The organism is Nocardioides ginsengisoli (assembly GCF_039537225.1).
In the GTDB taxonomy this organism is placed as follows: domain Bacteria; phylum Actinomycetota; class Actinomycetes; order Propionibacteriales; family Nocardioidaceae; genus Nocardioides; species Nocardioides ginsengisoli.
On record NZ_BAABAC010000013.1, the window covers coordinates 189,692 to 245,381 of the forward strand.

56 protein-coding genes (1 of these 56 only partly in view) are annotated in these 55,690 nt (G+C 72.4%); 18 read left to right on the plus strand and 38 right to left on the minus strand.

Annotation, left to right across the window (positions count from 1 at the left end):
* The 3 genes from AB4880_RS07400 to AB4880_RS07410 form a co-directional block, all read left to right on the plus strand.
* The coding region (locus AB4880_RS07400) for an HAD family hydrolase (protein ID WP_367918569.1) at positions 1-777 on the plus strand (777 nt) is incomplete at its 5' end.
* A 166-nt stretch (positions 778-943) separates the two neighbouring features.
* Positions 944-1,747, plus strand: coding sequence for a sigma-70 family RNA polymerase sigma factor (locus AB4880_RS07405; protein WP_367918570.1), 804 nt, complete (start codon positions 944-946; stop codon positions 1,745-1,747).
* A gap of 100 nt (positions 1,748-1,847) precedes the next feature.
* Positions 1,848-2,993 carry a DUF5667 domain-containing protein gene (locus AB4880_RS07410; RefSeq protein WP_367918571.1) on the plus strand — a complete coding sequence of 382 codons (1,146 nt, stop codon included), beginning with the start codon at positions 1,848-1,850 and terminating at the stop codon, positions 2,991-2,993.
* 13 nt (positions 2,994-3,006) lie between these two features.
* On the opposite strand, the gene AB4880_RS07415 is transcribed toward AB4880_RS07410, so the two are convergent.
* The 4 genes from AB4880_RS07415 to AB4880_RS07430 form a co-directional block, all read right to left on the minus strand.
* Positions 3,007-4,200, minus strand: coding sequence for a lysophospholipid acyltransferase family protein (locus AB4880_RS07415; RefSeq protein WP_367918572.1), 1,194 nt, complete (start codon positions 4,198-4,200; stop codon positions 3,007-3,009).
* Complete coding sequence (locus AB4880_RS07420) at positions 4,193-5,254, minus strand: SDR family oxidoreductase (RefSeq protein ID WP_367918573.1); 1,062 nt, start codon at positions 5,252-5,254, stop codon at positions 4,193-4,195. Before AB4880_RS07420 ends, AB4880_RS07415 begins: the two co-directional genes overlap by 8 nt.
* A 76-nt stretch (positions 5,255-5,330) precedes the next feature.
* The gene (locus AB4880_RS07425) at positions 5,331-5,432 is read right to left on the minus strand and encodes a 30S ribosomal protein bS22 (protein WP_008356322.1); all 102 of its coding nucleotides are present in this window, start codon (positions 5,430-5,432) and stop codon (positions 5,331-5,333) included.
* A gap of 236 nt (positions 5,433-5,668) precedes the next feature.
* Entirely contained in the window at positions 5,669-5,884 is a 216-nt protein-coding gene (locus tag AB4880_RS07430) for a helix-turn-helix domain-containing protein (RefSeq protein ID WP_367918574.1), read from the minus strand.
* A 367-nt stretch (positions 5,885-6,251) separates the two neighbouring features.
* Between AB4880_RS07430 and trpS the strand changes: the two genes are divergently transcribed.
* Entirely contained in the window at positions 6,252-7,208 is a 957-nt protein-coding gene (gene trpS / locus AB4880_RS07435) for a tryptophan--tRNA ligase (RefSeq protein ID WP_367918575.1), read from the plus strand.
* A 33-nt stretch (positions 7,209-7,241) separates the two neighbouring features.
* A complete protein-coding gene (locus AB4880_RS07440) occupies positions 7,242-7,934 on the plus strand; it encodes an HAD family hydrolase (protein WP_367918576.1) in 693 nt (230 codons plus the stop codon).
* Here the strand turns inward: AB4880_RS07440 and AB4880_RS07445 are convergent.
* The 4 genes from AB4880_RS07445 to AB4880_RS07460 are packed head-to-tail and all read right to left on the minus strand — an operon-like array spanning position 7,931 to position 11,751.
* Positions 7,931-8,755, minus strand: a complete 825-nt coding sequence (locus AB4880_RS07445) for an alpha/beta fold hydrolase (RefSeq protein WP_367918577.1) — start codon at positions 8,753-8,755, stop codon at positions 7,931-7,933. The genes AB4880_RS07440 and AB4880_RS07445 overlap by 4 nt on opposite strands.
* A complete protein-coding gene (locus tag AB4880_RS07450) occupies positions 8,752-10,173 on the minus strand; it encodes an APC family permease (protein WP_367918578.1) in 1,422 nt (473 codons plus the stop codon). The genes AB4880_RS07445 and AB4880_RS07450 overlap by 4 nt, the downstream gene beginning before the upstream one ends.
* Positions 10,174-10,207: 34 nt before the next feature.
* Positions 10,208-10,990 (minus strand): SDR family NAD(P)-dependent oxidoreductase, encoded by a 783-nt coding sequence (locus tag AB4880_RS07455; RefSeq protein WP_367918579.1) that lies wholly within the window; start codon positions 10,988-10,990, stop codon positions 10,208-10,210.
* The gene (locus tag AB4880_RS07460; RefSeq protein WP_367918580.1) at positions 10,987-11,751 is read right to left on the minus strand and encodes an SDR family NAD(P)-dependent oxidoreductase; all 765 of its coding nucleotides are present in this window, start codon (positions 11,749-11,751) and stop codon (positions 10,987-10,989) included. Before AB4880_RS07460 ends, AB4880_RS07455 begins: the two co-directional genes overlap by 4 nt.
* Before the next feature lie 89 nt (positions 11,752-11,840).
* Between AB4880_RS07460 and AB4880_RS07465 the strand changes: the two genes are divergently transcribed.
* Positions 11,841-12,413, plus strand: coding sequence for a helix-turn-helix domain-containing protein (locus AB4880_RS07465; protein ID WP_367918581.1), 573 nt, complete (start codon positions 11,841-11,843; stop codon positions 12,411-12,413).
* Positions 12,414-12,419: 6 nt separating this feature from the next.
* Here AB4880_RS07465 and proC read toward each other — a convergent pair whose 3' ends face one another.
* The 7 genes from proC to AB4880_RS07500 are packed head-to-tail and all read right to left on the minus strand — an operon-like array spanning position 12,420 to position 16,960.
* The gene (proC, locus tag AB4880_RS07470) at positions 12,420-13,223 is read right to left on the minus strand and encodes a pyrroline-5-carboxylate reductase (protein WP_367918582.1); all 804 of its coding nucleotides are present in this window, start codon (positions 13,221-13,223) and stop codon (positions 12,420-12,422) included.
* Positions 13,224-13,236: 13 nt separating this feature from the next.
* Positions 13,237-13,395, minus strand: a complete 159-nt coding sequence (locus AB4880_RS07475) for a hypothetical protein (RefSeq protein WP_367918583.1) — start codon at positions 13,393-13,395, stop codon at positions 13,237-13,239.
* Positions 13,392-13,733 carry a hypothetical protein gene (locus tag AB4880_RS07480; RefSeq protein WP_367918584.1) on the minus strand — a complete coding sequence of 114 codons (342 nt, stop codon included), beginning with the start codon at positions 13,731-13,733 and terminating at the stop codon, positions 13,392-13,394. Before AB4880_RS07480 ends, AB4880_RS07475 begins: the two co-directional genes overlap by 4 nt.
* 23 nt (positions 13,734-13,756) lie before the next feature.
* Positions 13,757-14,491, minus strand: a complete 735-nt coding sequence (locus tag AB4880_RS07485) for an ABC transporter permease (RefSeq protein ID WP_367918585.1) — start codon at positions 14,489-14,491, stop codon at positions 13,757-13,759.
* Positions 14,488-15,207: an ABC transporter ATP-binding protein gene (locus AB4880_RS07490; RefSeq protein ID WP_367918586.1), complete on the minus strand. Its 720-nt coding sequence runs from the start codon at positions 15,205-15,207 to the stop codon at positions 14,488-14,490. Before AB4880_RS07490 ends, AB4880_RS07485 begins: the two co-directional genes overlap by 4 nt.
* Complete coding sequence (locus AB4880_RS07495; protein WP_367918587.1) at positions 15,204-16,025, minus strand: sugar phosphate isomerase/epimerase family protein; 822 nt, start codon at positions 16,023-16,025, stop codon at positions 15,204-15,206. The genes AB4880_RS07490 and AB4880_RS07495 overlap by 4 nt, the downstream gene beginning before the upstream one ends.
* Positions 16,022-16,960, minus strand: a complete 939-nt coding sequence (locus tag AB4880_RS07500; RefSeq protein WP_367918588.1) for a Ppx/GppA family phosphatase — start codon at positions 16,958-16,960, stop codon at positions 16,022-16,024. Before AB4880_RS07500 ends, AB4880_RS07495 begins: the two co-directional genes overlap by 4 nt.
* Before the next feature lie 257 nt (positions 16,961-17,217).
* Between AB4880_RS07500 and AB4880_RS07505 the strand changes: the two genes are divergently transcribed.
* The 3 genes from AB4880_RS07505 to AB4880_RS07515 all read left to right on the plus strand — a co-directional run bounded on the left by AB4880_RS07505 (position 17,218) and on the right by AB4880_RS07515 (position 19,420).
* A complete protein-coding gene (locus AB4880_RS07505) occupies positions 17,218-17,979 on the plus strand; it encodes a DUF3109 family protein (RefSeq protein WP_367918589.1) in 762 nt (253 codons plus the stop codon).
* Positions 17,980-18,068: 89 nt separating this feature from the next.
* Positions 18,069-18,707, plus strand: coding sequence for a VOC family protein (locus AB4880_RS07510; protein WP_367918590.1), 639 nt, complete (start codon positions 18,069-18,071; stop codon positions 18,705-18,707).
* Between the two features lie 11 nt (positions 18,708-18,718).
* Entirely contained in the window at positions 18,719-19,420 is a 702-nt protein-coding gene (locus tag AB4880_RS07515; RefSeq protein WP_367918591.1) for a class I SAM-dependent methyltransferase, read from the plus strand.
* On the opposite strand, the gene AB4880_RS07520 is transcribed toward AB4880_RS07515, so the two are convergent.
* Positions 19,395-20,438, minus strand: a complete 1,044-nt coding sequence (locus tag AB4880_RS07520) for a LacI family DNA-binding transcriptional regulator (protein ID WP_367918592.1) — start codon at positions 20,436-20,438, stop codon at positions 19,395-19,397. The two genes, AB4880_RS07515 and AB4880_RS07520, sit on opposite strands and share 26 nt — an antisense overlap.
* Positions 20,439-20,519: 81 nt before the next feature.
* Between AB4880_RS07520 and radA the strand changes: the two genes are divergently transcribed.
* Both radA and disA read left to right on the plus strand, forming a co-directional pair.
* On the plus strand, positions 20,520-21,956 hold the full coding sequence (gene radA / locus AB4880_RS07525) for a DNA repair protein RadA (RefSeq protein WP_367918593.1): 1,437 nt from the start codon (positions 20,520-20,522) through the stop codon (positions 21,954-21,956).
* Positions 21,957-22,249: 293 nt separating this feature from the next.
* A complete protein-coding gene (gene disA, locus AB4880_RS07530) occupies positions 22,250-23,323 on the plus strand; it encodes a DNA integrity scanning diadenylate cyclase DisA (RefSeq protein WP_367918594.1) in 1,074 nt (357 codons plus the stop codon).
* Positions 23,324-23,356: 33 nt separating this feature from the next.
* On the opposite strand, the gene AB4880_RS07535 is transcribed toward disA, so the two are convergent.
* Entirely contained in the window at positions 23,357-24,154 is a 798-nt protein-coding gene (locus AB4880_RS07535; protein ID WP_367918595.1) for a hypothetical protein, read from the minus strand.
* 100 nt (positions 24,155-24,254) lie between these two features.
* Here AB4880_RS07535 and AB4880_RS07540 point away from each other — a divergent pair, with 100 nt between their 5' ends.
* Positions 24,255-25,178, plus strand: a complete 924-nt coding sequence (locus AB4880_RS07540) for an HhH-GPD family protein (RefSeq protein WP_367918596.1) — start codon at positions 24,255-24,257, stop codon at positions 25,176-25,178.
* Positions 25,179-25,188: 10 nt separating this feature from the next.
* Here the strand turns inward: AB4880_RS07540 and AB4880_RS07545 are convergent, their stop codons facing one another.
* Complete coding sequence (locus tag AB4880_RS07545) at positions 25,189-25,755, minus strand: TetR/AcrR family transcriptional regulator (protein WP_367918597.1); 567 nt, start codon at positions 25,753-25,755, stop codon at positions 25,189-25,191.
* A gap of 79 nt (positions 25,756-25,834) precedes the next feature.
* Here AB4880_RS07545 and AB4880_RS07550 point away from each other — a divergent pair, with 79 nt between their 5' ends.
* Complete coding sequence (locus tag AB4880_RS07550; protein ID WP_367918598.1) at positions 25,835-26,161, plus strand: DMT family transporter; 327 nt, start codon at positions 25,835-25,837, stop codon at positions 26,159-26,161.
* Positions 26,162-26,279: 118 nt separating this feature from the next.
* Here the strand turns inward: AB4880_RS07550 and AB4880_RS07555 are convergent, their stop codons facing one another.
* The 8 genes from AB4880_RS07555 to AB4880_RS07590 form a co-directional block, all read right to left on the minus strand.
* Positions 26,280-28,847, minus strand: a complete 2,568-nt coding sequence (locus AB4880_RS07555; RefSeq protein ID WP_367918599.1) for an ATP-dependent Clp protease ATP-binding subunit — start codon at positions 28,845-28,847, stop codon at positions 26,280-26,282.
* 222 nt (positions 28,848-29,069) lie between these two features.
* Positions 29,070-29,405, minus strand: a complete 336-nt coding sequence (locus AB4880_RS07560; RefSeq protein WP_367918600.1) for a histone-like nucleoid-structuring protein Lsr2 — start codon at positions 29,403-29,405, stop codon at positions 29,070-29,072.
* Between the two features lie 111 nt (positions 29,406-29,516).
* Complete coding sequence (locus AB4880_RS07565) at positions 29,517-30,290, minus strand: type III pantothenate kinase (protein ID WP_367918601.1); 774 nt, start codon at positions 30,288-30,290, stop codon at positions 29,517-29,519.
* Entirely contained in the window at positions 30,287-31,267 is a 981-nt protein-coding gene (nadC, locus tag AB4880_RS07570; protein ID WP_367918602.1) for a carboxylating nicotinate-nucleotide diphosphorylase, read from the minus strand. Before nadC ends, AB4880_RS07565 begins: the two co-directional genes overlap by 4 nt.
* Positions 31,264-32,934 (minus strand): L-aspartate oxidase, encoded by a 1,671-nt coding sequence (locus AB4880_RS07575; protein ID WP_367918603.1) that lies wholly within the window; start codon positions 32,932-32,934, stop codon positions 31,264-31,266. Before AB4880_RS07575 ends, nadC begins: the two co-directional genes overlap by 4 nt.
* Positions 32,935-32,959: 25 nt before the next feature.
* The gene (gene panD / locus AB4880_RS07580; protein ID WP_367918604.1) at positions 32,960-33,379 is read right to left on the minus strand and encodes an aspartate 1-decarboxylase; all 420 of its coding nucleotides are present in this window, start codon (positions 33,377-33,379) and stop codon (positions 32,960-32,962) included.
* A 155-nt stretch (positions 33,380-33,534) separates the two neighbouring features.
* Positions 33,535-34,434: a pantoate--beta-alanine ligase gene (panC, locus tag AB4880_RS07585; RefSeq protein ID WP_367918605.1), complete on the minus strand. Its 900-nt coding sequence runs from the start codon at positions 34,432-34,434 to the stop codon at positions 33,535-33,537.
* Positions 34,431-35,342, minus strand: a complete 912-nt coding sequence (locus tag AB4880_RS07590; RefSeq protein ID WP_367918606.1) for a Rossmann-like and DUF2520 domain-containing protein — start codon at positions 35,340-35,342, stop codon at positions 34,431-34,433. Before AB4880_RS07590 ends, panC begins: the two co-directional genes overlap by 4 nt.
* 199 nt (positions 35,343-35,541) lie before the next feature.
* Between AB4880_RS07590 and AB4880_RS07595 the strand changes: the two genes are divergently transcribed.
* Positions 35,542-36,171, plus strand: coding sequence for a sulfotransferase family 2 domain-containing protein (locus tag AB4880_RS07595; protein ID WP_367918607.1), 630 nt, complete (start codon positions 35,542-35,544; stop codon positions 36,169-36,171).
* Positions 36,172-36,181: 10 nt separating this feature from the next.
* Here the strand turns inward: AB4880_RS07595 and AB4880_RS07600 are convergent, their stop codons facing one another.
* The 9 genes from AB4880_RS07600 to folP all read right to left on the minus strand — a co-directional run bounded on the left by AB4880_RS07600 (position 36,182) and on the right by folP (position 47,176).
* Complete coding sequence (locus tag AB4880_RS07600) at positions 36,182-37,804, minus strand: glycosyltransferase 61 family protein (RefSeq protein ID WP_367918608.1); 1,623 nt, start codon at positions 37,802-37,804, stop codon at positions 36,182-36,184.
* Between the two features lies 1 nt (position 37,805).
* Positions 37,806-39,206, minus strand: coding sequence for an SDR family NAD(P)-dependent oxidoreductase (locus tag AB4880_RS07605; RefSeq protein WP_367918609.1), 1,401 nt, complete (start codon positions 39,204-39,206; stop codon positions 37,806-37,808).
* 23 nt (positions 39,207-39,229) lie between these two features.
* Positions 39,230-40,402 carry a sulfotransferase family protein gene (locus AB4880_RS07610; RefSeq protein ID WP_367918610.1) on the minus strand — a complete coding sequence of 391 codons (1,173 nt, stop codon included), beginning with the start codon at positions 40,400-40,402 and terminating at the stop codon, positions 39,230-39,232.
* A gap of 24 nt (positions 40,403-40,426) precedes the next feature.
* Positions 40,427-43,966, minus strand: coding sequence for a bifunctional glycosyltransferase/CDP-glycerol:glycerophosphate glycerophosphotransferase (locus tag AB4880_RS07615; RefSeq protein ID WP_367918611.1), 3,540 nt, complete (start codon positions 43,964-43,966; stop codon positions 40,427-40,429).
* 76 nt (positions 43,967-44,042) lie between these two features.
* Positions 44,043-44,663 (minus strand): hypothetical protein, encoded by a 621-nt coding sequence (locus AB4880_RS07620; RefSeq protein WP_367918612.1) that lies wholly within the window; start codon positions 44,661-44,663, stop codon positions 44,043-44,045.
* A 143-nt stretch (positions 44,664-44,806) separates the two neighbouring features.
* Positions 44,807-45,337, minus strand: coding sequence for a DUF3180 domain-containing protein (locus tag AB4880_RS07625; protein ID WP_367918613.1), 531 nt, complete (start codon positions 45,335-45,337; stop codon positions 44,807-44,809).
* A complete protein-coding gene (gene folK, locus AB4880_RS07630; RefSeq protein ID WP_367918614.1) occupies positions 45,334-45,903 on the minus strand; it encodes a 2-amino-4-hydroxy-6-hydroxymethyldihydropteridine diphosphokinase in 570 nt (189 codons plus the stop codon). The genes AB4880_RS07625 and folK overlap by 4 nt, the downstream gene beginning before the upstream one ends.
* On the minus strand, positions 45,900-46,307 hold the full coding sequence (folB, locus tag AB4880_RS07635) for a dihydroneopterin aldolase (protein WP_367918615.1): 408 nt from the start codon (positions 46,305-46,307) through the stop codon (positions 45,900-45,902). Before folB ends, folK begins: the two co-directional genes overlap by 4 nt.
* Positions 46,304-47,176 (minus strand): dihydropteroate synthase, encoded by an 873-nt coding sequence (gene folP / locus AB4880_RS07640; protein ID WP_367918616.1) that lies wholly within the window; start codon positions 47,174-47,176, stop codon positions 46,304-46,306. Before folP ends, folB begins: the two co-directional genes overlap by 4 nt.
* A gap of 58 nt (positions 47,177-47,234) precedes the next feature.
* On the opposite strand from folP, the gene AB4880_RS07645 reads away from it, so the two are divergent.
* Positions 47,235-48,032, plus strand: a complete 798-nt coding sequence (locus AB4880_RS07645; RefSeq protein WP_367918617.1) for a hypothetical protein — start codon at positions 47,235-47,237, stop codon at positions 48,030-48,032.
* A gap of 10 nt (positions 48,033-48,042) precedes the next feature.
* Complete coding sequence (locus tag AB4880_RS07650) at positions 48,043-49,653, plus strand: glycosyltransferase (protein WP_367918618.1); 1,611 nt, start codon at positions 48,043-48,045, stop codon at positions 49,651-49,653.
* Here the strand turns inward: AB4880_RS07650 and rfbA are convergent.
* Positions 49,577-50,470: a glucose-1-phosphate thymidylyltransferase RfbA gene (gene rfbA, locus AB4880_RS07655; RefSeq protein ID WP_367918619.1), complete on the minus strand. Its 894-nt coding sequence runs from the start codon at positions 50,468-50,470 to the stop codon at positions 49,577-49,579. The two genes, AB4880_RS07650 and rfbA, sit on opposite strands and share 77 nt — an antisense overlap.
* A gap of 78 nt (positions 50,471-50,548) precedes the next feature.
* On the opposite strand from rfbA, the gene rfbB reads away from it, so the two are divergent.
* Both rfbB and AB4880_RS07665 read left to right on the plus strand, forming a co-directional pair.
* Complete coding sequence (gene rfbB, locus AB4880_RS07660; RefSeq protein WP_437440493.1) at positions 50,549-51,547, plus strand: dTDP-glucose 4,6-dehydratase; 999 nt, start codon at positions 50,549-50,551, stop codon at positions 51,545-51,547.
* 2 nt (positions 51,548-51,549) lie between these two features.
* Positions 51,550-52,938 carry a sugar nucleotide-binding protein gene (locus tag AB4880_RS07665; RefSeq protein ID WP_367918621.1) on the plus strand — a complete coding sequence of 463 codons (1,389 nt, stop codon included), beginning with the start codon at positions 51,550-51,552 and terminating at the stop codon, positions 52,936-52,938.
* 90 nt (positions 52,939-53,028) lie between these two features.
* Here AB4880_RS07665 and folE read toward each other — a convergent pair whose 3' ends face one another.
* Positions 53,029-53,649 (minus strand): GTP cyclohydrolase I FolE, encoded by a 621-nt coding sequence (gene folE / locus AB4880_RS07670; RefSeq protein ID WP_367918622.1) that lies wholly within the window; start codon positions 53,647-53,649, stop codon positions 53,029-53,031.
* A 14-nt stretch (positions 53,650-53,663) separates the two neighbouring features.
* Positions 53,664-55,690: the 3' portion of an ATP-dependent zinc metalloprotease FtsH gene (ftsH, locus tag AB4880_RS07675; protein WP_367918623.1), read on the minus strand. 46 nt of this gene lie beyond the right edge of the window; the window shows 2,027 of its 2,073 coding nt (coding positions 47-2,073); its start codon lies off the right edge, out of view; its stop codon occupies positions 53,664-53,666.

A 55,690-nucleotide genomic window follows, 5' to 3' on the forward strand; every position in this document is an offset into this window, starting at 1 on the left:
CCCGCCGACACCCGGGCCGCGGCGTTCTTCGACGTCGACAACACGGTGATGCAGGGCGCGAGCATCTTCCACCTGGCGCGGGGCCTCTACCGGCGCAAGTTCTTCACCACCCGCGACATCCTCGGCGCGGCCTACAAGCAGGCCTACTTCCGCGTCGTCGGCGTCGAGGACCCCGAGCACGTCGCCGAGGCCCGCAACTCCGCGCTCGCCTTCATCGCCGGCCACACCGTGCAGGAGCTCGAGGAGGTCGGCGAGGAGATCTTCGACGAGGCGATGGCACACCGGATCTGGCCGGGCACCCGCGCGCTCGCCCAGATGCACCTCGACCAGGGCCAGCGGGTCTGGCTGGTCACCGCCGCGCCGATCGAGATCGCCAGCCTGATCGCCCGCCGGCTCGGACTCACCGGCGCCCTGGGCACCGTCGCCGAGCACGTCGACGGCGTCTACACCGGCAAGCTCGTCGGCGACATGCTGCACGGCCCGGCCAAGGCGGTGGCGGTCCAGGCGATCGCCGACCGGGAGGACCTCGACCTCTCCCTGTGCTCGGCCTACAGCGACTCCTACAACGACCTGCCGATGCTGAGCCTGGTCGGCGACCCGTGCGCCATCAACCCCGACGCCAAGCTGCGCGCGCACGCCCGCGCGGCGGGCTGGCGGATCCGCGACTACCGCACCGGGCGCAAGGCGGCCCGCGCCGGGCTCATCGTCGGCTCCGCCGCCACGGGGGCCGCGGTCGCCGGAGCGGTCATCAAGCGCCAGGTCGGCAAGCACCTCTGACCCCGACGGTGACGCCGGACGCCCTCTCCCTACCGCCGAGTAGGGTCGCGGGTCCACCCGTGTCCACCCGGTGTCCACCCTGTGATGACGGGTTCACCGATTCTGCTACCCGTGCGCCAGGATCGGCCGTAGTATCCCGCGAGGGGGCAAGAGGGAGGGGACCGGCATGACCGGGCAGCGCTATGACGTCGCGCGTGGGCTGTACGCCCTGCGCGCCGCCGTTCTCGCCGCGCTGACCCCTGCCCTGACTCCCGCGCTCGCCGGCGCCGGCGCCGGCGCCTTCGCGGCCGGCCCCTCGTCCCACCGCGCCGAGGGCTGGCTGCTCAGCGAGGCCCAGGTCGAGGACGACGGCTACGAGCGCTCCCCCGCCGAGGGATACGGCGACGCCACGCTCGCCACCTCCTCCGAGGACTCCCCCGAGGCCCGCGAGCGGCTGATCGCCCTCGTCGAGCTCGCCCGCGGCGGCGACGCCGAGGCGTTCGGGCAGCTCTACGACCACTACCAGCCGTCAGTCTACCGGTTCCTCTACTACCGGACCCGCTCGGTCGTCGTCGCCGAGGACCTCTGCTCCGAGACCTTCTTCCGCGCGCTGCGCAACATGTCGTCCTTCCGCTGGCAGGGCAAGGACTTCGGCGCCTGGCTGATGACCATCGCCCGCAACCTCGCCACCGACCACTTCAAGGCGGGCCGCACCCGCCTGGAGATGACGACCGAGGACATGGGCCAGCACGACGACGCGACCGAGGGCCCTGAGAACGCCGTCCTCGCCAGCCTCACCAACGAGATCCTGCTCGAGTCGCTCACCAAGCTCCCCAACGAGCAGCGCGACTGCCTCATCATGCGCTTCCTGCAGGGGATGAGCATCGCCGAGACGGCGGCCGCCCTGGGCCGCAGCGACGGCGCGATCAAGCAGCTCCAGCTCCGTGGCGTGCGCAACCTCGCCAAGCTGATGCCGGAGGGGCTGCGATGATCAATCGTGACTATGCGGCTCCGTCCGATCGGACCGTAACCAGCGGGACCCTCACGTCGTTGGATCTTCGCAGGAACCAGACACGAGGACGGACGTTGTGATGCGCGGGGCTGAGGAGTTCGACGAGCTGCTCTCCGGTCGCACCGGAGACAGCCAGGCGTACGCCGACCTGCTCGAGGTCGTGGCGTCGCTGCGCGCGCTGCCGCCGGTCGAGGCCCGTCCCGAGTTCGTCGCCTCGCTGCGCACCCAGCTGGTCGCGGCCGCCGAGCGTGAGCCGGCCCGCGCCGACAGCGACCTCGCCGCCCGGCTCACGCCGCGGCAGCGCCGGGGCGCCCGCGAGCGTCGTCTCGCCGCGGTCATCGGCGGCTTCGCCGTCGTCGCCGCCACCGGCTCGATGGCGATGGCCTCGCAGGACGCCCTGCCCGGCGACGTCCTCTACCCGGTCAAGCGGGCGCTCGAGAACGCCCAGACCAACCTGCAGTCCGACGACGCGTCGAAGGCCGACACGCTCATCGCGCACGCCGAGTCCCGGCTCGACGAGGCCGAGGCGCTCACCGCCCGCGGCGCCGACGCCGACGCGATCAACGCGACGCTGCAGGACTTCGCCGACCAGGCCAACCAGGCCTCCGAGTTCTCGCTCGACGACTACGGCACGACCGGCAAGGCCGAGCTGATCGCCGACCTGCGCGCCTTCGCCCGCGACAGCATGGACCGCCTCGGCGGCCTGGGCCCGATCGCCCCCGCCGCCAGCCGCCCGATGCTCATCACCGCGAGCCAGACCATCAAGCAGATCGACGCCTCCGCCTGGGAGGCCTGCCCGAGCTGCGCCGACGGCGCGGTCACCGAGATGCCGACCTTCGCCCTGCAGCCGCTGAGCGCGGACCTGCTGAGCGGCGACGTCCCCGGCCCCGCGTCGGTCTCCGACATCACTGCGCCGAAGAAGCCCGCCAAGCCGCAGGGCCAGCAGCCGACCCCGCCGGCCGACGGCGCCACCGACGCTCCGCTCGTCCCGCCGATCGACGTCCCGACGCCGGGCGGCACGCCGTCCCCGGGCACCATCGGCGGCACCCTCGGCAACACGGTCAAGGGCATCACCAACGGCGTCGGCGGCCTCACCGGTGGCGGCAAGACCGGCGGCTCGAAGCCGACCGACGGCTCGACCACGCCTCCCCCGTCGCTCACCGGCACGCTGATCGACGGTGTCAGCGGTGTGCTCGGCGGGCTGCTCGGCACCACGCCCAAGTAGCCGACCAGGCGGGTCAGCGGAAGACGGACTCGCGCTGCATCAGCAGGCTGTAGAGCGTCTGCTGGATCGTCTCGCGCACCTGGTCGGTCACATTGAAGACCAGCATCGGGTCCTCGGCCGCGCCGGCGTCGTACTCGTCGGTGCGGATCGGCTCGCCGAACTCGAGCAGCCACTTCGACGGCAGCGGCACCAGGCCGAGCGGGCCGAGCCACGGGAAGAGCGGCGTGATCGGGATGTAGGGCACGCCGAGCAGGCGGGCCAGGGACGGGATGTTGCCGACCAGCGGGTAGATCTCCTCGGCGCCGACCACCGACAGCGGAATGATCGGGACACCGGTGCGCAGCGCCGCGGAAACGAAGCCGCCGCGGCCGAAGCGCTGCAGCTTGTAGCGGTCGGCGAACGGCTTGCCGATGCCCTTGAAGCCCTCGGGCCACACGCCGACCAGCTCACCGCCGCGCAGCATCCGCTCGGCGTCCTCGTTGCAGGCCAAGGTGGCGCCGCCCTTGCGGGCGAGGGTGCCGACGACGGGCAACCGGAAGACCAGGTCGGCGCCGAGCGGGCGCAGGTAGCGGCCCGCGTGGTCGTGGATCGAGACCATCGTCATCAGGCCGTCGACCGGGATCGTGCCGGAGTGGTTGGAGACGACCAGGGCGCCGCCCTCGGCCGGGATGTTCTCGACGCCGCGGACCTCGATCCGGAACCACTTCTGCGCGATCGGGCGCAGCGCGGCCATGAAGAAGCGCTCAGTGACCTCGGCGTCGAAGCCGTACTCGTCGACGACGTACTCACCGGTGACGCGGCGGCGCAGGAACGCCAGGAAGCGGGCCAGCTGGGGCTCCCACTGGTCGCCGAAGAGCTCCTTGCTGGCGTGCTGGAAGGCGGCCAGCCAGTCGCCGACCGGGATCCCGGCGAGCGGGCCGGCGCCGCGCTCGTCGGTGCGGGCGGGCGCCGGGGCGCTCTCGGCCGGCACCGCGGGGACGTCGTCGACCGCCGCGGTCTCGATCACCGGGGCGTCGTCGGCGGGCCGCTCGGCGGCCGGCTTCGGCTCGGCGGTCGGCTTCGGCTCGGCGGCCTTCGTCGCCGGCGCCTTGCGCGGCGGGGTGGTCGTCTTGGGCGCGAGCCCGCGGGCGGCGGCCGAGGGCCGCTTGCCCGTGCCGCGGCCGGGCTGGCCGCGGGTGCCGATCGGGATGATCTCGGCGTCAGCCATCGTGGCCTCCAGCGACGGTGAGCTGGGCGGGACGGTCGTCGCTGACCGGCGGGAGGTGGTCGGCCAGCGCGTCGAGCACCCGCTCGACCCGGCGGCCGCCGGGCGGCAGCGTCGCGGCGAACTCCGCGAACGCGTCGGCCGTGGTGTAGCGCGGCTCGAAGCCGAGCTCGGTGCGCATCCGGGTCGTGTCGACCCCGCGCCCGTAGGTCAAGAAGGCGACCAGCTCGGGCGAGAGGTCGGCGACCCGCGCCGACTTGAGGGCCGAGCCGATGCCGCCGAAGGCGAAGCCGGGCACCGGGACGGTGGTCCGTCCGGCCCGGCGCAGCGCCTGGGAGAGCATGAGGAGGCCGTCGCCGGCGATATTGAAGGTGCCCGGGCGGTCGGCCTGGACGGCGTGCCGCAGCACCCGGTAGAGGTCGGTCTCGTGCAGGAACTGCAGCCGCGGGTCGAAGCCGAGCACGGTCGGGATGACCGGGAGCCGGAAGTACGACATCACCGGGCTGACCACGCGTGGGCCGGCGACATTGGCGCACCGCAGCAGCGTCACGTTGACGTCGGGACGGCGGCGCGCGAAGCCGCGCACGTACTGCTCGACCTCGGCGACGTCCTTGGCATAGCCCGAGCGCGGGGGACGCCGCGGCTCCATGTCCTCGGTGAACATGGCGGGGTCGCGGCTGCTGGCGCCGTAGGCCGTCGTCGAGGACTTCACCACGAGGGTGCGCACCCCCTCGGCCTTCTGGCAGGCCGCGAGGAGCTGCATCGTCCCGATGACGTTGAGCTCCTTCATGGTGCCGCGGGCACCGGCGGAGCCTGGGGTCGCGATCACGCTCATGTGGACGACGGTGTCGACGTCCTCCTTCGCGATGACCTTCGCGATGACCGGGTTGCGGATGTCGGCGCGCACGAACGTCACGTCGCCGAGGTCGCCCCGTGGGGGTACGACGTCGACGCCGATGACGCGGTCGATCCCGGGGTCGGTGGCAAGCGTGCGCGCAAGCGTGCGCCCGAGGTCACGAGAGACCCCGGTGACGAGGACCGTGCGTCCGGCGCCCATCTCTACCGACTCCTCGGATCAGGCCGGCGCGCGCAGCAGCGCGCCGGCACGGCGATTCCGCCCCGAGCGGCTCGGGCTACTTGCCGAGCTTGCGACGCTGAACGCGCGTCTTCTTCAGCAGCTTGCGGTGCTTCTTCTTCGCCATGCGCTTGCGGCGCTTCTTGATGACAGAACCCACGTGGAACCTCTCCAGATCGCCGAGCAGAGGCGCTCGGCGGACGTACGACGCACCGGGTAGACCCCGGAGCACCGGGTCAGCCTATCCGCCACCGCGTGACCGCGGTGAATCAGCGCAGGAGATGGGACGAAGATCGCACCCGCGGACCCGCGTCGGAATCCCCGCTTCAGCGGGGATTCCTGCGCTTCCTGACGGTTGCAACGGCCAGGAAGCGCAGGTTTTCGTCAGGAAGTGCCTCAGCCCGCGGAGTAGAAGGACTTGCGCAGGTACTCGTTGACGTCGTCCTCGGTCACCCGGAACGAGCGGCCGACGCGGACCGCCGGCAGGTCGCCGTTGTGGACGAGGCGGTAGACGGTCATCTTCGAGACGCGCATGACCGCGGCGACCTCGGCGATGGTGAGGAACTTGGGGTCCGGAAGGGACTCGGTGCGCTCGCGCGACGTAGGAGCCATGACTGACCACGCTTTCTGCGCGTCCGTCACCGCCTTCCCCAGCTGTGAACCCTGCGGACGCCTCTGCGTGAGAATAGGGCCAGATGTGACGCATGGGGAAGAGATTGCTCAGTGAAACTTTTGAGGCCCCGGCGTGTCGCCTTGACCGAGACTGGTTCGCGATAGGCCATGCATCCACGCTGCCACGGCCGACCAAGCCCGTCGTACGCTGAGGGCGTGTCGATCCCGATGACCTTCTGCTGGTGGCGCGCCTGACGGCGGCCGCCTCCTCGACACACCTCTCACCGGCCGCCCACGGGCGGCCGTTCTGCTTCTCCGAGAGCGACCGTGCGCGGCCGCCCGTGGGCCCTCGTCCCAGGAGCTCCACATGTCCCGACGCCTCTCCCTGCTCACCCCGAGCGGACGCCTCACCCTCGGCAACCTGCTCGGCGCCCTGCGCCCGATGCGCGCCGCCCAGGACGACGCCGAGTGCTTCTACGGCCTCTCCGACCTGCACGCGCTCACCACGCCGCGCTCCCCCGACGCGCTCCGCACCGCGATCGCCGAGCAGAGCACGCTCCTGCTCGCCGTCGGCCTCGACCGGGCCACGCTCTTCCGGCAGAGCCAGGTGCCGACCCACACCGCGCTGTCCTACCTGCTGGAGTGCGTCGCCACGACGGGCGAGCTGGGCCGCATGATCCAGTTCAAGGAGAAGTCGCGGCGCCAGGAGTCGGTGCGCGTCTCGCTGTCGACCTATCCGGTGCTGATGGCCGCCGACATCCTGCTGTACGGCGCCGAGCAGGTCCCGGTCGGCGACGACCAGCGCCAGCACATCGAGCTCGCCCGCGACCTCGCGCTCCGCTTCAACACGACCTACGGCGAGGTCTTCGCCGTCCCCGAGATCACCGTCCCGCCGGCGGGTGCTCGGGTGATGGACCTCGCCGACCCCACCAGCAAGATGAGCAAGTCCGGCGCCGACGCCGGCTCGATCGCGCTGCTCGACCCGCCCGACGTCGTACGACGCAAGATCGCGCGGGCCGTCACCGACTCCGACACCGGGCCCGACGCGGTGCGCGCCGACCGGGAGGCCAAGCCGGGCGTCACCAACCTGCTGGAGATCCTGGTCGCCTGCGGCGGCTCGCCCGACGGCGTCACGACCTACGGCGCGCTCAAGTCGGCGGTCACCGACGCCGTCGTCGCCGAGCTCGACCCGATCCGCAAGCGGTACGCCGACCTCGCCGCCGACCCGTCGTACGTCCACGAGGTCTATCGCCGCGGCGCCGAGCACTGCCGGGAGGTGACCGCGCCGGTCCTGGCCGCCGCCCGGGCCGCCATGGGCCTGTGAGCGGTGTCGGCGGGCGCTGGCAGACTGCGGTCCATGACGTTCCGGGCCCTGCTCCTCGACCTGGACGACACGCTGGTCGATCACCGCGGCGCGGCCGATCGCGGCCTGCGGGCCTGGCTCACCAGCCTCGGGGTGGCCGAGACGGCGTCCGATCTCGAGGAGCACGTGGAGCGCTGGTTCACGCTGGAGGCGCGCCACTACGAGCGCGCCCAGCGCGGCGAGATCACCTACGTCGAGCACCGGCGGGCGCGGATCCGTGACTTCCTGCCGAGCTGGGACCTCGCCGACGACGCGCTCGCCGACGACGTCTACGCCGGCTTCCTCGGCTACTACCGCGCGTCCTGGCGGGCGTTCGACGACGCCGCGGCCGCGATCGAGCGGGCGCGGCGGGCGGGATTGCCGGTCGGCGTCCTCACCAACGGCGAGCTCGCCATCCAGACCGAGAAGATGCGGCGCACCGGCCTGCTGCGCGACGACGTGCCGGTGTTCGCCTCGTCCGCACTGCCCGCGGCCAAGCCCGACCCGCGCTCCTACCTGACCGCCTGCGCGGCGCTCGGCGCCGACCCCGCGGCGACGCTCATGGTCGGCGACTCACTGCGGCACGACGTCGTCGGCGCGCAGCGGGCCGGGCTGCAGGCCCGGCTGCTCGACCGCTACGGCCGCTACGACGCGCGCCGGGCGGGCGTGCGCGTGACAGCGGTGCGCGGGCTGTCCGAGGTCGCCTAGACCTGGGGGTCGAGCGCGTCGATCCAGTCGGTCGCGAGCCGGTTGAAGCGATCGGCTTCCTCCCACATCGGCATGTGCCCGCTGTCCTCGAAGACGACCAGCTCGGCGTCCTTCGCGCTGTCGGCGACCCAGACGCCGGCCGCGACGGGCAGGCACTTCTCGTCGCGCCCCCACACGGCGAGGACCGGGACGGTGAGGTCGGGGATGACGGTTCGATAGTCGCGCTGGGTCTGGTCCGCCAGGATGCAGGCGGCGGTGTTGGGGAGCACCTTGAGCTCCTCCTCGACCATCCACGCCTGGTCCGCCTCCGACGGCAGCTCCTTGGTGAAGATCGTCGCGACCTCGGCACAGACGGCGCGGTAGTCGCCCTGCGCCGACCGGATCAGGTCGCGCAGGCCGAGGCGGTCGGTGAAGCCGTGCTCCCATCCGTCCGCCTTCAGGTCCATCGGCCCCTGGGAGACGCAGATCTGAGCGGCGATGCGGCTCGAGCCCGCGAACTGGGACAGGTACTCCCAGATCACGAAGTTGCCCATCGACCAGCCGACGGCGACGGCGCCGTCGAGATCGTGGCTGTGCAGGAAGTGCTCGAGATCGAGCGCGTACTGCGCGACGGTGTTGCCGCCTTGGCTGTCGCTCGAGTCGCCGTGGCCGCGGAAGTCGAGGGCGAACACGTGGAACCGCTGCGCGAGCGCGTCGACGTTGCGCTCGTAGAAGCGGCGCGACCCGAGCACGCCGTGGAGCAGGACGACGGGGCGCCCCTGACCGGCCTCGGTGTAGGCGAGTCGCGTGCCGTCCGGCAGCTGGTGGTGGCGCGTGGTCATCGGGTTGCCTCCTCGGGCTGGTCCTCCGCACTGAACGGGGCGTCGAGCGCGTCGATGCGGCGGCGGTTGACCACGAGGAGCACCACCCCGATGACGATCCAGGCCGCAGCGTAGAGCGGGAGCTGGTTCAGCGGAGCCGGAGGCGCGGGATAGAACTGCGCCGCCAACGGGATCACGAGCACCAGCGAACCGGCGACGGGGACGACGACGTGCTTGAGCACACGGAACTCGTGGTGGTGCTGGCGCCGGTAGAAGCGCGCCAGGCACAGGTTCGACGCGATGAAGACCAGGATGAGCAGCAGGCTCGCGGGAGTCGACACATAGGTGTACGCCGTCAGCCCGTCGACGCCGCTGAGCGACAGCAGCAGCGTGACCGTCACGCCGGCGACTCCGCCCGCGATGAGGGCGACGTGCGGCGTGCGGTGGCGCCGGCTCATCGAGCCGAACGCGGCGGGAATGACGCCTTCGCGCCCCAACGCGAACGCCACCCGCGCGAAGCTGTTGACCACCGCGATCTCCGCGCCGATGAGGGAGTTGATGAGGATCAGGTCGACCAGCGGGCGGATCGGGCCGGCGTACTGGCGGGCGAGCGTGTCGAAGGACGACGCGTCACTGGCGAGCTGGTCGATGTGGGACGGGCCGTAGCCGATCACCACGGCATAGCTGCCGACGATATAGATCAGGCCGACGACGACGGTGCATCCCAGGACGGCGATCGGCACGCTCCGCAGCGGGTTGCGGGTCTCCTCGGCCAGGGTCGCCGAGATCTCGAAGCCGACGAACGACAAGACGCCGAACACCATCGCGAGCCGGATCCCGGAGAGGCTGCTGTCGCCGAGATCCAGCGGCGCGGCACTGAAGCCCTCCGCCCCGCCGTGGACGAAGATCGCGCCGATGACGACCGCGATCGCGACCAGCTCGATGGCCAGCATCACGATGCTGAAGCGCTCGGAGAGCTTGATCCCGCGGATCGAGAGCGCGACCGTCAGCACGAAGACGACCGACGCACACCAGAAGTAGGAGACGCTGACGCCGAAGTCGGCCTCGACGATCGAGGACAGGAAGGCACCCGTGATGAGGCCGCCGCCGATGGTCGCGCCGAAGTACGCCCCGAAGGTCGACCAACCGACCAGAAAGCCGAGGCGGGAGCCGGCGGCGCGCTGGACGAATCCGTAGAAGGAGCCGGCCGAGGCGATCTTCGCGGCGTACTGGGCCACCGCGTAGGCGGTGAACAGGATCCCGACCATGGACGCCAGGAACGCGAGCGGCAGTGCGGCGCCGGCGGTGGCGGCCATGACCGGACTGTTGAAGAACAGCGAGATGGCCGGTCCCATGAGGACGGCTGACATGACGACGATGCCGACGACGCCGAGCGCGCCACTGGGCAGGCCGGCGTGGGACTCATCCTTGGCAGACATGCGTGAAGCCCTTTCGTGGAGGCTGCGCGAGATCTCAGGCAGCGGTGAATCCGCCGTCGACCGGCAAGGCGACGCCGGTGACGAACGAGGCGTCGTCCGACGCGAGGAACAGGACCGCCCGAGCGATCTCCATCGGCTCGGCGAGCCGACCGGTGAGGGGATGGATGGAGCCGTACTCGGCGAGAGCCTGCTCGGGGTCGGGGTGACCCTCGAGCACCGCCGTGATCATGGGCGTGCGGACGGCGCCCGGACAGACGCAGTTGGACCGCACGTACGGCGCGTAGTCGAGTGCGACGCCGCGGGTGAACTGCACCACCCCCGCCTTCGACGGGCCGTACGCCGCCTCCTGCGGCCATCCCACCAGCGCGAGCGCCGACGCGATGTTGACGATGGATCCCTGCCGCTCGACGAGGTGGGGAAGACAGTGCTTCACAGTCAGGAAGGTCCCGCGCAGGTTGACCGCCTGGGTGTGGTCCCAGTCCTCGACCGGCGTGTCGCCCGCGGCTGACTGAGGTCCGGCGACACCGGCGACGTTGACCAGGACGTCGACCGTCCCGAAGGCGTCGGTCGCCGCCGACACCGCGCGAACGACGTCCTGCTCGACGGAGACGTCGGCCGCGACGGTGAGCATCCGGCCGGCGTCCCGGTCCGGCCAGGCGTCCCGCAGCCGCTCGCCGTTGAGGTCGACCCCGACGACCCGGGCGCCCTCGGCGAGGAAGAGTCCGGCGACCGCGGCGCCGATGCCCTGCGCCGCTCCCGTGACAAGAGCGACCTTGCCGTCGAGGCGTGACCCTTCCCGGGGATGCTCGTGGCTCATCGCGCGGTGACCCCGCCGTCGACCGGGAACGCGACACCCGTGATGAATCCCGCCTCGTCGGAGGCGAGGAAGGCGATCGCGGCCGCGATCTCCGACGGGTCTGCGACCCGGCCCAGCGGCTGCTCGGCCGCGATCTCCCGCAGCGCCTCGGCGGGGTCGGGACGCTCGGCGATCCATCGTTCGACCAAGGGCGTGCGGGTGAATCCGGGGCAGACGGCATTGACCCGGACGCCGTGGGCGGCGCCGTCCATCGCCGATGCCCGGGTCAGTCCGAGCACGCCGCTCTTGCTCGCGCAGTAGGCCGCCTGCCCGGGCCAGCCGACGAGTCCGGCGTCCGACGACGTGCTCACGATCGCGCCGCGACCGGCCTTGATCATCGCCGGGAAGACCGCCCTGATCCCGTGGAACACCCCGGTGAGGTTGACGCCGATCACCTGGGCCCAGTCCGCGGAGGTCGTCTCCCACACCGCTCCGGCCAGCGTCACGCCCGCGTTGTTGACCAGGACGTCGATGCGCCCCTCGCGGCCGAGGATCTCGTCGGTGAGACCGGCGAAGGCGTCGGCGTCGGTGACGTCGAGCGCGGCGCCCTCGGCGGACCCTCCGGCCGCGCGCAGCTCGTCGGCGACGGCCTGCGCCTGCGTCCCGTCGCGGTCGAGGACCCAGACCCGCGCGCCCTCGCCGACCAGTCGTTCGGCGCTCGCGCGACCGATGCCGGACGCGCCTCCCGTGACCAGGGCGACCTGGCCGTCGAATCGCTTCATGTTGCACATCATGCAAGGAACTTGCATGTGGATCAAGACCCTGCATTCAATCTTTTTGCATTCGGCTCAAGTGGGGCGATACTGGTGCAGTGACCGGCCATGACGACGAGGACGCCATCGAGCTCGGACGACGGATCCGCGGGCTGCGCCAGTCGCACGGGCAGTCCCTCGCGGACCTCGCGCGAGGCGTGGGCCTCACCGAGTCCTTCCTCAGCCGCCTCGAGCGCGGGCAGACGGGCGTGACCGTCGACAACCTGCGCAAGATCGCCGGCTTCTGGAATATCGAGATCGTCGATCTCCTCCAGCGCGAGACCGGCCCCAAGCCCCTCGTGGTGCGCAGCGGCGAGGGTCCCGCCCTGCAGGCCGAGGCCAATGGTGGACTGCAGGCGCGCGCCGAGACCCTCATCCCCCGCGCAGGCGCCGCACTCCAGGCGACCCTGTACCGGACCGAGGCGGGCAGCGGCCGGTTCGAGGCCTTCAGCCACGCCGGCGAGGAGATCGTCTTCGTCGTCTCCGGCCAGGTGCGCTACTTCGTCGCCGGCGAGGTGCACGAGCTCGCGGAGGGCGACAGCATCTGGCACAGCAGCGAGAGCCCCCATCGCTGGGAGGCCCTAGCCGGCGACTCGGTCACCCTTCACGTCAACACGCCTCCGGCCTGGTGACCCGGCTCAGCTGCCCAGCTCCTGCGAGCGGTCGCGTGCCGCCTCGAGCGCGGCCAGGAACGCCGCCCGCACCCGGTGGATCTCCAGCTCGCGCAGCGCGGCCGCGGTGGTGCCGCCGGGCGAGGTGACCTGCTCGCGCAGCACCGCCGGGTGCTCGCCGGTCTCCTGCAGCATGGTGGCCGACCCGACGAGGGTCTGGACGACGAGCTCCTGGGCGATGGTACGGGGCAGGCCGAGGTGCACGCCGGCCTCGATCATCGACTCCACGATGAAGAAGATGTAGGCCGGGCCGGAGCCGCTGATCGCGGTGACCGCGTCCTGCTGCTTCTCCGGCACCCGGACGACCTTGCCGACCGAGGCCATCAGCGCCTCGGCCTCGACCAGGTGGCTCTCGTCGCAGTGGGTGCCGGGCGAGATCGCGGCCATGCCCTGGTCGACGAGCGCGGGCGTGTTCGGCATGACCCGGACGACGGCGACGCCCGCGGGCACGTGCGACTCGACGAAACCGGTGGTGATGCCGGCGGCGAGCGAGACGAGCAGCTGGCCGGGGCGCAGGGCCGGGCCGAGCTCGGTGAGGACGTCGCCCATGTCCTGCGGCTTCACGACCAGCAGGACCGTCTCGGCGTCGGCGGCCGCGACGACCTGGTCGACCACCTGCACGCCGTACTTGGCGGCGAGCTCGGCGGCGCGCTCCGGTCGCTTCTCGACGACGACGAGCTGGTCGGCGCTCCGGCCGGCTCGGATCAGGCCGGACAGGAGGGTCTCCCCCATCACACCGGCGCCGATGACAGCGGTCCGCTTCTCAGTCACGGGTCTGGCTCGCTCACTTCTTGGAGATCAACGACGTGAGAAACAGTGACAGGTTGGCCGGACGCTCCGCCAGTCGCCCCACGAGATGGCGGAACCAGTCGCTGCCGTAGACGACCTGGACCCGCACCTGCTCGCCGCTCGCGATCAGCCGTCGGTCGTGCGGGGCGATCATCGGGTAGCCCTCACCGCCGAGCAGCACCTTGAGGCAGCGGACGTAGGCCCGGTCGACCGGAAGTCCTGGCGCAGCGCGGTCACCAGCGCCAGAGCCGCGTCCACGTCGGCCGCAGGCGCCAGCGTCACCGTCGCGCCGGCATGTGCCGCCGTCAGGCAGATCCTGCGGGCGTCGCCGGGCAGGTCGTCCAGCGTCTCCGGCCGGATCATGATGTCGGCGCCGCTCGCGAGGCCCGCGTCGGAGAGCCGGTCGAGGAGGGTCCGGTACGCCGAGACGGCCGGGATGCTCCGCCCGCCCAGGTGGTCGACGGTGACCGGGATCCCGTCCGCCGCGCGCACAGGCCCCAACGTAGGGGCCTTCCTCAATCGGTACGGCGACGGAGGGTCGCCGCGCCGAGGGCCAGCGCCCCCAGGGCGAAGGCCGCGACGATGCCGACGTCGCGCCACACCTGGCCGGTCGCGGTCGTCGCCGCGAGCTGCTGCATGGCGTCGACGGCATAGCTGAGCGGCAGCACACCCGCGACCGCCTCCAGGAACGCCGGCAGCGCGTCGCGGGGCACGAGCAGCCCGCAGAGCAGGATCTGCGGCACCACGACGGCGGGCAGGAACTGCACCGCCTGGAACTCGGTGCGCGCGAAGGCCGACACGAACAGCCCCAGCGCCGTACCGAGCACGGCGTCGGCGACGCCGACGACGCCCAGCAGCACCGCAGGGCCGCTGATGTGGAGGTCGAGCAGGCCGAGCGTCACGCTCACCGCGAGCGCCGCCTGCACCGCGGCCACCGCCCCGAACGCCAGCGCATAGCCGCAGAGGAAGTCGAGCCGACCCATCGGCATCGTGAACAGCCGCTCCAACGTGCCGCTCGAGCGCTCGCGCAGCGTGGTGATGCTGGTGACCAGGAACATCACGAAGAACGGGAAGATCGCCAGCAGGGCCGGCCCGATCCGGTCGAACACCAGCGGGCTGCCGTTGAAGATCCACCACAGCAGCACCTGCAGCAGGCACGGCAGGACGAGCAGCATCGCGAGCGTCCGGTGGTCGCGACGGAGCTGGGTCAGCACGCGGACGGCGATCGCGAGCGTCACCCGCGGCGTCATGCGGCGCCGTCCCGGTCGACGCCCTCGACCAGCGCGAGGAAGGCGGTCTCGATGTCGGCCGCGCCTTGCCGGGCCTTGATCTCGACCGGCGTGCCCTGGGCGATGATCCGCCCCTCACGCATGAGCAGCAGGCCGTCGCAGCGCTCGGCCTCGTCCATCACGTGGCTGGAGACGAGGACGGCGGTGCCGGCCTCGGCGATCCGGTTGAAGAGCGCCCAGAGGTCGCGTCGCAGCACGGGATCGAGGCCGACCGTCGGCTCGTCGAGCACCAGCAGCTCGGGGTTGCCGAGCAGGGCGACGGCGAGTCCGACCCGGGAGCGCTGACCGCCGCTGAGCCGCCCGACCACCGCGTCGCGGTGGCTGCCGAGGTCGACCGCGGCGACGGTGGAGTCGGCGGCGGCGGGCGGAAGGCCCAGCACCCGGGCGAAGAAGCGCAGGTTCTCGAGGACCGTCAGGTCGTCGTACACGCTGGAGGACTGGGTCTGATAGCCGACCCGGTCGCGCAGCGGCGGGCTGCCGGCGGGCTCGCCGAGCACGGTGACCGTGCCGGCCGCGATCCGCTGGACGCCGACGACACTGCGCAGCAGCGTCGACTTCCCGCATCCGGACGGGCCGAGCAGGCCGGTGACGCCCGCACCGACGGACAGGTCGAGGCCGTCGAGCACCGCGCGTCCGCCGCGGACGACGCGCAGCCCGGCGAGCTCGACGATGGTCACGATCCGTCCGCCTCCCCCACCGGTACGGCGCTCAGGTGCTCGATCGCGAACTCCAGGGACTCGCGCAGGTCGGCCTCCCGCTCCTCACGGTCCGCGCAGCGCCGGGTGTTGATCTCGAGCACCACCTCGCCGTCGAAGCCGGACGCCGCCAGGTGCTGGAGGAAGTCGGCCGCCCGCATGTCGCCTCGGCCCGGGACCAGGTGCTCGTCCTTGGCGGAGTCGGTGCCGTCGGTGAGGTGGATGTGGCGCAGCCGCCCGCCGAGCCGCTCGGCCATCGCGATCGGGTCGTCCTGCGCGATCGCCGCGTGGGACAGGTCGATCGTGGTGTTGGCGTAGGTCTCGTCCGACGGATCCCAGCCGGGGAGGTACATCTCAAGCCGGCGCCGCGAGGCCCGCCAGGGATACATGTTCTCGACCGCGAACGAGATGCCCGACGACTCCTCCAGGGCGGCGATCCCGTTGACGAAGTCGCGTGCGTACTCCCGCTGCCACCGGAACGGCGGGTGCACGACGACCACCTCCGCCCCCACCGCGCGGGCCATCTCGGCGGAGCGCTCGAGCTTGCCCCACGGCTCGACGCCCCACACCCGCTGCGTGAACAGCAGGCAGGGCGCGTGGATCGCGCAGATCGGGATCTCGTGGTGCTCGGAGAGCTGACGGACCGCGTCGACCTGCTGCGAGAGCGCGTCGATGCCGACCATCACCTCGACGGCCTCGTAGCCGACCGACGCGGCGTACGCGAAGGCGTGGGCGGTCGACTCGGGATAGACCGAGCTGGTGGAGAGCCCGACTCTCGGGCGCCGCCCCCGGGACGTCATGGCTCGTCGGTGACGCTGAGCTTGTCGAGCCGCTCGAGGATGACGCCCTCCCGCAGCGCCCACGGGCAGATCTCCAGCTCGGAGAGGTCGAAGATGTCCATGCAGGCCTCGGCCACCAGCGCGCCGGGAACGATCTGGTGCGTGCGGCTCGGCGAGACGCCGGGCAGCTCCGCGAGCTCCTCGGGCGTCATGGCGATCAGCTTGGGGATCCAGTCGCGCAGCTCGTCGAGCGGCAGCACCCGCGGCACCAGCGGGCCGTCGCCGGACGGCGCAGCGCCGCAGATGCGCGCCAGGGAGCGGAAGGTCTTGGACGTCGCCGACGCGCGGTGCGTCGTACCGGCGCGCAGCAGATGGCCGGCGTCACGGGCGATCTCGGTGCGGATCCGGCGCCGGATCTGGCGCACCTGCTCGTCATCGGGCCGTGCGCCGAACTCCGAGCGCGCCAGCCGGGCCGCCCCGAGCGGCAGCGACCACGCGACATCGGGCCGCTCGTCGGACCCGGCCGCGATCTCCAGCGACCCGCCGCCGATGTCGAACACCGCCAGCCGCCCCGCGGACCAGCCGAACCAGCGTCGTACGGCGAGGAAGGTCAGCCGCGCCTCGTCCTCACCCGGCAGCACCTCGATCCGGACGTCGGTCTCGCGCTCGACGTGCGCCAGCACCTCCTCGGAGTTGCCCGCGTCGCGCACCGCCGACGTCGCGAACGACAGCATCTCCTCGCAGCCCTTCTCCTCCGCGACCCGCAGGGCCTGCGCGGTGAAGGCGGTCAGCGCCTCGATGCCCGTCGGCGAGACGTCGCCGGCGTCGTCGAGGTGCTCGGCGAGACGCAGCGGCTCCTTGTAGGAGTACGCCGGCAGCGGCGCGGCGCCGCCGTGGGCATCGACCACGAGGAGGTGACCGGTGTTCGAGCCGATGTCGAGCACGCCCAGACGCATGGTTCCAAGGTACTAGTCGCACGGCGCGAGCACGTCGTCGCTCCGCTCCGCCGCGCTGCCGCGCACGCGGTCGAGGCCGCAGAGCCTGACGATCGACCGGCGGCCAGACGCCGGCGCGGCGCCAACCCCGGCCTCCTCGGACTCCGGTCGCTCCTTCGTCGCTCCCTCCGCCTCGTCGTCCGCCGTTCCCGCCGCTGCCTCGCAGTTCCGCGACCGCCCGACGGCTCGATCGACCACCCGGCCACTACAGTTGAGCAGTGCCCGAGGTCTCGCTCGACTTCCCCCGTGCGTGGGTGGAGTTCATCAATCCCGCCGACGAGACCGAGGTGATCAAGGCCGACCTGACCTGGCTCACCTCGTCCTACACCTGCATCTTCGGCAACGGCTGCGCCGGCATCTACGCCGACTCCCCCGACGTCGGCTGCTGCACGCTCGGCGCCCACTTCGCCGACAAGGACGACGAGCGCCGGGTCGAGGGCTTCGTCCAGCAGCTCACGCCGGAGCACTGGCAGTTCCACCCCGGCCGCCCGGTCAAGCGCAAGGACTGGGTCGAGAAGGACGAGGACGGCGAGCGCAAGACCCGCATGCACGAGGTCGCCGGCCAGCGGTCCTGCGTCTTCGCCAACCGCCCGGACTTCGCCGGCGGGGCGGGCTGCGCGCTGCACGGCCTCGCGCTCGAGCTGGGCCGCAACCCGCTCGAGACCAAGCCGGACGTGTGCTGGCAGCTGCCGATCCGCCGTACCTTCCGCGAGGTCGAGCGGATGGACGGCACGTCGTACGTCGAGGTGACGATCACCGAGTACGACCGCCGCGGCTGGGGCGCCGGCGGCCACGATCTCGACTGGTACTGCTCGGGCAACACCGAGGCCCATGTCGCCGTCGAGCCGGTCTACCTCACCAATGAGGCAGAGCTGGTCGCGCTCGTCGGCCAGGAGGCGTACGACGAGCTGGTGCGGCACTGCGAGGCCCACGTCCGCTCGCGTTCGGCGCTCGCGCTGCACCCCGCCGACCCCCGCTGAGTCCCACCTTTCACACCCGCAGACCTCTCGACATCAAGAGACAGCGACCCCGATTCGTCACTGCTCTCAGGACATGCTCAGAATGTGGCATGCGCCTCGATCATCTCTCCTACGCGGCAGGTCCCGACGGACTCGAGAGCACGGCGGCCCGCCTGGGCGCTGCGATCGGGCGCGACTTCGTCGACGGCGGTGTGCACCCCCGCTTCGGCACGCGCAACATGATCCTTCCGCTGACCGACCGCACCTACCTCGAGGTCGTCGAGGCGCTCGACCACCCGGCGTCCGACAAGGCCCCCTTCGGCCAGGCTGTGAAGGCCCGCTCCGCCCTCGGCGGCGGCTGGCTCGGCTGGGCGGTCGCCGTCCCCGACATCGCGGTGGTCGAGGAGCGCCTCGGTCGCTCGGCCGTTCCCGGCTCGCGGCACCGCCCCGACGGCACCGAGCTGCGCTGGAAGCAGATCGGCATCAACGGCCTCATCGCCGACCCGCAGCTGCCCTTCTTCCTGCAGTGGGACGTCCCGGCCGACCTGCACCCGTCGACCGGCGCCGACGGCACCGTGTCGCTGGCCGGCATCGAGATCGCCGGTGACCCGCAGCGCGTCAGCGAGTGGCTCGGCGAGACCGTCGAGGCGCCGCTCGAGGACGTCAAGGTCGAGTGGGTCGCCCCGCACGGCACCCCCGGCATCCTCGCCGCGCAGGTGCTGACCCCCAACGGCATCGTTCGCATCTGACGCTCACTGCGATGCACGTCCGGGGCGCCATCCCGAGCCCCAACATCTGGAACCACACCGCGACGTACGAGCTCGAGAACCGCGCCGCCGATCCCGACGGCCGGCTCTGGGCCGCGATGCGGGCGCGCGCCGACTGGACCGACAAGGTCGTCCTCGATCTCGGCTGCGGCTCCGGCTTCCACCTCCCCGCCTTCGCCGGCACGGCGGCGCGGGCGGTCGGCGTCGAGCCGCACACCGGGCTGGTCAGGCTCGCCCAGCGCCGGCTGCGCAGCCGCAAGGTCGACAACGCCGAGGTGCTGCGGGGGACCGCGCAGGAGATCCCGCTGCCGGACGCGTCGGTCGACGTCGTCCACGTGCGGTGGGCCTACTTCTTCGGTCCCGGCTGCGAGCCCGGGCTGGTCGAGCTCGACCGCGTCCTGCGCCGTGGCGGTGTCGCCCTGATCATCGACAACGACGGCTCGCGCTCGACCTTCGGCGACTGGTTCCGCCGCGGATACCCGCACCTGCCGGCGCCGGAGGCGATCGAGCGGTTCTGGAGCATCCGCGGCTGGACCCTCGACCAGGTCGACATGGGATGGCGCTTCGAGAGCCGCGCCGACCTCGAGGCCGTGGTGCGGATCGAGTTCACGCCCGACTTCGCCGACGAGGTGCTGCGCGCCCACCAGGGCGTCGAGGTCGACTACGCGGTCAACCTCTGGTCGAGGACGTTCTGACCTCGAGCCGCGGCGCCAGCAGGACGCCCCCGGGCTCGGTCGGCACCGGCGCGAGCAGCAGGCGCAGCTCGGCGACGAGGTGGACGGCGGCCTCCTCCAGCGGTTGACGGACCGACGTCAGGCCCATCACCTGGGCGACCTGCGAGTCGTCGAAGCCGACGACGGCGACGTCGTCGCCAGGGGTGAGACCGCGCGCGGCCAGCGTGTGCAGGGCGCCGACCGCCAGTGTGTCCGACGCGCACACGAAGGCCGTCGGGCCACAGTCGCTCGCGTCGAGCAGCGTCGCCGCGGCCTCGCGCCCGGCCGCGACGGTGTCGGGGACGGCGGCCTCCAGACCGGTCGTCGACAGCCCGTGCGCGACCATCGTCCGGTGCCAGCCGGCGCGGCGGTCCTCGCCGATCCGCGAGCCGGGCTCCCAGCCCAGCCAGGCGATCCGCTCGTGCCCGAGGCCGCGCAGGTGTTCGGTCGCCGCCTGGACGCCGGCCGCGCCGTCGACGTCGACCCACGGGTGCTGGGCGTTGGCGTCGTCCCAGGGGCGGCCGAAGGCGACGAAGGGCGCGCGGCGCAGGGTCAGGCCGACGGTCTGCGGGTTGCCGAGGTAGGTGTCGGTGACGACGAAGGCGTCGACCGCGGTGGAGCGGAGCAGGTCGTCGTAGCCGCCGAGCGGATCGGGCAGCTCGCCCTCCGCGACGCGGCCGCCCGAGAACAGCAGCACGTGATATCCGGCCTCGCGCGAGGCCTCCACCAAGGCGTGCACGAAGCGGTCCATCGTGGTGTTGGCGGTGTACTCCTGCGCGGGCGTCAGCCGCATCCCGATCAGGTGGGACGAGCGGGTGCGCAGGTGGCGGGCGGCCTGGTTGGGCGTGTAGTCGAGGCTCTCGATCGCGTCCTGGACCCGCGCCAGGGTGTCGGGGCGGAGCAGATCGGGATTGTTGATCGCGTTGGACACGGTCTGCCGCGAGACGCCCGCCCGCTCGGCGACGTCGGCGAGGGTGGCCGGCGGCCGCGGGTTCTCCACAGGCCGGATTGTCCCATGACCTTTTCCACACCCGCCGCGTGCCGGGATGGTTCCGTCGGAGCCCTCCTCTACTGTCGTGCCATGGCTGGTTCGAAAACACGTTCGACCTATCGCTGCGGCGAGTGCGGCTGGACGACGGCGAAGTGGGTCGGGCGCTGCGGTGAGTGCCAGGCCTGGGGCTCGGTGTCCGAGGTCGCGATCGCGGCCGCGGGTCCGACCCGCAACACCTCGGCCGCGCCGGTCACCCGGCCGGCGGTGCCGATCGGCCAGGTGTCCGCCGAGCGGGCCACCCACCACCGATCCGGTGTGCCCGAGCTCGACCGGGTCCTCGGTGGCGGGCTGGTGCCCGGCGCCGCGGTGCTCCTGGCCGGCGAGCCCGGCGTCGGCAAGTCCACCCTGCTGCTCGAGGTGGCCGCGCGCACCGCCCAGGGGCAGCGCACCCTCTACGTCACCGGCGAGGAGTCCGCGGCCCAGGTCCGGCTGCGCGCCGACCGCACCGGCGCGATCCAGGACCAGCTCTACCTCGCCGCCGAGACCGACCTCGGCGCGGTGCTCACCCACATCGAGGAGGTGCGCCCGGCCACGGTCGTCATCGACTCGGTGCAGACCATCGGCGCCTCCGGGGTCGACGGCGTGCCCGGCGGGGTCACCCAGGTCAAGGAGGTCGCCCAGGCGCTGGTCCGCATGGCCAAGAGCCGCGACATCACCGTGGTGATGATCGGCCACGTCACCAAGGACGGCTCGATCGCCGGCCCCCGCGTCCTGGAGCACCTGGTCGACGTGGTGCTGCACTTCGAGGGCGACCGCAACTCCCGCTTCCGCATGCTGCGCGCGGTCAAGAACCGGTTCGGCCCCGTCGACGAGGTCGGTTGCTTCGACCTCGGCCCCGACGGCATCAGCGCCGTCGACGACCCCACCGGCATCTTCGTCGAGCGCCACCACGGCCGGGTCCCCGGCACCTGCGTGGCCGTGTCGATGGAGGGGCGACGGCCGCTGCTCGCCGAGGTCCAAGGGCTGGTGACCCTCTCGCCGGCCGAGCGGCCCCGCCGTACGACCTCGGGCATCGACGGCTCCCGGCTCGCGATGATCCTCGCCGTCCTGCAGCAATACTGCGGGGTCAGGCTCCACCAGCACGACGTCTTCGCCGCGACCGTCGGCGGCGCCCGGCTCACCGACCCCGGCGCCGACCTCGCCCTCGCGGTCGCGGTCGCCTCCGCCCACTTCGTCTCCGCGCCTCCCGCCGGCGTGGTCGCGCTCGGCGAGATCGGGTTGTCCGGCGAGCTTCGGCGGGTGCGCGACCTGCCCCAGCGGCTCGCCGAGGCGGCACGGCTCGGCTTCGCGCTGGCGATCGTCCCGGCCGACCCGGGGCAGGCGCAGGGCGTGCGTCGTCCGGCCACCGACCGGATGATCGACGGCATGCGGGTGATCGAGGCGCCCGACGCCCTCAGCGCGCTGCGACTGCTCAACCTCGACCGCCGTACCAAGCACGCATTGGAGGTGGTCGACGGCACCGACTGACTCCCCTCCCGCCCCGCCGCCTGCGCCCGACCCGCGCCGCACCCCGATCCGCCCCGGCACTCCTCAACAGCAGGCCGCGCGCCCTCCCCAGCGAGGCCTCGGCGGGCCACAATCGAATATCCGACGCATGCGCGTCGCCACGCGCGGATAAGGTACGACCGACCGGCCAGCACCTCCGACCGGTCATCGCAGCCGAACCACGTGGCCGCACCACGAAGCAGCACCCGAAGCAGCACCCGAAGCACCACCACCAGCACGACCGTAGGAACTCGACCCAGCAGAGGAGCGCGCGCGTGGTCACGTCGGCCGATCCCCGACTCCGGGAGGCCCTCGCCTCGATCGCACCGGGCACGCCGCTGCGCGACGGGCTCGAGCGGATCCTCCGCGGCCGCACCGGCGCGCTGATCGTGCTCGGGCAGGACAAGCTCGTCGACAGCCTGTGCACGGGCGGCTTCGAGCTCGACGTCCCGTTCACCGCGACCGGCCTTCGCGAGCTCGCCAAGATGGACGGCGCGATCATCGTCGACGGTGCCGTCAACCGGATCGTCCGGGCGGCGGTGCACCTGATGCCCGACCAGAGCATCCCGTCCGAGGAGACCGGCACCCGCCACCGCACGGCCGACCGCGTGGCCAAGCAGACCGGCTACCCGGTCATCTCGGTCTCGCAGTCGATGCAGATCATCGCGGCGTACGTCGGCGAGACCCGCCACGTCCTCGAGGACTCCGGCCAGATCCTCTCGCGCGCCAACCAGGCCCTCGCGACGCTGGAGCGCTACAAGCTGCGCCTCGACGAGGTGTCGAGCACGCTGTCCGCACTGGAGATCGAGGACCTGGTCACCGTCCGCGACGTCGCCGTGGTCGCCCAGCGCCTCGAGATGGTCACCCGGATCGCGCGCGAGATCGAGGACTACGTCCTCGAGCTCGGCACCGACGGCCGCCTCCTCGCGCTGCAGCTCGAGGAGCTGATCACCGGCGTCGACACCGAGCGTGAGCTCGTGATCCGCGACTACGTGCCGTCCCGGCGTCGCAGCCGCGACCCGCTCGACCTGCTCGGCAAGCTGGAGCAGCTCTCCGCGACCGACCTGGTCGACCCCTCGGCGGTCGCGAAGGTCCTCGGGATCGGCACCGGCGAGCACCTCGACGGCGCGGTCGCTCCGCGCGGCTACCGCCTGCTCACCAAGGTCCCGCGCCTGCCCTCGAATGTCGTCGAGGGCCTGGTCGACCACTTCAGCACCCTGCAGAAGCTGCTCTCCGCCGGCATCGACGACCTCCAGGCCGTCGAGGGCGTCGGCGAGCTGCGCGCACGCAGCGTCCGCGAGGGCCTGAGCCGGCTCGCCGAGTCGACCATCCTCGAGCGCTACGTCTGAGGCGCCGTCGGCCGACGGCGCCTCGGGCGTGGCCTAGTTCGTCGGCGTCTTCGGCTTCTTCGGCTGCTTGACCGGCGTCGACGGCGGCGGGACCTCGATCGTCTTCGCCACCGGCCGGCCCAGCGAGAAGTCCGCCTCGGCCGGCTCGCCGCCCAGCGAGGCCGCCTCGACGGTGAACCCGCCCGGCATCACCCACTTCGCCTGGGCGGTGCAGCCGCTGGTCGACTCGCGCGCGTTCCAGCTCATCTGGACGACGGTCGCCACCGCCCGCCGTACGACGACCGGCTGGGTCGGCACCATCTTCGGGCACTGTCCCGTCGTCCAGACGACCTTGCCGTTCTGGGAGATCCGGACGGTCACGCTCCGGGAGTCGACCTGCCAGTTGCAGGCCTCGGAGCTGAGGGTCTGCAGCGAGAGGCTGACCGGTACGTCGCCGCCGGCGACCGCGCCGGTGGCCACCGACGGCGTGACCACGACGTCCGAGGCGGAGCACTCGCCCTCGGGCGCGGCGAGCGTGGGCGTGGTCGGTGCGACCGGAGCGGTCGCACCGGACGGATCGCCCGATGCCGCACCCGACGGGCCACCGGATGCGCCGGCGGTCACCGTCTGGGTGGCCGGAACCTGCGCGCCGGTGCGCTTCGCATCGGCGGCGTCGGCCGACGAGCCGTCGCTGCCGGCGGTCAGCCACCGCGCGATGACGAACACCAGGGAGAAGGCGACGCCGAGCACGAACAGGCGCCGGCGCCAGTAGACGCCGGGCGGCAGCGGTCCGCGCGGTCCCCGAGTTCCGCGGGGCCCGGGATGCGGGCGCGGGCGGCGGGCGGAGGACATGGATCCGACGGTAGTCAGCGCGGCCGCGCGATCCCGGCTGACCCGCCGAGCAGCCCCCGGTGAACGCGACATCACACCCGGTCCACACAATGGGTCCACCATGACCACCCGCCCCACCAGCAGCCCGAGCCGTTCTGAGCGCCCGCGCCCGAGCGCGGCCGACGAGCTGGTCGCCCCCATCCTGCGCTGGTACGACGAGAACGCCCGCGACCTCCCCTGGCGGCGCCCGGACGCGACGCCGTGGTCGGTCCTGGTCAGCGAGTTCATGCTGCAGCAGACCCCGGTGGTCCGCGTGCTGCCGGTCCACGAGGCGTGGCTGGACCGCTGGCCGACCCCGGCGGCGCTGGCGGCGGAGTCGTCCGGTGAGGCGGTCCGGGCGTGGGGCCGGCTCGGCTACCCGCGCCGGGCGCTGCGGCTGCACGCGGCGGCGACGGCGATCACCGAGGAGCACGGCGGCGAGGTCCCCAGCGAGTACGATGCGCTGCTCGCCCTCCCCGGCATCGGCGACTACACGGCGGCCGCGGTGGCGGCGTTCGCGTACGGCCGACGGCAGGTCGTCCTCGACACCAACGTCCGGCGGGTCCTGGCCCGGACCGTCACCGGCACCGAGTTCCCGCCGCGCTCCGTCACCCGCGCCGAGCGCGATCTCGGCGCCGACCTGCTCCCCGAGGACGCCCCCGCTGCCGCCACCTGGTCGGTCGCCGTCATGGAGCTCGGCGCCCTCGTCTGCACGGCCGACCGGCCCCGCTGCGACGCCTGCCCGGTGGTGGCCGCGTGCGCGTGGCAGCGCGCCGGCGCCCCGGCGTACGACGGGCCGCCGCGCCCGGTCCAGACCTACGCGGGCACCGACCGGCAGTGCCGCGGCCGGCTGCTCGCCGTCCTGCGCGACGCGCCGGGCGACGTGACCCGGGCGCAACTCGACGCCGCGTGGGATGACGTCCCCCAGCGCGAGCGGGCCCTCGCCTCACTCCTCGCCGACGGCCTGGTGGCCGCGCGCGCGGACGGGCGCTACCAGCTGCCCTGATCCCGCGCCGCTACGCGCCGGCGACCGCCGCGACCGCGTCGGCCAGGTCGGACACCGACTGCTCCAGCTGCGCCGTGCCGCGGTCGAGCGGCAGGTCGAGCTGCAGCCCCATCAGCGCCGCATCGAGCAGGTTGGCCGCCCGCGGCGCAGCGGCGGGCGCGCAGCCGCCGGCGACGAGCAGGTCGACGAGCGCGGCGAGCCAGGCGCGGTTGGACTCGCGGACGATGCCGGCGTAGGGCTCCTGCCCGAGCAGTCCGAGCGCCGCGGCCTCGACGTACAGGCGCTGGCAGCGCTCGAGCTGGCCGTCGGTCGAGGCGGCCCACAGGGTCAGCACGGCGTCGCGCACCGAGGCCGCGGGCGGCAGCGAGCGCAGCAGCGCGATGGACCGCTCGTTGGAGGTGTGCAGCAGGGTCGCGACCAGGTCGTCCTTGCCGGAGAAGTGATAGAGCAGCATCCGGTCGCTGGTGCCCAGCGCGGCCGCGAGTGGCCGCAGGCTGAGGCCGATCAGGCCGTGCTCGAGGACGTGGTCGGTGGCCGCCTCCGCGAGCTCACGGCGCCGCTCGCTCCCCTCGATCATACGGATCAATGTAGCAGGTGCTACATTTGTAGCAGTCGCTACACGAGCGCCCCGAAGAGATCCAGAAGGAGGTGTCGCGGTGATCGCCTGGCTGCTGTTGCTGACCGCGATCGGTGTCGAGGTGGCCGCGAGCGCGGCGCTGCCACGCACCGAGAGCTTCCGCGACCCCCTGTGGACCGCCGTCGTCCTGAGCGGCTACGGCGCGTCGATCTGGCTGCTCACCCTGGTCGTCAAGCACCTGCCCGTCTCGATCGCGTACGCCGTCTGGGCCGGCCTCGGCACCGCCGGCATCGCCGTCGTCGGCTCGCTCTTCCTCGGCGAGAGCCTCAACGGCGTCAAGCTCGCGGCGCTGAGCCTGATCATCCTCGGCGTGGTCCTGCTCAACCTGACCGGCACCGCTCACTGATCCCCGTCGTAGCGGACGTTCGGGTCGCGAAATCGCCATTTCGGCGACCCGAACGTCCGGTACGACGAACCGACCCGGCCCGCAGCAGCGGACCGGGTCGGTGTGCGTTCAGCTCAGGTCAGGCCGACTCGGAGGAGTCGTCACCCGGCTCGGCGGTCGGCGTCGAGGACGACGGCGCCTCGATCACCGTCTCGAGCGGCGGCATGTCGGGGAGCTCCCCGACCTTCTGCCCCTCGAAGGTGAAGCCCGCGTTGGGACCCTCGCCGTCGACGTCGACCAGCACGATCTGGCCGGGGCCGACCTCGCCGTAGAGCATCTTCTCGGCGAGGACGTCCTCGATCTCGCGCTGGATCGTGCGACGCAGCGGCCGCGCGCCCAGCACCGGGTCGAAGCCCCGCTCGGCGAGCAGGTTCTTCGCCCTCTGGGTGAGCTCGAGGCGCATGTCGCGGTCCTTGAGCCGGACCTCGACCGCCGCGATCATGTTGTCGACCATGGCCACGATCTGCTCGGCGGACAGCGGCGGGAAGACGATGATCTCGTCGACGCGGTTGAGGAACTCGGGGCGGAAGTGCTGCTTGAGCTCCTCGGAGACCTTGCCCTTCATCCGCTCGTAGGAGCCCGCCGCGTCACCGGCCTGGTTGAAGCCCAGGTTGATGCCCTTGGCGATGTCGCGCGTGCCGAGGTTGGTGGTCATGATGATGACGCAGTTCTTGAAGTCGACGACCCGGCCCTGCGAGTCGGTCAGGCGACCTTCCTCGAGGATCTGCAGCAGGCTGTTGAAGATGTCGGGGTGGGCCTTCTCGACCTCGTCGAAGAGGACGACGGAGAACGGCTTGCGGCGCACCTTCTCGGTGAGCTGGCCGCCCTCCTCGTAGCCGACGTAGCCCGGAGGCGAGCCGAAGAGCCGCGAGACGGTGTGCTTCTCGCCGAACTCCGACATGTCGAGCTGGATCAGCGCGTCCTCGTCGCCGAACAGGAACTCGGCGAGCGTCTTGGAGAGCCAGGTCTTACCGACACCGGACGGACCGGCGAAGATGAACGAGCCGCCGGGGCGCTTGGGGTCCTTCAGGCCGGCACGCGTACGACGGATCGCCCGCGAGAGCGCCTTGACGGCCTCCTCCTGGCCGATGACCCGCTTGTGCAGCTCGTCCTCCATCTTGAGCAGTCGGGTCGACTCCTCCTCGGACAGCTTGACGATCGGGATGCCGGTCGCCACGGCGAGCACCTCGGCGATCAGCTCCTCGTCGACCTCGGCGACCTCGTCCATGTCGCCCGCGCGCCACTGCTTCTCGCGCTCGGACTTCTTCAGGATGAGCTGCTTCTCCTCGTCGCGCAGGCGCGCGGCGGCCTCGAAGTCCTGGCCGTCGATGGCGGCCTCCTTGCGCTGACGGACCTCAGCGATCTGCTCGTCGTACTCGCGCAGGTCGGCGGGCGCCGTCATCCGGCGGATCCGCAGTCGCGAGCCGGCCTCGTCGATCAGGTCGATCGCCTTGTCGGGCAGGAAGCGGTCGGAGATGTAGCGGTCGGCGAGGGTGGCCGCGGAGACCAGCGCCTCGTCGGTGATGGTCACCCGGTGGTGCGCCTCGTAGCGGTCGCGGATTCCCTTGAGCATCTCGATCGTGTCGGCGATCGACGGCTCGGGCACCTGGATCGGCTGGAAGCGGCGCTCGAGAGCGGCGTCCTTCTCGAGGTACTTGCGGTACTCGTCGAGCGTGGTCGCGCCGATCGTCTGCAGCTCGCCACGGGCCAGCATCGGCTTGAGGATCGAGGCCGCGTCGATCGCGCCCTCGGCCGCGCCGGCGCCGACGAGGGTGTGGATCTCGTCGATGAACAGCACGATGTCGCCGCGGGTACGGATCTCCTTGAGGACCTTCTTCAGGCGCTCCTCGAAGTCACCGCGGTAGCGCGAGCCGGCCACCAGGGCGCCCAGGTCGAGCGTGTAGATCTGCTTGTCCTTGAGCGTCTCGGGGACGTTGCCCTTGACGATGTCCTGGGCCAGGCCCTCGACGATCGAGGTCTTGCCGACGCCGGGCTCACCGATGAGCACCGGGTTGTTCTTGGTACGCCGGGAGAGCACCTGCATCACGCGCTCGATCTGCTGCGCGCGGCCGATGATCGGGTCGAGCTTGCCCTCGCGGGCGTCCTGGGTCAGGTTGCGGCCGAACTGGTCGAGGACCAGCGAGGACGACGGCGCGTCGCTGCCGCTGGTGCTGCCGGACGCCGAGGCGGTCGAGCCGCTCTCCTTGCCCTGGAAGCCGGACAGCAGCTGGATCACCTGCTGGCGGACCCGGTTGAGGTCGGCGCCGAGCTTCTGCAGCACCTGGGCCGCGACGCCCTCGCCCTCCCGGATCAGGCCGAGCAGGATGTGCTCGGTGCCGATGTAGGAGTGGCCGAGCTGCAGCGCCTCGCGCAGGGACAGCTCGAGCACCTTCTTGGCGCGCGGCGTGAACGGGATGTGGCCGGACGGCGCCTGCTGACCCTGGCCGATGATCTCCTCGACCTGGGCGCGGACGGCCTCGAGCGAGATGTCGAGCGACTCCAGCGCCTTGGCGGCGACGCCCTCCCCCTCGTGGATCAGGCCGAGCAGGATGTGCTCCGTGCCGATGTAGTTGTGGGAGAGCATGCGGGCCTCCTCCTGGGCCAGCACGACCACCCGGCGGGCTCGGTCAGTGAACCGCTCGAACATTGCACGCTCCTCCTACGTCACAGGGTTGTTCGTAGGGTTACAACCCCGCTCACACCCTACGCGTTCCGAAGAGCCGACCTGCATCCGTCCGCTGTCAGCGAACGCCGCCCGCCAGCCCGTGCTCGCAGACGTGGACCGCCGCCCGGATCCGGGCGCGCAGAGGCGCACGGCCGGCGGCTCGGGCCGTGCGGGGGCGCCCCCCGGCGCCGGCCGGGGGCGAGCTCAGTGGGCGCCGTCGAACGCCTGACGGACGTCGGCGGGGATCCGCCCGCGCTCGGGCACGGTGAAGCCGTTGTCGCGGGCCCACTCGCGGATCTCCTTGGCCGAGGCGCCACCGGCGGCCGCCGCGGCCGCGCGACCGCGCTTGGGGGCGCTGCCGCCGCGGCTCACCTTGCGGGCGTGACCGACATAGGGAGCGATGGCGTCGCGCAGCGCATTCGCATTCTTGTCATTGAGGTCGATCTCGTAATTCGCGCCGTCGAGGCCGAAGGTGACCGTCTGCGTGGCGTCGCTCCCGTCGATGTCGTCGACGAGGATGATGTTGACCTTCTGCGCCATCGGATATCTCCAGCTCGTAGCGTCGGAATGCGGCCGAAAGGAATTCCGGTCGATATATCCCAGATATTCGCACACGATGTCGCACTTGCCCAACAAGCAGCGCCGGAAATGTCAGCGCTGATTGCGCACGAAGACCTTCTCGAGTCCGCGCAGCGTCAGCGCCGGCACGTGATGGGTGAAGCACCGGCATTCGTCGCTGACCAGCGGCGCGAGATAGCCGGTGGCGATGACCGAGACCGAGGACGACGTGCCGAGCGCCGCGATCAGTCGCTCGACCATCCCCTCGACCTGGCTGGCCACGCCGAAGACCATGCCGGACTGCAGCGCCTCGACGGTGTTCTTGCCGATCACGCTGCGAGGGCGGACCAGCTCGACCATGCGCAGCTGGGCGCCGCCGCGGGACAGCGCCTCGAGGGAGATCTCGATTCCGGGGGTGATCGCGCCGCCGACATAGCGGCCCTCGCCGTCGACCACGTCGTACGTCGTCGCGGTGCCGCCGAAATCGACGACGATCGCCGGCGTGGGGAAATCGGCCGCTGCCGCCAGTGCGTTGACGATGCGGTCGGTGCCGACTTCGCGCGGATTGTCGACGAGAATCGGGACGCCGGTGCGAATACCAGGCTCGACGATCACCCGGTCGATGTCGGGGAAATGCGACGCCAGCATCTCGCGCCACGCATTCAGCACCGCCGGCACGGTCGCGCACACGGCGATCCCGGTGACCTCCTCCTCGCGCGCGCCGAGCAGCCCGCGCAGCAGCACCGCCCACTCGTCGGCCGTGCGGTGCTCGGCGGTCGAGACCCGCCAGTCGGCGACGACCGCGCCGTCGGACACCAGGCCGAGGACGGTGTGGGCGTTGCCGATGTCGGCCGCGAGAAGACTCATCCGCCGGCCCGGGGGGTCTGGGGGGCGGAGCCCTCCAGGCGGGGGTCCACGGGGGCGGAGCCCCCGTGTGGACGGAAGTCCAGGCCGAGGTCGAAGACGATGACCGAGTGGGTGAGCGCACCGACCGAGATGAAGTCGACGCCGGTCTCGGCGACCTCGCGGGCCCGCTCGAGGGTGAGCCCGCCGGACGCCTCGAGCGTCGCGTGCCCGCCCGCGGCCCGGTTGATCGCCACCGCCTCGGCCATGTCGGCGGTGCTCATGTTGTCGAGCAGCACCTCGGTGCACCCGGCGGCCAGGACGGCGCGCAGCTCGTCGAGGTCCATCACCTCGACCTCGACCCGCAGGCCGGGGTGCCGGGCGACGACCGCCTCGTAGGCGGCGACGACACCGCCCGCGGCGACCGCGTGGTTGTCCTTGACCATCGCCCGGTCGACCAGGCTGAACCGGTGGTTGACTCCCCCGCCGCAGCGCACGGCGTACTTCTGCAGCGCGCGCCAGCCCGGCAGCGTCTTGCGGGTGTCGAGCACCCGGGCCCGGGTGCCGGCGAGCGCGTCGACCCAGCGCGAGGTCGCGGTCGCGACGCCGGACAGGTGGGAGGCGAAGTTGAGGGCGGTCCGCTCGGCGGTCAACACGCCGCGCACCGGCCCCGACACCGTGAGGACGACGTCGCCCGGCGCCACGCGGGTGCCGTCGGGCACCCGGCCGGTCACCTTGACCGTGTCGCCGAGTGCGTAGACGAAGGCCAGCTCGGCGATCGCGAGCCCGGCGACCACGCCCGGCTCGCGGGCGGCGAAGTCGGCGACCGCCTCGCCCATGTCGGGCATCGCGTCGCTGGTGACGTCGTCGACGCCGCCGGGGAGGTCCTCCTCGAACGCGAGCACCACGTGGTCGTAGACCGCCCGCGGGTCGAGGCCCGCGGCAGCGAGCTCGTCGACGAGCGCGCTCGGCAGGTCGGCGTAGGCGGTGCGGGCGATCACGACAGTCCTCCGTCGGTGGCGGGTGCGGCGACGAAGGCGACCGTCGTGGCGCCGTCGTCCATGGTCACGTCGAAGTGGCCGGCCCAGTCGGCGTCGTCGCGCTCGGGGAAGTCATCGCGCCAGTGCGAGCCGCGGGTCTCCTCGCGCAGCGCGGCGGCGCCGGCGAGCGCGGCACTGATGGTGAGCAGGTTGGTGTCCTCCCACGACGCCTGGTCGACGGTCTCGGCGGCGTGGCCGGCGAGCTTGTCGAGGACGGCGGCGCCCTCGGCGAGCCCGGTGGCCGAGCGCAGGACGCCGGCGCGGGAGGTCATCGTCTCCTGCAGCTCGCGGCGGATGTCGCCGGCCACCAGCCCCGCCGTACGACGGTCGGCCGCGGGCTCGCGCCACGCTCCGAGCTCGCCGGGCAGGACCTCGGCGATCCGCCGCGAGAAGACGAGCCCCTCGAGCAGCGAGTTGGACGCCAGCCGGTTGGCGCCGTGGACGCCGGAGCAGGCGACCTCGCCGGTGGCGTACAGGCCCGGGATGCCGGTGCGGCCGTCGAGGTCGGTGCGCACGCCGCCGGACGCGTAGTGGCACGCCGGCGCGACCGGGATCAGCTGGGTGACCGGGTCGATGCCGTAGGAGCGGGCGGTGGCGAGGATGGTCGGGAACCGGCGCTCCCAGAACTCCGCGCCGAGGTGGCGCGCGTCGAGCCACATGTGCGGGCGGCCGGTCTCGAGCATCCGCTTCATGATCGTCTTGGCGACGACGTCGCGCGGCGCCAGGTCGGCGAGCTCGTGGACGCCCCGCATGATCCGGTTGCCCTCGTCGTCGACGAGGAAGGCGCCCTCGCCGCGGACCGCCTCGGAGATGAGCGGCTGCTGCCCGCGCGAGTCGGGCCCGAGGTACATCACCGTCGGGTGGAACTGGACGAACTCCAGGTCGCGCAGGGTCGCACCCGCGCGCAGCGCGATCGCCATGCCGTCGCCGGTCGCGACCGACGGGTTGGTGGTCTGTGAGAACACCTGGCCGAGCCCGCCGCTGGCGAGCACCACCGCGCGGGAGTGGACGGCGCCGACGCCGTCGCGCTCGCCCTCGCCGATCACGTGCAAGGTGACGCCGGCGATGCCCGTCGTGCCGCTCTCGTCGGGGCCGAGCAGCAGGTCGACGGCCAGCGCGTGCTGGATGACCTCGATGTCGGGGGCCGCCTCGATCGCGGCGATGAGCGCCCGCTGGATCTCGGCGCCGGTGGCGTCGCCGCCGGCGTGGGCGATCCGGTCGCGGTGGTGGCCGCCCTCGCGGGTCAGCGAGAGCTCGCCGTCGGCGGTGTGGTCGAAGTTGGTGCCGAGCGCGATCAGCTCGCGGACCGCCTCGGGCCCCTCGTTGACGAGCACCCGTACGGCGTCGCGGTCGCACGCCCCGGCGCCCGCGACGAGCGTGTCGGCCTCGTGCTGCTCGGGGGTGTCGCCCGGGCCGAGCGCCGCGGCGATGCCGCCCTGCGCCCACTGGGTCGAGCCGGCGTTGAGGACGGTCTTGGTGACGACCAGGATCTTGTCGACCTGCCCGCGCAGCCGCAGCGCCGCGGTCAGGCCGGCGATGCCGGAGCCGACGATGACGACGTCGGCGCGCGTCGTCCAACCCGGGGCCGGTGCGGTGAGGCGCCCGGGGAGGCGCAGCTGTTGAGGCATCCCAGCAGGTTACTGAACGCGGGCGTCAGTGCGACGCGGTGACGTCACCGCGGGACAGCGACGGGTCGCCGAAGGTCTCGGCCGGGTCGAAGCCGGTCGCCATGATCTTGTTGTCGGCGTCGACGAAGACCACGTGCGGCTGGTACTCCTTGGCCTCCTCGGTGGTCATCTGGCCGTAGCCGATGAGGATCACCAGGTCGCCGGGGTGGACCAGGCGGGCGGCGGCGCCGTTGATGCCGATGACACCGCTGCCGCGCTCGCCGGCGATCGTGTAGGTCTCGAGCCGGGCGCCGTTGGTGATGTCGACGATGTGGACCAGCTCGCCGGCCAGCAGGTCGGCGGCCTCGAGCAGGTCCTCGTCGACGGTGACCGAGCCGACGTAGTGCAGGTCGGCCTGCGTGACGGTGGCGCGGTGGATCTTGCTCTTCATCATGGTGCGCAGCATTGCTGTCCTCACTTCGTTCGGACCCGGGCTTCGCCCGGAGAGGCGTGGTGCCGCTCCGGGCTTCGCCCGGAGAGGCGTGGTGCCGCTTCGCGGCGCTGTCTTCTGTTCCGGCCAACCAGGCTCGCTTCGCTCGCGGTTGCCCGGGCCGTGCGGTTTCAACGGGCACCTCCGAATGTCAGCGGCAGGTTGTCGATGAGGCGGGTCGTGCCGACCCGCGCGGCGACGAGGATCCGGCCCTCGGTGCCGGCCTCGGGATAGTCCGGCAGCTCGCCGAGACCGGTGGTGGTCAGTGCCAGATAGTCGAGCTCGACGCCCGGCTCGCTCTTGATGACGGCCATCGCGGCCCAGCGCGCCGCCGGGACGCCGTACGGCGCTCGCTCCTGCGCGGCCCGCAGCGCCCGGCTGAGCGCGACCGCCTGCTGGCGCTGCTCGGCGTCGAGGTAGCGGTTGCGGCTGGACCGGGCCAGGCCGTCGGGCTCGCGGTCGGTCTCGGCGCCGACGATCTCGATGCCGAGGCACAGGTCGCCGACCATCCGGCGGATCAGCGCGAGCTGCTGGTAGTCCTTCTCGCCGAAGACCGCCACGTCGGGGCGGACCAGGCCGAACAGCTTGGCGACGACCGTGAGCACGCCGCGGAAGTGGCCGGGCCGGCTGGCGCCCTCGAGCAGGTCGGCGAGCGGGCCGGGCTGGACGGTGACGGCCTCGGAGACGACGCCGTCGGGACCCTCGTGGGGGACGCCGTCGGGGTACATCTCGGCGACGGTCGGCGCGAACACCACGTCGACGCCCTCGGCGCCGGCGAGCTCGAGGTCGGCGTCGAAGGTGCGCGGGTAGCGGTCGAGGTCCTCATCGGGCCCGAACTGGAGCGGGTTGACGAAGATCGAGAGGACGACGGTGCCCTCGGCGCCGGCGCGCTCGCGGGCGATCCGCATCAGCGTCGCGTGGCCCTCGTGCAGCGCGCCCATGGTGGGCACGAAGACGACCGGGCCGGTGCCGCGCAGTGCGAGCAGCTCGCTGCGGCTGCGGGCGACGGCCGGGGTGGTCGTGGTGCTCACCGGCTGTCCACCCGGTGGGGCCGGGTGATGTCGCGGTCGCCGTAGGCGCGCAGGACGGTGGCGATCGACTGCGCCCGGATCGGCAGCAGCCGACCGTCGGTGACCGCGCGGTCGAGGGTGGCCCACGCCATCGCGACGTACGACGGGACGGTGTCGGGCGCGTTGGCGGCGATGTCCTTCAGGTGGGCCCCCACGGTCTGCACGTCGCCGCGGACGATCGGGCCGGTGAGCGCCGCGTCGCCGTGGGCGAGCGCGTTGTCGAGAGCCGCGTCGAGCAGCGGGCGCAGGGTGCCGGCCGGGTCGTCGACGCCGGCGGCGGTGAGCAGGCCCATCGCCTCGCTGACCAGGGTGACCAGGTGGTTGGCGCCGTGGGCGAGGCCCGCGTGGTAGAGCGTGCGCATCTCCTCGGGCACCCAGGTCGGGCGGCCGCCGAGGTCGGCGACGAGGGACTCGGCGAGCGCACGCTCGTCGGGGCCGGCGGTGAGGCCGAAGACGCAGCCGTGCAGCCGCTCGAGGTCGACGGCGGTGCCGGTGAAGGTCATCGCCGGATGCAGTGCGATCACGCGGGCGCCGACCGCTGCGGCCGGCGCGAGGACGGCGAGGCCGTGGCGACCGGAGGTGTGGGCGACGTACTGGCCGGCGTGGAGGGCGCCGCTGTCGGCGAGCACCTTGACCACGTTGGGCAGCATGTCGTCGGGGACGGTGAGCAGCAGCAGGTCGGCCTCGCGGGCGACGTCGCTCGGCTTGCGGAGCGGAACGCCCGGGAGCAGGTCGGCGGCCCGGCGCCGGGAGGCGTCGGACTCGCCCGCTGCGGCGATGACGGGGTGACCGGCCGCGCGGAGCCCGGCGGCCAGGACGGCGCCGACGCGACCGGCGCCGACGACACCCACACTCAGGTGGTGGGACATTCGTGAACCTTTCGTTCCCGTCCCTCCGACCACTCCCGCCGCGGGCGGCGGGAGCCGGTGTGGGTACCGGACGTTGTGCTCAGTGCTGTCGTCCCGAGGTTTCGGGACGGGTCAACCGTACGCCGCGCGCGGAGCCGCGGAAACGGGTCGGACTGGTGGGCTGGATCACAGCCCCGCGCCGGTCAGTAGGGTGACGGCCATGCCCGTTTTCTTGAACGGTGACCGCAATCTCCTCTTCGTGCACGTCCCCAAGGCCGGGGGGACCTCGATGGAGCGCATGCTGCGCGCCTCCGGCTGGAAGATGAAGTTCCACGCGTCCCGCAACTCCGAGCCCCGCACCTTCCCCCTGCGCCGCTGCTCGCCGCAGCACTATCACGGCACGCTGCTGAGCGAGGTCTTCGACCTGGCGGCCTTCGAGCTGCTCTTCGCCATCGTGCGCGACCCGATCGCGCGCTTCCGCTCGGAGTATCTCCACCAGGTGCGCCGGCTGCCCGAGGGCATCCGCACCGACGCCGCGAGCGTGGAGTCGTGGGCGGAGCAGGCGTTCGCGGCGTACGCGGCCAACCCGTACGTCTACGACAACCACCTGCGCCCGCAGAGCGAGTTCCTCGTCGAGGGCCTGGTGGTCCACCGGCTCGAGGACGGCCTGGAGGCCGCCACGGTCGACGTCGAGCGACGTCTGGGCCACGCGATCGAGCGGGACGTGCCCCGCGGTCAGCACAGCGTCGAGCGGGCCGGCGTGCCGAGCGACGCGGTCGAGGTGTCGCCGAAGCTCGAGGCTCGGCTGCGCGAGTTCTACGCCGCCGACTACGCCGCCTTCGGCTACTGACGGCCCTGGGCTACGGCAGGTCGGCGAGCAGCGAGCGCAGGAACGGACCCTCGCGCTCCTCGCTGTAGCTCCAGTCGGCGTGCATGTCGGTGCCGCTCGCCTGGCACACGACGTCGTCGAGCCGGTGGCCACGGGCGGAGGTGAGCAGCTGCTCGTTGCGCGGCTCATAGCTGGTCGGCCCGATCCGGATGATGTGCAGCGGGCGGTCGACGAAGGCGCACTGGAAGAGCCCGCTGCCGGCGTAGCCGGCGACCGCCTCGGCGTGCTGGAACATCTGCACCTGCTCGGCGAGCGGGTAGTCCTCGGGATAGACCTGCACGAAGCCGTGCTCGACGAAGACCGCCTCGAGCTCGTCGGCGTTGAGGCAGTCGCGCTTGCCGGCGCGGCGAGAGATGAAGATCCGGCGCGGCCAGTCGCGCTCGGGCAGGCCCTCGACGAGGCGGGCGCCGACCTGGTCCCAGACCGGGACGATCTCGGGGTGGACGTAGTGGGGCGCGGCGAACATCGGCGTCCCCGAGATCAGCCGGTCGACGCGGACCGGGCGGTCGATGACGACGATCCGGTCGCGCGGGATGCCGCAGGCCTCATAGAAGTCGAGCTCGTAGGGCATCGGCTCGGGACGCTTCACGACCTTGCCGACGATCACCTTGACGTCGGGGTCGAGCTCGAGCGCGTGCGGCCACGCCCACACCCGCGAGATGGTCTCGGTGAGGAGGTGGCCGAAGTGGCCGCGGAACTCGTCGTCGAGGTGGAAATAGGTGCCCTCGAGGCGCGGCAGGTCGTCGACCACGAACCGCTCGCGGTGGATCGCGAGGTGCGGCTCGAGGTCGAGCAGGCGGCGGTGGGAGTGGAGCGGCCGCGGGTGGTGGCGGTAGCTGTCGGGCAGCACGATCCGGCCGTCGATCACCACCTGGTAGGGGCCGACCACGACGTCGCGGTAGTCGCGCAGGCTGATCGCCGCGGTGGCCGTCGGCCGGGGGCTGCGCTGCACGGGGCCGGTGCGCCCGGCCGGCTCGGGGGTCGGCGGCGCCGCCGGGAAGATCTCCTTGACGTGGTGCGGCGACGGCACCCGCGCGAGGTAGTCGTTGAGGTCCTCCTCGCGGATCTTCGCGCGGACGTCGTCGATCCGGTGCCGCAGCACCAGGTCGTCGCCGTCGGTGCGGAAGTCGCCGTGGTCGCGCAGCGCGACGACCAGCCGGTCGCGGCGACGGCGGTTGCCGACGCGCATCCGGCCCGCGGTGCTGTCCTGCGCCGCGCGCAGCAGGGTGCCGAGCGGGCCGGGCCGGTCGCCCAGCTCGCCGGCCCCGCCGGGCACCAGGTAGGCGCCACCGGCGCGGACGTGGAAGAAGGCCTGGTGGAAGCGCTCGACCCGGCCCTCGGGCGCCGGCAGGTCGACCAGGACGTCGACCGGCCCGTGCTCGGCCAGCAGGAAGTGCTGCTCGCGGGCGTCGGCGGGCAGCGCCAGCACCCGCGCGTCGGGCAGGCGCGCGGCGAGCACCGGCGCCAGCGCGGGGTCGTGGACGGCGACCACCGGGCGCCGCAGGTCACGACTGAGGGCGACGACCCGCTTCGCGATCCGCTTCAGGCCCGGCTCGGCCTGGGAGCCGCGTCGAGCGGGAAGCTGGAATCGCACGTCAGAGCCCGAACGGGTCGTCCTTGCGCACGTCGTAGACGTGCCCGGACTGGTCGGAGAGCAGGACGTCGACCGAGGTGTGCGCGACGGTCAGCGAGTCGAGCAGCGTGCCGGGCGGCTCCTCGCCGAAGGCCTTGGTGCGCATCGGGGTGGCGGTCCGCTCGGGGTTGATGCAGTTGACCCGCACCCCGGCGTCGGCCCACTCGTCGGCCAGCGCCTGGGTCAGGTTGACCGTCGCCGCCTTGGCCGAGGAGTAGAGGCTGTAGCCGCTGCGGCCGCGGGTGTAGGAGCTCGACGTGAAGAGCAGCAGCGAGCCCCGCGTGGCCGCGAGGTGGGGGTAGAACTCCTGGGCGATGAAGATCGGGCCGAGGTAGTTGATCTCGGTGGCCGCGTAGATCGTCTCCTCGGTGGTCTCGAGGAGCTCGCCGCGCGGCAGCACGCCGGCGGTGTTGACGACGAAGTCGATCGAGCCGGCCTCGGCGATCGCGGCCTTCGCGGCGGCCGCGACGTCGGCGCGCCGGCCCACGTCGGTGTTGGTGGTCGAGCGGCTGAAGGTGAGCACCGTGGCGCCGTAGGAGCGGGCGAGCTCGGCGATGTCGGCGCCGATGCCGTAGCTGCCGCCGAAGACGACCATGGTCTTGCCCGCGAGCGCGCTGCGGTAGCCGGCGTCGTCCTTGGCGCGGGGCAGGTCGATGCCGGTGAGCTGGAAGAGCTTGTCGGCGATGAAGACGTCGATCGGCTCGGTGACCTTCATGTTCCGGTCGTCGCCGTTGACCACGATGATCGGCTCGCTCGGCAGGTAGCGCAGGACGACGCTGCAGTCGTCGGTCGCGGTGAAGTCGGGGTCGACCGCGGCCTTCTCGTAGGCCCGGGCCAGCACGTCGAGCCGGAACGCCTGGGGCGTCTGGCCGCGGCGCAGCGACGCGCGCGGCGGGATGCTGGAGATGGTGTCGTCGGCTGCGACCTCGATGATCGTGTCGGCCGACGGGATCGCGACGTCGACGGCCGGGTAGCTGTCGAGCGCGGTGAAGCACTCGCCGATGATCCGCGGCGTCACCAGCGGACGGACCGCGTCGTGCAGCAGGATCCGGATGTCGGCGCCGTCGCCGGTGCCGAGCAGGTGGTCGATCGCACGCTGGGTCGTGGCGTTGCGGGTGTCGCCGCCCTCGAGGATCGCGGTGACCTTCGGGTAGGCGTCGCCACGGGTGATGTCACGGACCGCGTCGGTGTGCCCCGGCGTCATCATGATGACGACCTCGTCGACGTCGGCGTGGTCGTGCAGCGCGACGAGGGTGTGCTCGAGCAGGGTCTTCCCGGCGACCTTGATCAGCTGCTTGGGGATGTCGAGCCCGACCCGGCTTCCGACACCGCCGGCGAGCAGGACGGCGACGTTCCTGGTCATGGGCCGCAGTCTCCCACAGGGGCTCAGCCGCGCCGCAGTCGCCGGCGCGCGCGCCGGGCGGCCTCGCGGAGCAGCTCCCGGCCGCCGTACGACGACAGGTCGGGGCGGCCGGCGGCGCCCTGGCGGGTGCCGAGCTCGAGCGCCGAGGCGAACGCGATGTCCATCAGCTCGCCCGCCGTGTCGACGCTCACCTCGGTCGGCGCGTCGACCGACTCGGGGAACTTCGCCGGGTCGACGAGCAGGTGGTCGAGCTCGCCGACGACGGTCGCGTTCGACGCGCGGACGGCGGAGATCCAGTCGGCGGTGTAGTCGTTGCCGAGCTCGGCGGCCCACCGCGGCGCGGTGATGCCGTACGGCGTGGCGCGGCCCGCGAGCGAGCGCAGGCGCGGCCGGGCGATATTGCCGACCGCGAACATCCAGGTCGGGTGCTCGCCGCCGCGGTCGGTGTAGACGTTGTTGAACGCGCGCAGCATCTCCGCCTCGGGAAAGGGCAGCGAGGCGTTGTCCATCACCGGCGGCTCGAGGATCTCGGGCACGCCCATCAGCGACTCGAAGACCCGGAAGTTGCCGAGCCGGTCGCCGGGCGCAGGGACGACGAGGACGATGTTCTCCTCGCCGAACACCGAGCCCCACTGGTCGATGACGCGACGCAGGCTGAACCGGTGGATCTGCGGCATCACCCGCTCCCACTCGGCGACCACGGTGCCGTCGGGACGCACCGAGTCGAAGTGCTTGCGCAGCCACTCCTCCAGCGGCTCGGTGCCACGGCGACGCAGCACCTCCTGCCACTGCGAGACGAGCAGGGGCGCGAGCGGGCGCAGGGTGAGCACGATCGTGGTGTCGGCGCCGAGGCGGTCGGCGATGTGCTGGATCCGGCCGGGCAGCGCCTGGCTGAGCGACTCGCTCGACCAGAAGGTGACCCGCGAGTGCGAGCCCGCGAAGTCGGCGGACAGGGCGTCCCAGCGCGCCTCCCAGTCGGCGCGGTCGTCCCAGTAGTCGGGGAGCGTGCCGGCCGCGACGAGCGCGGTCTTCATCTCGTGCCGGCCGCGCCCGGCGTTGTGGACGCCCAGCTCCTCGAGCTTCGGCCGGGCGTTGTGCAGCGCGCCCTGCAGCGCGGTGGTGCCGGTCTTCGGCATGCCGATGTGCAGGAAGCGGCCGCCGTCGGGCAGCGCATCGGGCAGGTCGACCAGACGCATGCTGGCGCTCCTTCTGGGTCGGGGTCAGGCAGGATCGAAGAAGGCGGCGGCCACGCGCTCGGCCGCCCGCCCGTCCTGCAGGTAGTTGAAGCGCTCGTGGAAGGCCACCATCTCGTCGGCGGTGCGCCGCTGCAGCCCGTCGAGGTCGCGGAGCAGCGCGACCACCTCCTCGGCCGTGTCGACGCGCGGACCGGGGGCCGAGGGCGCGTAGTCGTAGAGGAAGCCGCGCACGCCGCCGACGTACGAGTCGAGGTCGGGGACCAGGAAGACCATCGGCCGGCCGGTGAGCGCGAAGTCGAAGCGCAGCGACGAGTAGTCGAGCACCGCGGCGTCGGCGGCGAGGATCAGGTCGTTGATCTCGGGATAGTCGGTGACGTCGAGGAAGCGGGTCGCGCTGTCGCCGCCCGCGGTCGAGGCGTGGAAGCGGTGACCGCGCATCAGCAGCACGTAGTCGGACCCGAGCTCGCGGCTCGCGGCGGCCACGTCGAGGTGGTGGACGGCGTCGGCCGCGCGCCAGTTGGTCGCCTGGTCGTCGCGCCAGGTGGGCGCGTAGAGGATCGCCTTCTGGCCGGGGCGGATGCCGAGCCGGCGCCGGGTGTCGTCGCGGACGGCGGCGGCGCGCTCCCCCACCAGGACGTCGTCGCGCGGATAGCCGGCGCTGTGGATCGGGCCGTCGTAGTCGTACTCGCGACGGTAGTGCTCGTCCATCTCCGGCGCGGGCGTGAGGATCAGGTCCCACTGCCGGGAGGTGCGCCAGAGCTCGGCCTCGATCCGGCGCGGCGAGAAGCGCTTGGCCTCCCACATCCGGATGCCCATCGACTTGGCCGGATAGCCGTGGAAGGTCTGCAGCAGCCGCTGACCCGGGCGCTTGCGGAACCAGCGCTCGGGGTCGATGTTCATGCAGATGTGGCCGGCGGAGGCGAGCACGCGGTAGTAGTCGCGCGTCGTGATGACGACCGGGACGCCGCCCTCGGGCACCCAGGACGACGCCGACGCGACGCCCCAGTAGAGGGTGAGGTCGGGGCGGCTGCGGCGCAGCTCCTCGTGGAGCGCGAGCTGGCTGTCGGTGGCCGAGGCGCCGACATAGGACTGGAAGTAGACGGCGTTCGGGTCGAGCGGGATGTCGCCCTCGGCGTACCACGCCTGCAGGCTGGTCTGCCCGAACGGGACGCGCTCCTCGGGCTCGACCGCGGGGAGCAGCTCGACGCCGGCGTGGCGTGCGGACTGGACCAGGCGGACGACGTACTGATCGCCGACGAGGAAGTGGTGGAGCCGGTCGATCGCGGTCTCGCCCAGCAGCGCGCGGACCGAGCCGTCGCCGGCGGGGACCGAGAGCCAGTGCCAGGCCGGCGGGAGCGGGCGCTCGCCCAGGCCCCAGACGTCGGCGGTGAGGGAGATCCGGGCGGTGACCGCGCCGGGCGTCGCGGCGGGGACGACGGGCGCGCCGACCGGGCCGAGGTCGAGGCGGGCCTCGGCGGGCGCCGTACCGAGCCAGTGGCCGGTGACGGTGAGGTCGACGCCGTCGAGCGCGATGTCGTCGACCACGAGGACGCGGTCGGTCTCGCGCAGGCCGACGTTGCCGGCGTCGGTGCGGGTGGCGACGACCTCGCCGCGGCCGACGCCGAGCCACTGCGGCGCGGCGGCGGGCCAGCCGACCGGCAGCTCACGGCCGTCGGCGGCGAGCGCGCGGACCAGCCAGGAGTCCTGGCCGGTGAGGGCGGCGGGCAGGGTCAGCCGGAAGCCGCCGTCGGTGACCTCGCCGCGGACCTGGCGGCTGCCCTGGGTCGCGCGCACCGCGACGACCTGCTCGCCGGCCGGGGCGAGCACGCCTTCGACCGCGCGGCCCGCGACGTCGAGGGAGACCAGGCGGGGGCCGGCGTCGGGACGGGCCCAGAGGCCGACCAGCTCGGTGCGGGGGTTGAGGCCGACGACGATGTCCTCGGCGCCGGGGACCGGGCGGGGCGCCAGGTGGTCGCGGGCGACGAAGCCGCCGGAGCCCTGCTCGTCGACGAGCGGCACCGGGCCGGAGCGGACCACGCCGTCGACGTCGACGGTGACGTCGAGCTCCCAGGCGCGGCGCGACGTCGTACCGGCGACGACCTCGGCGACGGGGACCGTGGCCACGAAGGCGCCCCAGGAGAAGTCCTGGTGGCGACGGCCGGCCTGGTTGCCGCGGACGTCACGGTACTGCCGGACGGGCAGCTCGACGCGGGCGCCGGAGGCGCGCTCGACCAGCGCGCAGGTGAGCTTGGGCAGGTCGCTCATGTGGACGAAGTCGATCGCCGCGAAGACGGTGAGCTCGAGCTCGCCGGCGTCGGTCCAGCGGACCTCGCGGAGCATCGCGCGCAGCCGGGTCTCGTCGGCGGTCATCTCGAACAGCTCGGCGGGGATGCCGAGGTCGGGGTCGTCGTGGAACGGCAGCTGCGCCCACACCTTGCCGTCGTGGACGACGGTCGGCCGGTTGCCGCGGGTGAACAGCCGGGCGGCGACGAACTCCTCGAGCTCGGTGCGGCGGTCGTGCTGCAGCAGCCACAGCTTGACCCGCGACTCCGCCGACAGGCGCGACCACACCTCGGCGTCGGCGGCGTCGAGCAGCATCGCGACGTGGTCGCGCAGCATCACCCAGCGAGTGTCGTCGGCCCGCTCGACGTCGGCGATCAGGGTCGGGACGGTCGTGTCGAGCACGCCCCACAGCCACCACTCGCGCGCCTCGACGCTGCCGAGCGCGTCGATCTGGCGCCAGGTCCGCTCGTTGCGGGCGATCCACTTCTCGAGCCCGCTCAGGACGTCGGGCGCGGTGCCGACCTGCACGCCGTCGCGGCGGTCGGTCGGGACGTAGGTGTAGGCGCTGATCAGGTCGAACGCCTCGGTGCTGCGCAGCAGGCCCAGCGCGACGTCGGCGCCGTCGGACTGCTCGTCGGTGAAGCGCAGTCCGGCGGAGCGCCAGAGCTCGGCGGTGAACAGTCGGTTGCCGAGGCCGAGGTCGGTGACGGCGACCGGGCTCTGCGCCAGGGTCGTGCGGCGCACCGGCGTGTGGTGGGCGGCGTCGTAGGGCGCGTCGGGCACCCAGCCGGCGATGTCGGGCTCGCGCATCCAGCCGACCACGACCGGCGACCTCGTCTGCTGGTGCGACTCGACCAGCCGCTCGATGCCGGTGTGCACGAAGTCGTCGCCGGACCGGGCCACGATGACCAGCTCGCCCCGCGCGGCCTCGACGCCGGCGTTGCGGGCGGCGGCCAGCGTCGGCTCGACCCGCAGCCGGGTCTTGATCCGCCAGTCGCCGGCCGCGTGCTCGCGCACCGTGGCGCCGACGCGCTCGTGGGCGCCGTACCGGACGACGAGGATCTCGAGGTTGCGGTAGGTCTGCACCTTCAGCGAGTCGAGGCAGGTGCCGATCCGCGTCGTGCCGTCGTCGCTGACCGGCAGCACGACCGTGACCAGCGGGCCCCCGAAGTCACCCCGGAAGCGCCGGGTCGCGCGGCCGACGGGGCCGCGGAGACGTCCGGAACCGACCTTCGCGAACCGGATGATGCTCTGCTGGGCGCGCACACGGTCGAGGGCCAAGGGTTCGGCGTCCTTCGCAGGGAGAGGGGGCGGTGACGCCGCCCGATGCTACCGGGTGGCGCCGGCGGGGCCCCGCTCAGGCAGGACGGCGGGCGCGGGTGCGGGCCTGCGCCTCGAGCGCGTGGACCTGCGCGGTGAGGACGTCGATCTCGGCCTCCAGCTCGGCGACCCGGACGACGGCCTGGCCGGCCCGCTCCTCCGCGTCGGCGAGACGGGCGGTGAGCCGGTCGGCCTCGCGCCGGGCGTCGCGCTCGACCTCGGCCGTGCGGTCGCGGGCCTCGCTGAGGTCGCGGCGGGCGTCGGCCAGCTCGGCCGCGGCGTCGCCGAGGCGCTTCTCGAGTCGGGCGATGGTGGCGTCGCGCTTGGCGACCTTGCCGGTCATGTCGGCCGCGAACTCGACGTTCTCGGCGGTGCGGGCCTCGGTGAGCTCGGCGTAGGCACGGGCCTGGGCGGCGCGGTCGCGCGCGGCCTCCTGGCGCGAGTCGAGCAGCTCGGAGTGGGCGATCTTGAGGGCCGCGGCGCCGAGGACGACGGAGCCGGCGGCGGCGACCGTGACGAGCACCCACGACCCGGTCACGGCGGTGCCCGCGACGACCAGCGCGGCGAGCACGATCAGGAGCGCGGCGACCACGATGCGGGTCGACCGCTGACGGCGGCGGTTACCGGCGGCGGCGCTGGACCTGACGGGGGAAGTCATGCCTGCACGTTAGGTCGCGAAGGGGCCCGGACCGGGGAGACACGCCTGTCACACCCGTCACAGATGGCGACTGGTTTCTCGTCGTACCGGACGTTTTTGTCGCACAACGGGGCGAAGGGCGACCGATTCGTCCGGTACGACGCTCAGGAGTCGTCGGAGGAGTCGTCGAAGGAGTCGTCGGAGACCCGGCAGGCGCGCTCCAGCAGGATCGCCGCGGCGGCGGCCAGCAGCGCGCAGCCGGCCGCGATCAGCGAGCGGACCAGCCGCTCGTCGGCCAGCTCGGCAGGGTCGCCGATCCAGCTCAGCGCGTAGCCGACGTAGCCGCCCGTGACGAGCGAGCCGACCAGCGCGCTGGCGCGGGCCAGCACCAGCCGGTTGACGGCCTGGTGCGACTCGAGCCGCTCACGACGGACGTGGACGGTGCGGTGGGTCGCCCAGGCGACGTAGGCCAGGATGCCGGCGAGGAGCAGCAGCGCGAGCGGCTGCGCCACCGACACCAGCGGCGGTACGACGCTCAGCCGGTCGCACAGCGGGTGCACCGCCCAGCCGCCGACGAGTCCGACGACGGCCCAGCCCAGCAGAGTGCGCAGCGACGTCGGCCGCAGCTCACCCTCGGGTGACGGCGGGCGCGGAGGGTCCTGCTCGGACTCCCGCCCCGCGCCGTCGCGGCTCACTCGAACTCGAGGACCAGGTCCTCGCGCAGCTTGATCCCCTCGGTGCCCACGTTGGCGAGCAGGGTCGCGACGGGGCCCCGGTCGAGGAGCTCGGCGTCGGGCTCGAGGTCGAGCCACGGCTTGAGCACGAACCCACGCTCGTGGGCCCGCGGGTGCGGCAGGCGCAGCTCGTCGGTGTCGCTGCGCCGGTCGCCGACGACGATCAGGTCGACGTCGAGGGTGCGGGGCGCGTTCTTGACGGCGCCGCGGGTGCGGTCGAAGGCGTCCTCGATCGCGTGGGCCCGGTCGATCAGCCGGTGCACGGAGAGCGTGGTGTCGGCGAGCACGACCGCGTTGAGGAAGCTCTGCGAGTCGGGCGGGCAGTCGACCGGGTCGCTCTCGTAGACGGGCGAGACGCCGGTGACCCAGACGTCGGGGGTGTCGGCGAGCGCGTCGACGGCGCCCTGAAGGGTCGCGAACCGCTCGCCGAGGTTGGAGCCGAGCGCCACCACCATGCGGCGGATCGGTCGCATCTCGCCGGTCAGCGTGTCCGCGTCGACGATGTTCGGATTGGGGGTCTCGGTCATGCTGGGCCCTCTGCCTTCCCGGTTCGGTCTCCCACCCCTGCCACCTCACGGCGGCGGGTGATGGTGAGCTGTACGTCGGCGAACGTCGCCTTGATCGGCGCATCCGGCTTGTGGACGGTCACACGCACCCATTCAACACGACGGTCCAACAGGCAGGTGTCCGCGATCCGCTGCGCGAGGGTCTCGATCAGGTCGACCGGATCCCTCGTCACGGCCGCGACGACCTGGTCGACGAGGCTTCCGTAGTCGACCGTGTCTCGCAAGTCGTCGGAGGCCGCCGCGAGGGCGGTGTCGACGCTCAGCGTCAGGTCGATCCTGAAGATCTGTCCCTCGCGGCGCTCGTGGTCGAACACCCCGTGGTGGGCGAAGCACTCGATGCCGAGGATGCTCAGCTCGTCGCTCACTCTTCCTCCTCCGTCGCGGCCCGATCCGCGTCGGCCCCCCACTCTGCCGCAACCGCGAGAGCATCGCGATGGGCACGCACATCATGGACGCGCAGGCACCACACCGGGGTTCCCCCGAATCCGGCCGCGAGCAGGGTGCTGAGCGCGACGCCCGCCGCCTCGCGCTCCCCCACCGGCCGCGGCGCGCCGTCGGCGTCGGCCAGCAGCCGGCCGAGGAAGGTCTTGCGGCTCGCACCCACCAGCAGCGGGAAGCCCAGGTCGGCCAGGACGTCGAGCCGGCGCAGCAGCTCCCAGTTGTGGCGCGCCTCCTTGGCGAAGCCGAGGCCGGGGTCGAGCACGATCCGGTCGTCCGGGACGCCGGCGGCGCGGATGGCGTCGACGCGCTCGGCCAGCTCGGCGCGCACCGCCGCGACGACGCCGCCCTGGTCGTCGTACGCCGTGAACTGCTGCATCCGGTCGCTGTGCGCGCGCCAGTGCATGGCGACATAGGTCGCGCCGGAGCGGGCCACCACGTCGAGGATCTCGGGGTCGGCCAGGCCGCCGGACACGTCGTTGACGATCCGCGCACCGGCCGCGACCGCCCGGTCGGCGACCTCGGCGCGCATCGTGTCGACCGACACCGTCGCGCCCTCGGCCGCCAGCGCCTCGATGACGGGGACGACGCGGTCGAGCTCCTCGGCGAGCAGCGGCCGGGTCGCGCCCGGGCGGGTCGACTCACCGCCGACGTCGAGGATGTCGGCACCCTGGGCGAGCAGCTCACGGCCGTGGGCGATCGCGCGCGCGGCGTCGGCGTACCGCCCGCCGTCGGAGAACGAGTCGGGGGTGACGTTGACGATCCCCATGAGCAGTGGGATCGACGGCGCAGTCATGACGGGAGGCTATCGGCGCGGGCTAGTGTCGTCGTACCCCGACCTGTTGGAGGATGCGATGTCCGCGCTCAAGGCCGCCGCGACCCGGACCGTGAAGCCGCTGGTCGGCGACCGGGCGTGGCAGCGGCTGCGCCGGCTCGCCGGGCGGGCGCCCGCTCCGCAGCCGCCGAAGCCGCGGTACGCCGAGATGAGCCTCACCGAGATCGGCCTGGGCACCGGCACCGACAAGGCCCGCACCCACTCCTACACCGAGCACTACGAGCGCTACCTCCGGCACCTGCGCCACGAGCGGTTCACGCTGCTCGAGATCGGCATCGGCGGCTACGCCAACGAGGGCCGCGGCGGGCGCTCGCTGCGGATGTGGAAGCGCTTCTTCCCGCAGGCGCAGATCGTCGGCCTCGACATCGAGGACAAGTCGTTCGTCGACCGGCCGCGGATCGTCACCTACCAGGGCTCGCAGGTCGACGAGGAGGTGCTGCGCCGGATCGTCGCCGAGCAGGGCACGCCGCGGGTCGTCATCGACGACGGCAGCCACCGGCCCGAGCACATCCGGGAGACCTTCCGGATCCTGTTCCCGCTGCTCGCCGACGACGGGATCTACGCGATCGAGGACACCCAGACGTCGTACTGGACGCGGTACGGCGGCAGCCACGACCGCCACGCCCCCGACACCACGATGGCGCTGGTCAAGGACCTGCTCGACGGGCTCAACCACGCCGAGTTCGCCGAACCCGACTACGAGCCGACCTACGCCGACCGGCACGTGATCGCCGTCCACGCCTTCCACAACCTGGTGATCATCGAGAAGGGCCGCAACGACGAGCCGAGCAACCGGGGCGCGGAGAGCCGCTTCTAGACTCGCCGTCATGGCCGAGGTCCCCAAGGTTTCCGTGCTGATCCCGACCTACCGGTCGGGCCCGGGCCTCGACCGCGCGATCGCGTCCCTCGACGCGCAGACCCTCCCGCAGCACGACCTCGAGGTGCTGCTCCTCGACGACGGCTCCCCCGACGACACCTACGCGCGGATCGCGGCGATCGCGGCGCAGCGCCCCCACTACCGCGCCTTCGAGCTGGAGGCCTCGGGCTGGCCGAGCCGGCCGCGCAATATCGGCGTCCGCGAGGCCCGCGGCGAGTACGTCCTGTTCATGGACCACGACGACGAGCTGTACCCCGACGCGCTGCGCGCGGCGTACGACTTCGGCGTGGCCGCCGGCGCCGACGTCGTCAACGGCAAGGAGACGCGCACCAACGTCGCCCGCTGGGGTCTCGGCACCTACACCGAGGACCTCGCCGACGCGACCGACCGGCCGCTGCGAGGGCTGCTGCCGATGACGCCGCACAAGCTCTACCGGCGGGCCTTCCTGGTCGAGCACGACGTGCGCTTCCCGGAGGCGCCGCGGCACCTGTGGGAGGACATCTTCTTCCACATCGACCTGCTCGAACACCGCGCGACGGCGGCCCTGCTCAGCTCGACGCCCTTCTACCACTGGCGGCACACCGGCGAAAACAACTCCGCCGCCGACGGCGAGGCCGACTACCGCGGCGGCGACGACTACTGGCCCTACCTCGACAAGCTGCTCGCCAAGATCTCCGCGCTGACCGATCCCGCGATCCGGACCGAGCTGCTCGCCCACACCACCCACGCGCGCCTGCTCCCCCAGATCGGCCACCGCGACACCGGGCGCACCGACGACGAGGTCGCGGCCGACCGGGCCGAGATCGAGCGGCTGCTCGCCGCCTACGTCCCCGTCGAGGTCGACCCGCACCTGCCGCCGCGCGCCCGAGCGGCGATCACCCTGCTCCGCGACGGCCACGCCGACGCGGCCGCCGAGTTCCTGCGCGACGGCGCCCAGCGGCGCCCCGAGTACACCGTCACCGCGGTCGAGGACGCCGGCGACGGCAGCCTGACCGTGACCGGCACGGTCGCCTGGACCCCGGCGCCCCAGCCGTTCGCCCGTCGCACGGCGGACGGCGCGGTGGTCCGCGGCCTGCCCGAGCCGATCGCGAGCCTGCTCGCCGAGCGCGGGCTGAGCCCGAGCGCCGACGTCGACGACGTCCAGGTCGACCTGATGATCCGGCACGCGCCGACCCGCGTCGCCTGGCTGCTGCCGACGACCTCGGCGGTCGCGCTGGTCGAGCAGCCCGACGGCACGCTCGAGCCGGCCGGCACCTTCCGGGCCCGCTTCGACCCGGCGACGGCCGCGATGGGCCACGCCCTGCCCCGCGGTGGGCACCAGCTGCTCGGCCGGTGCGAGCTCGACGGCCGCACCGGCGTCAAGCGGGCCTTCAGCGAGCTCCCCGAGGGCACCCGGATCGGGCCCGTCGTCCTCGGCTACTCCGGCCAGGGCGGCCTGGCGCTCCGGCTGCCTGCCGAGCAGGCGCCGGAGGCCGCGGCCGAGGTCAGCGAGTCGGGCTGGGTCCGGCGCCTGCTGCCTCGTCGAGGAGGTCGAGCAGGTAGCGGCCGTAGCCGCTCTTGACCAGCGGCTGCGCGAGCTCCTCGAGCCGCGCGTCGTCGATGAACCCGAGTCGCCAGGCGACCTCCTCCGGCGCGCCGACCTTGGTGCCCTGACGGGCCTCGAGCGCGCGGACGAAGTTGCTGGCGTCGTTGAGGTCGTCGAAGGTTCCGGTGTCGAGCCAGGCGGAGCCGCGCGGCAGCACCTCGACCTGCAGCCGGCCCTCGTCGAGGTACATCCGGTTGAGGTCGGTGATCTCGAGCTCGCCGCGGGCTGAAGGCTTCAGCGTCTTGGCCTTCTCGACGACGTCCGAGCCGTAGAAGTACAGGCCCGGGACGGCGTAGTGGCTGCGCGGCTTCTCGGGCTTCTCCTCCAGCGAGAGGGCCTTGCCCTCGTCGTCGAAGTCGACCACGCCGTAGGCCGTCGGGTCGGCGACGCGGTAGCCGAAGACCGCGGCGCCGTCGAGGTCCTCGAACCGGCGCAGCCGGGTGCCGAGGCCGGCACCGTAGAAGATGTTGTCGCCCAGGACCAGGCCGGCGCCGCCGCCGTCGAGGTGCTCCTCGCCGATCAGGAACGCCTGGGCGAGGCCGTCGGGCGAGGGCTGCACGGCGTACGAGATCGCGATGCCGTACTGGCTGCCGTCGCCGAGGAGGCGACGGAACTGCTCGGCCTCGTGGGGGGTCGTGATGACCAGCACCTCACGGATGCCGGACAGCATCAGCGTCGAGAGCGGGTAGTAGATCATCGGCTTGTCGTAGATCGGCATCAGCTGCTTGCTGATGGCGTGCGTGATGGGGTGCAGCCGGCTGCCCGTGCCCCCCGCCAGGATGATCCCGCGCATGGTGTCTCCCACTCCTCGGTCGCGTCGCGGATGTCGTCACTTCGTCAGGACGACAGGGTCCTTCATACACTGACCGGCGTGCAGCGCATCCTCGTGACCGGTGGCGCCGGGTTCATCGGCTCCAACTTCGTCCACCATCTCGTCCGCCACACCGACGCCGCGGTGACGGTACTGGACAAGCTCACCTACGCCGCCAGCCGGGAGTCCCTGGCCGGTCTGCCCGACGACCGCGTGCGCCTGGTCGTCGGCGACGTCGCCGACGCGGCCGTGGTCGAGCCGCTGGTCGCCGAGCACGACGCGGTGGTGCACTACGCCGCCGAGTCGCACAACGACAACTCGCTCGACGACCCGTCGCCGTTCATCCGGACCAACCTGATCGGCACCTTCACGATCCTCGAGGCGGTCCGCAAGGCGGGCGTGCGGCTGCACCACGTCTCGACCGACGAGGTCTACGGCGACCTCGAGCTCGACGACCCCAAGCGGTTCACCGAGGACACGCCCTACCAGCCGTCGTCGCCGTACTCGGCCTCGAAGGCGGGCTCCGACCACCTGGTGCGCGCGTGGGTCCGCAGCTTCGGCGTGCAGGCCACCATCTCCAACTGCTCCAACAACTACGGGCCGTGGCAGCACATCGAGAAGTTCATCCCGCGCCAGATCACGGAGGTGATCGACGGCCGCCGGCCCAAGCTCTACGGCTCCGGCGAGAACGTCCGCGACTGGATCCACACCGAGGACCACTCCTCCGCCGTCCTCACCATCCTCGAGAAGGGCCGGATCGGCGAGACCTACCTGATCGGCGCCGACGGCGAGAAGTCCAACCTCGAGGTGGTCCGGATGATCCTGACCCTGATGGGTCGCGACGCCGACGACTTCGAGCACGTCACCGACCGCGCCGGCCACGACCTGCGCTACGCGATCGACAGCGGCAAGCTGCGCACCGAGCTCGGCTGGACCCCCCAGTACGGCGACTTCGAGGCCGGCCTCGCCCAGACCGTCGCCTGGTACCAGGCCAACGAGGCGTGGTGGCGCCCCGGCAAGGACGCCACCGAGGCCGCGTACGCCGCCAAGGGCCAGTGACCGTGAGCCAGCTGCGCGTCGAGACGACGCCGATCCCCGGCCTGCTCGTCGTCCGGCTGCCCGTGCACCACGACGACCGCGGCTGGTTCAAGGAGAACTGGCAGCGGGCGAAGATGGTCGAGCTCGGCCTCCCCGACTTCGGCCCGGTGCAGAACAACATCAGCTACAACGCCCAGCGCGGCGCGACCCGCGGCATCCACACCGAGCCGTGGGACAAGTTCGTCTCCGTCGCGGGCGGCAAGGTGTTCGCCGCGTGGGTCGACATGCGTGCGGGTGACAGCTTCGGCGCCACCTTCTGGATCGAGATCGACGAGGACCTCGCCGTCTTCGTGCCGCGTGGCGTCGGCAACTCCTACCAGGCCCTGGAGGACGGCACCGTCTACTCCTACCTGGTCAACGAGCACTACGTCGCCGGCCGCACCTACCCGGCCCTCGACCTCGCCGACCCGAGCGTCGCCATCCCGTGGCCGATCCCGCTCGACTCCGCCGACGTCGAGATCTCCGACAAGGACCGCGCCAACCCGGCGCTCGACGACGTCGAGCCGATGGCCCCGAAGAAGACCCTGATCACCGGCTGCCACGGCCAGCTCGGCCGCGCGCTGGCGCAGGCGTTCCCCGACGCCGACCTGGTCGACCTCGACGAGCTCGACCTCACCGACGCGGCCGCCCTCGCCGCCTGGCCCTGGGACGAGTACGCCGTCGTCCTCAACGCGGCCGCCTACACCGCCGTCGACAAGGCCGAGACCCCCGAGGGCCGCCCGATCGCCTGGGCCGCCAACGCCGCCGCCCCGGCCGCGCTCGCCCGGATCGCGTCCGAGCGCCACCTCACCCTGGTCCACTACTCCACCGACTACGTCTTCGACGGCGCCGACGTCGAGGGCGGGCACCGCGAGGACGAGCCGTTCTCGCCGCTGGGCGTCTACGGCCAGACCAAGGCCGCCGGCGACCTCGCCGTCGCCACCGCGCCGCGCCACTACGTGCTGCGCACCTCGTGGGTGATCGGCGACGGCAACAACTTCGTGCGCACCATGGCCCGCCTCGCCGCCGACGGCGTCGACCCGGGCGTCGTCGACGACCAGATCGGCCGGCTCACGTTCACCGACGAGCTCGCCCGCGCGACCGCGCACCTGGTGACCACCGGCGCGCCGTACGGCACCTACAACGTGACCAACGCCGGCACGCCGCGCTCGTGGGCCGCCTACGCCGCCCGCGTCTTCGAGCTGACCGGCCACGACCCGGCGCGGGTCAGCACGGTGACCACCGCGGAGTACTCCGCCGGCAAGGCCGTCTCGCCGCGCCCGCTGTGCGGCGTCCTGGCGCTCGACAAGCTGGCCGCGACCGGGTTCGTCAGCAGCGACGCCGACGCGGCGCTCGCGGCCTACCTGCGCTGATGCGGCGGTGCAGGAATCCCCGCTGAAGCGGGGATTCCTGCACTTCCTGACGGTTGCAACGGCCAGGAAGCGCCAGTTTCCGTCAGGAAGTCAGCCCCGCGGGCTGTGGATCAGCGCCATCGCCTCGGCCCGGGTGGTGGGGCTCGACAGCATCAGACCGCGCACGGCGGACGTGATGGTGCGGGCGCCGGCCTTGCGCACGCCCCGCATGGTCATGCACAGGTGCTCGGCCTCGATCACCACGATCACGCCGCGCGCGTCGAGGATCTCCATCAGCGAGTCGGCGACCTGGGTGGTCAGCCGCTCCTGGACCTGCGGCCGCTTGGCGTAGAGGTCGACCAGCCGGGCCAGCTTGGACAGGCCGGTGATCTTGCCCGACTCGGCCGGGATGTAGCCCACGTGGGCCACGCCGGTGAACGGCACCAGGTGGTGCTCGCACATCGACCACAGCTCGATGTCGCGCACCAGGACCATCTCGTCGTGGCCGAGGTCGAAGGTCGTGGTGAGCACGTCCTCGGGCGCCATCCGGAGCCCGGCGGTGAGCTCGGCGTAGGCCCGGGCGACCCGGGCCGGGGTGTCGCGCAGGCCCTCGCGGTCGGGGTCCTCACCGATCGCGGCGAGCAGCTCGCGTACGGCGGCCTCGGCGCGCTCGTGGTCGAAGGCGGGCACGTCCTGCGGGCCGCGGTCGGGCGCGGCGATGGGGTCGGTCATCGTTTCCTCGACGATCAGGGGCCCGACGGGGGCGCCGGCGGCCGCGGGTCGGACGGCGGCGAGACCTGCGGGCCGCCGTAGACGTCGCCACCGGGGCCGGGCGGGGTCAGCACGGAGCCGCCCTCCTGCTCGGGCTCGGGGGCCAGCGGCAGGCCGTTCTGCTCGGCCCGGCGCCGGATCTCCTCGGGGATCTCGACCGGCGGGATCGTCGACGGGATGCGGGTCGGGGAGCCGGTCCAGGCCGGACGCTCGGGACGCAGCCGCAGCGCGGTGAAGATCTCGGCGACCTGCTCCTTGTCGAGCGTCTCCTTGTCGAGCAGGGCGAGCACGAGCGAGTCGAGCACGTCGCGGTTCTCGACCAGGATGTCGAAGGCCTCCTGGTGGGCGGCGGCGAGGAAGTTCTTGGTCTCCTCGTCGACGATCGCTGCGACGTCCTCGGAGTAGTTGCGGGAGTGGCCGAGGTCGCGGCCCAGGAAGGGCTCGGAGTTGGACTCGCCCAGCTTGATCGCGCCGAGGCGCTCGGTCATGCCGTACTGGGTGACCATCGCGCGGGCCAGCGAGGTTGCCTTCTCGATGTCGTTGCCGGCGCCGGTCGTCGGGTCGTGGAAGATGAGCTCCTCCGCGGCCCGGCCGCCCAGCATGTAGGCCAGCTTGTCGAGCATCTCCGAGCGGGTCTGGGAGTACTTGTCCTCGTCGGGCAGCACCATCGTGTAGCCCAGCGCCCGGCCGCGCGGCAGGATCGTGATCTTGTGGACCGGGTCGGTGCCCGGCAGCGCCGCCGCGACGAGCGCGTGGCCGCCCTCGTGGTAGGCGGTGATCAGCTTCTCCTTCTCCGTCATCAGACGGGTACGACGCTGCGGGCCCGCGATCACGCGGTCGATCGCCTCGTCGAGCATCTGCGCGGTGATGACCTTCTGGTTGCCACGGGCGGTGAGCAGCGCCGCCTCGTTGAGCACGTTGGCCAGGTCGGCGCCGGAGAAGCCCGGCGTACGGCGTGCGGTCGACATCAGGTCGACGTCGTTGCCGAGCGGCTTGCCCCGCGAGTGGACCTCGAGGATCCGCTTGCGGCCGGCCAGGTCGGGCGCGTCGACCTGGATCTGGCGGTCGAAGCGGCCCGGGCGCAGCAGGGCCGGGTCGAGGACGTCGGGCCGGTTGGTCGCGGCGATCAGGATGACGCCGCCGCGGACGTCGAAGCCGTCCATCTCGACGAGGAGCTGGTTGAGGGTCTGCTCGCGCTCGTCGTGACCGCCACCCATGCCGGCGCCACGGTGGCGGCCGACGGCGTCGATCTCGTCGATGAAGACGATCGCGGGCGCGTTCTCCTTGGCCTGCTCGAACAGGTCGCGGACGCGGGAGGCGCCGACGCCGACGAACATCTCGACGAAGTCGGAGCCGGAGATCGAGTAGAACGGGACGCCCGCCTCGCCGGCGACGGCGCGCGCGAGCAGGGTCTTGCCGGTGCCCGGAGGGCCGTAGAGCAGCACGCCCTTGGGGATCTTGGCGCCGACGGCCTGGAACTTGGCGGGCTCCTGGAGGAACTCCTTGATCTCGCCGAGCTCCTCGATCGCCTCGTCGCAGCCCGCGACGTCGGCGAAGGTGGTCTTCGGCATGTCCTTGCTGATCATCTTGGCCTTGGACTTGCCGAACTGCATGACGCCCCGGCCACCGCCCTGGACGTTGTTCATGAGGAAGACGAACAGCAAGATGATGAGCGCGAACGGCAGCAGCGTGACGAGCAGCGAGCTGAGGAAGCCGGGCTTGGGGTTCTTGAAGTTGTACTCACCGAGCTTGCCGGCGGCCTTCTGCTCCCGGACCGAGTCGATGAGCCCCGTCTGCGCGCCGTCGACGTAGTAGGACAGCACCTTGTCGCCCTGCTTGCGCGTGCCCTTCTTGAGGGTCGCCTCGATCGACTGGTCGCCGTCGACGAAGGTGATCTCGTCGACCTGGCCCTTCTGGATGTAGGTCGACATCTGCGAGGTGGGGACCTCGTCGTAGCCACCGCCGGGCGCGAGGAACTCGAGAGCGAGGACGACGGTCACCA

Bases quoted from the DNA above. Each gene is read 5' to 3' on its own strand.
- AB4880_RS07405 (WP_367918570.1), top strand. From the start codon at position 944: ATGACCGGGCAGCGCTATGACGTCGCGCGTGGGCTGTACGCCCTGCGC.
- AB4880_RS07410 (WP_367918571.1), top strand. From the start codon at position 1,848: ATGCGCGGGGCTGAGGAGTTCGACGAGCTGCTCTCCGGTCGCACCGGA.
- AB4880_RS07415 (WP_367918572.1), bottom strand. From the start codon at position 4,200: ATGGCTGACGCCGAGATCATCCCGATCGGCACCCGCGGCCAGCCCGGC.
- AB4880_RS07420 (WP_367918573.1), bottom strand. From the start codon at position 5,254: ATGGGCGCCGGACGCACGGTCCTCGTCACCGGGGTCTCTCGTGACCTC.
- AB4880_RS07430 (WP_367918574.1), bottom strand. From the start codon at position 5,884: ATGGCTCCTACGTCGCGCGAGCGCACCGAGTCCCTTCCGGACCCCAAG.
- trpS (WP_367918575.1), top strand. From the start codon at position 6,252: ATGTCCCGACGCCTCTCCCTGCTCACCCCGAGCGGACGCCTCACCCTC.
- AB4880_RS07440 (WP_367918576.1), top strand. From the start codon at position 7,242: ATGACGTTCCGGGCCCTGCTCCTCGACCTGGACGACACGCTGGTCGAT.
- AB4880_RS07445 (WP_367918577.1), bottom strand. From the start codon at position 8,755: ATGACCACGCGCCACCACCAGCTGCCGGACGGCACGCGACTCGCCTAC.
- AB4880_RS07450 (WP_367918578.1), bottom strand. From the start codon at position 10,173: ATGTCTGCCAAGGATGAGTCCCACGCCGGCCTGCCCAGTGGCGCGCTC.
- AB4880_RS07455 (WP_367918579.1), bottom strand. From the start codon at position 10,990: ATGAGCCACGAGCATCCCCGGGAAGGGTCACGCCTCGACGGCAAGGTC.
- AB4880_RS07460 (WP_367918580.1), bottom strand. From the start codon at position 11,751: ATGAAGCGATTCGACGGCCAGGTCGCCCTGGTCACGGGAGGCGCGTCC.
- AB4880_RS07475 (WP_367918583.1), bottom strand. From the start codon at position 13,395: ATGATCGCCCCGCACGACCGACGGCTGATCGCGAGCGGCGAGCAGGTG.
- AB4880_RS07485 (WP_367918585.1), bottom strand. From the start codon at position 14,491: ATGACGCCGCGGGTGACGCTCGCGATCGCCGTCCGCGTGCTGACCCAG.
- AB4880_RS07495 (WP_367918587.1), bottom strand. From the start codon at position 16,025: ATGACGTCCCGGGGGCGGCGCCCGAGAGTCGGGCTCTCCACCAGCTCG.
- AB4880_RS07500 (WP_367918588.1), bottom strand. From the start codon at position 16,960: ATGCGTCTGGGCGTGCTCGACATCGGCTCGAACACCGGTCACCTCCTC.
- AB4880_RS07510 (WP_367918590.1), top strand. From the start codon at position 18,069: ATGCGCCTCGATCATCTCTCCTACGCGGCAGGTCCCGACGGACTCGAG.
- AB4880_RS07515 (WP_367918591.1), top strand. From the start codon at position 18,719: ATGCACGTCCGGGGCGCCATCCCGAGCCCCAACATCTGGAACCACACC.
- radA (WP_367918593.1), top strand. From the start codon at position 20,520: ATGGCTGGTTCGAAAACACGTTCGACCTATCGCTGCGGCGAGTGCGGC.
- AB4880_RS07535 (WP_367918595.1), bottom strand. From the start codon at position 24,154: ATGTCCTCCGCCCGCCGCCCGCGCCCGCATCCCGGGCCCCGCGGAACT.
- AB4880_RS07540 (WP_367918596.1), top strand. From the start codon at position 24,255: ATGACCACCCGCCCCACCAGCAGCCCGAGCCGTTCTGAGCGCCCGCGC.
- AB4880_RS07545 (WP_367918597.1), bottom strand. From the start codon at position 25,755: ATGATCGAGGGGAGCGAGCGGCGCCGTGAGCTCGCGGAGGCGGCCACC.
- AB4880_RS07555 (WP_367918599.1), bottom strand. From the start codon at position 28,847: ATGTTCGAGCGGTTCACTGACCGAGCCCGCCGGGTGGTCGTGCTGGCC.
- AB4880_RS07560 (WP_367918600.1), bottom strand. From the start codon at position 29,405: ATGGCGCAGAAGGTCAACATCATCCTCGTCGACGACATCGACGGGAGC.
- AB4880_RS07565 (WP_367918601.1), bottom strand. From the start codon at position 30,290: ATGAGTCTTCTCGCGGCCGACATCGGCAACGCCCACACCGTCCTCGGC.
- AB4880_RS07575 (WP_367918603.1), bottom strand. From the start codon at position 32,934: ATGCCTCAACAGCTGCGCCTCCCCGGGCGCCTCACCGCACCGGCCCCG.
- panD (WP_367918604.1), bottom strand. From the start codon at position 33,379: ATGCTGCGCACCATGATGAAGAGCAAGATCCACCGCGCCACCGTCACG.
- AB4880_RS07590 (WP_367918606.1), bottom strand. From the start codon at position 35,342: ATGTCCCACCACCTGAGTGTGGGTGTCGTCGGCGCCGGTCGCGTCGGC.
- AB4880_RS07595 (WP_367918607.1), top strand. From the start codon at position 35,542: ATGCCCGTTTTCTTGAACGGTGACCGCAATCTCCTCTTCGTGCACGTC.
- AB4880_RS07605 (WP_367918609.1), bottom strand. From the start codon at position 39,206: ATGACCAGGAACGTCGCCGTCCTGCTCGCCGGCGGTGTCGGAAGCCGG.
- AB4880_RS07610 (WP_367918610.1), bottom strand. From the start codon at position 40,402: ATGCGTCTGGTCGACCTGCCCGATGCGCTGCCCGACGGCGGCCGCTTC.
- AB4880_RS07620 (WP_367918612.1), bottom strand. From the start codon at position 44,663: ATGACTTCCCCCGTCAGGTCCAGCGCCGCCGCCGGTAACCGCCGCCGT.
- folK (WP_367918614.1), bottom strand. From the start codon at position 45,903: ATGACCGAGACCCCCAATCCGAACATCGTCGACGCGGACACGCTGACC.
- folP (WP_367918616.1), bottom strand. From the start codon at position 47,176: ATGACTGCGCCGTCGATCCCACTGCTCATGGGGATCGTCAACGTCACC.
- AB4880_RS07645 (WP_367918617.1), top strand. From the start codon at position 47,235: ATGTCCGCGCTCAAGGCCGCCGCGACCCGGACCGTGAAGCCGCTGGTC.
- AB4880_RS07650 (WP_367918618.1), top strand. From the start codon at position 48,043: ATGGCCGAGGTCCCCAAGGTTTCCGTGCTGATCCCGACCTACCGGTCG.
- rfbA (WP_367918619.1), bottom strand. From the start codon at position 50,470: ATGCGCGGGATCATCCTGGCGGGGGGCACGGGCAGCCGGCTGCACCCC.
- folE (WP_367918622.1), bottom strand. From the start codon at position 53,649: ATGACCGACCCCATCGCCGCGCCCGACCGCGGCCCGCAGGACGTGCCC.